This window comes from Caulobacter sp. P1_D6 (genome assembly GCF_056406095.1).
Genome location: NZ_JBFUAW010000016.1, coordinates 57,672 through 111,717 on the forward strand (window position 1 = coordinate 57,672; position 54,046 = coordinate 111,717).

The 54,046-nt window shown below is 68.2% G+C and carries 57 protein-coding genes, 2 tRNA genes and 2 pseudogenes (2 of these 61 only partly in view); 28 read left to right on the forward strand and 33 right to left on the reverse strand.

Going from position 1 to position 54,046, the window contains the following annotated elements; all coding sequences use genetic code 11:
* Positions 1-220 carry the 3' portion of a DUF1254 domain-containing protein gene (locus AC1DYP_RS10955; protein ID WP_477046352.1) on the forward strand. Its footprint begins 1,133 nt before the window's first position, so 220 of the gene's 1,353 nt are visible here — the last part of the coding sequence; its start codon lies off the left edge, out of view; its stop codon occupies positions 218-220.
* A gap of 98 nt (positions 221-318) precedes the next feature.
* Entirely contained in the window at positions 319-483 is a 165-nt protein-coding gene (locus AC1DYP_RS10960) for a hypothetical protein (protein WP_477046353.1), read from the forward strand.
* A 214-nt stretch (positions 484-697) separates the two neighbouring features.
* Here the strand turns inward: AC1DYP_RS10960 and AC1DYP_RS10965 are convergent, their stop codons facing one another.
* The 5 genes from AC1DYP_RS10965 to AC1DYP_RS10985 all read right to left on the reverse strand — a co-directional run bounded on the left by AC1DYP_RS10965 (position 698) and on the right by AC1DYP_RS10985 (position 3,335).
* Positions 698-1,147: a MarR family winged helix-turn-helix transcriptional regulator gene (locus AC1DYP_RS10965; RefSeq protein WP_477046354.1), complete on the reverse strand. Its 450-nt coding sequence runs from the start codon at positions 1,145-1,147 to the stop codon at positions 698-700.
* Entirely contained in the window at positions 1,144-1,560 is a 417-nt protein-coding gene (locus AC1DYP_RS10970; RefSeq protein WP_477046355.1) for an organic hydroperoxide resistance protein, read from the reverse strand. The genes AC1DYP_RS10965 and AC1DYP_RS10970 overlap by 4 nt, the downstream gene beginning before the upstream one ends.
* Positions 1,561-1,670: 110 nt before the next feature.
* Positions 1,671-2,147, reverse strand: a complete 477-nt coding sequence (locus AC1DYP_RS10975; RefSeq protein WP_477046356.1) for an ester cyclase — start codon at positions 2,145-2,147, stop codon at positions 1,671-1,673.
* Between the two features lie 72 nt (positions 2,148-2,219).
* Positions 2,220-2,921, reverse strand: coding sequence for a DnaJ domain-containing protein (locus tag AC1DYP_RS10980; RefSeq protein ID WP_477046357.1), 702 nt, complete (start codon positions 2,919-2,921; stop codon positions 2,220-2,222).
* Positions 2,922-2,993: 72 nt separating this feature from the next.
* Entirely contained in the window at positions 2,994-3,335 is a 342-nt protein-coding gene (locus tag AC1DYP_RS10985; RefSeq protein ID WP_477046358.1) for a hypothetical protein, read from the reverse strand.
* Between the two features lie 93 nt (positions 3,336-3,428).
* Here AC1DYP_RS10985 and pdxH point away from each other — a divergent pair, with 93 nt between their 5' ends.
* Complete coding sequence (gene pdxH, locus AC1DYP_RS10990) at positions 3,429-4,094, forward strand: pyridoxamine 5'-phosphate oxidase (RefSeq protein ID WP_477046359.1); 666 nt, start codon at positions 3,429-3,431, stop codon at positions 4,092-4,094.
* Here the strand turns inward: pdxH and AC1DYP_RS10995 are convergent.
* Positions 4,083-5,093: a VOC family protein gene (locus tag AC1DYP_RS10995; RefSeq protein WP_477046360.1), complete on the reverse strand. Its 1,011-nt coding sequence runs from the start codon at positions 5,091-5,093 to the stop codon at positions 4,083-4,085. The genes pdxH and AC1DYP_RS10995 overlap by 12 nt on opposite strands.
* A 134-nt stretch (positions 5,094-5,227) precedes the next feature.
* Positions 5,228-5,848: a TetR/AcrR family transcriptional regulator C-terminal domain-containing protein gene (locus tag AC1DYP_RS11000; protein WP_477031985.1), complete on the reverse strand. Its 621-nt coding sequence runs from the start codon at positions 5,846-5,848 to the stop codon at positions 5,228-5,230.
* Between the two features lie 143 nt (positions 5,849-5,991).
* Between AC1DYP_RS11000 and AC1DYP_RS11005 the strand changes: the two genes are divergently transcribed.
* A complete protein-coding gene (locus AC1DYP_RS11005) occupies positions 5,992-7,491 on the forward strand; it encodes a bifunctional aminoglycoside phosphotransferase/ATP-binding protein (protein WP_477046361.1) in 1,500 nt (499 codons plus the stop codon).
* Positions 7,492-7,497: 6 nt separating this feature from the next.
* On the opposite strand, the gene AC1DYP_RS11010 is transcribed toward AC1DYP_RS11005, so the two are convergent.
* Positions 7,498-7,839 (reverse strand): VOC family protein, encoded by a 342-nt coding sequence (locus AC1DYP_RS11010; RefSeq protein ID WP_477046362.1) that lies wholly within the window; start codon positions 7,837-7,839, stop codon positions 7,498-7,500.
* Between the two features lie 85 nt (positions 7,840-7,924).
* Positions 7,925-9,694, reverse strand: a complete 1,770-nt coding sequence (locus AC1DYP_RS11015; RefSeq protein WP_477046363.1) for an ATP-binding protein — start codon at positions 9,692-9,694, stop codon at positions 7,925-7,927.
* 196 nt (positions 9,695-9,890) lie between these two features.
* Between AC1DYP_RS11015 and AC1DYP_RS11020 the strand changes: the two genes are divergently transcribed.
* The gene (locus AC1DYP_RS11020) at positions 9,891-12,773 is read left to right on the forward strand and encodes a long-chain-fatty-acid--CoA ligase (protein ID WP_477046364.1); all 2,883 of its coding nucleotides are present in this window, start codon (positions 9,891-9,893) and stop codon (positions 12,771-12,773) included.
* Between the two features lie 135 nt (positions 12,774-12,908).
* Here AC1DYP_RS11020 and AC1DYP_RS11025 read toward each other — a convergent pair whose 3' ends face one another.
* Positions 12,909-13,802 (reverse strand): MBL fold metallo-hydrolase, encoded by an 894-nt coding sequence (locus AC1DYP_RS11025; RefSeq protein ID WP_477046365.1) that lies wholly within the window; start codon positions 13,800-13,802, stop codon positions 12,909-12,911.
* Between the two features lie 75 nt (positions 13,803-13,877).
* Between AC1DYP_RS11025 and AC1DYP_RS11030 the strand changes: the two genes are divergently transcribed.
* Positions 13,878-14,030: a hypothetical protein gene (locus tag AC1DYP_RS11030; RefSeq protein WP_477031978.1), complete on the forward strand. Its 153-nt coding sequence runs from the start codon at positions 13,878-13,880 to the stop codon at positions 14,028-14,030.
* 9 nt (positions 14,031-14,039) lie between these two features.
* Here the strand turns inward: AC1DYP_RS11030 and AC1DYP_RS11035 are convergent, their stop codons facing one another.
* The gene (locus AC1DYP_RS11035) at positions 14,040-14,450 is read right to left on the reverse strand and encodes a TIGR01244 family sulfur transferase (RefSeq protein WP_477046366.1); all 411 of its coding nucleotides are present in this window, start codon (positions 14,448-14,450) and stop codon (positions 14,040-14,042) included.
* A 615-nt stretch (positions 14,451-15,065) separates the two neighbouring features.
* Here AC1DYP_RS11035 and AC1DYP_RS11040 point away from each other — a divergent pair.
* A complete protein-coding gene (locus AC1DYP_RS11040; protein ID WP_477046367.1) occupies positions 15,066-18,281 on the forward strand; it encodes a TonB-dependent receptor in 3,216 nt (1,071 codons plus the stop codon).
* Between the two features lie 782 nt (positions 18,282-19,063).
* Here AC1DYP_RS11040 and sppA read toward each other — a convergent pair.
* Together sppA and AC1DYP_RS11050 are read right to left on the reverse strand one after the other, a co-directional pair.
* Positions 19,064-20,851 (reverse strand): signal peptide peptidase SppA, encoded by a 1,788-nt coding sequence (gene sppA, locus AC1DYP_RS11045; protein ID WP_477046368.1) that lies wholly within the window; start codon positions 20,849-20,851, stop codon positions 19,064-19,066.
* A gap of 196 nt (positions 20,852-21,047) precedes the next feature.
* Positions 21,048-21,124 (reverse strand) — tRNA-Pro (locus AC1DYP_RS11050).
* A 150-nt stretch (positions 21,125-21,274) separates the two neighbouring features.
* Between AC1DYP_RS11050 and AC1DYP_RS11055 the strand changes: the two genes are divergently transcribed.
* Both AC1DYP_RS11055 and AC1DYP_RS11060 read left to right on the forward strand, forming a co-directional pair.
* Positions 21,275-21,348 (forward strand) — tRNA-Gln (locus tag AC1DYP_RS11055).
* A 588-nt stretch (positions 21,349-21,936) separates the two neighbouring features.
* Positions 21,937-22,365 carry a Ros/MucR family transcriptional regulator gene (locus AC1DYP_RS11060; protein WP_012285398.1) on the forward strand — a complete coding sequence of 143 codons (429 nt, stop codon included), beginning with the start codon at positions 21,937-21,939 and terminating at the stop codon, positions 22,363-22,365.
* 96 nt (positions 22,366-22,461) lie between these two features.
* On the opposite strand, the gene AC1DYP_RS11065 is transcribed toward AC1DYP_RS11060, so the two are convergent.
* The 5 genes from AC1DYP_RS11065 to AC1DYP_RS11085 all read right to left on the reverse strand — a co-directional run bounded on the left by AC1DYP_RS11065 (position 22,462) and on the right by AC1DYP_RS11085 (position 27,915).
* On the reverse strand, positions 22,462-23,244 hold the full coding sequence (locus AC1DYP_RS11065; protein WP_477046369.1) for a hypothetical protein: 783 nt from the start codon (positions 23,242-23,244) through the stop codon (positions 22,462-22,464).
* A gap of 57 nt (positions 23,245-23,301) precedes the next feature.
* Positions 23,302-24,642, reverse strand: a complete 1,341-nt coding sequence (locus tag AC1DYP_RS11070; protein WP_477046370.1) for a hypothetical protein — start codon at positions 24,640-24,642, stop codon at positions 23,302-23,304.
* Between the two features lie 60 nt (positions 24,643-24,702).
* The gene (locus AC1DYP_RS11075) at positions 24,703-25,065 is read right to left on the reverse strand and encodes a hypothetical protein (RefSeq protein ID WP_477046371.1); all 363 of its coding nucleotides are present in this window, start codon (positions 25,063-25,065) and stop codon (positions 24,703-24,705) included.
* Positions 25,066-25,121: 56 nt separating this feature from the next.
* Entirely contained in the window at positions 25,122-25,673 is a 552-nt protein-coding gene (locus AC1DYP_RS11080) for an N-acetyltransferase family protein (protein WP_477046372.1), read from the reverse strand.
* 133 nt (positions 25,674-25,806) lie between these two features.
* Entirely contained in the window at positions 25,807-27,915 is a 2,109-nt protein-coding gene (locus AC1DYP_RS11085; RefSeq protein ID WP_477046373.1) for a S9 family peptidase, read from the reverse strand.
* A gap of 191 nt (positions 27,916-28,106) precedes the next feature.
* Between AC1DYP_RS11085 and AC1DYP_RS11090 the strand changes: the two genes are divergently transcribed.
* A complete protein-coding gene (locus AC1DYP_RS11090) occupies positions 28,107-28,970 on the forward strand; it encodes a trypsin-like serine peptidase (protein WP_477031969.1) in 864 nt (287 codons plus the stop codon).
* A gap of 85 nt (positions 28,971-29,055) precedes the next feature.
* Positions 29,056-29,243, forward strand: a pseudogene (locus AC1DYP_RS11095) (CsbD family protein).
* A 188-nt stretch (positions 29,244-29,431) separates the two neighbouring features.
* On the opposite strand, the gene AC1DYP_RS11100 reads toward AC1DYP_RS11095, so the two are convergent.
* The 5 genes from AC1DYP_RS11100 to AC1DYP_RS11120 form a co-directional block, all read right to left on the reverse strand.
* The gene (locus tag AC1DYP_RS11100) at positions 29,432-29,878 is read right to left on the reverse strand and encodes a MaoC family dehydratase (protein WP_477031968.1); all 447 of its coding nucleotides are present in this window, start codon (positions 29,876-29,878) and stop codon (positions 29,432-29,434) included.
* Positions 29,879-29,960: 82 nt separating this feature from the next.
* The gene (locus AC1DYP_RS11105; RefSeq protein ID WP_477046374.1) at positions 29,961-31,280 is read right to left on the reverse strand and encodes an Nramp family divalent metal transporter; all 1,320 of its coding nucleotides are present in this window, start codon (positions 31,278-31,280) and stop codon (positions 29,961-29,963) included.
* Positions 31,281-31,453: 173 nt separating this feature from the next.
* Positions 31,454-31,816 (reverse strand): DUF4180 domain-containing protein, encoded by a 363-nt coding sequence (locus tag AC1DYP_RS11110; RefSeq protein WP_477046375.1) that lies wholly within the window; start codon positions 31,814-31,816, stop codon positions 31,454-31,456.
* A gap of 17 nt (positions 31,817-31,833) precedes the next feature.
* On the reverse strand, positions 31,834-33,372 hold the full coding sequence (locus tag AC1DYP_RS11115; RefSeq protein ID WP_477046376.1) for an acyl-CoA synthetase: 1,539 nt from the start codon (positions 33,370-33,372) through the stop codon (positions 31,834-31,836).
* Positions 33,372-35,042, reverse strand: coding sequence for a GMC family oxidoreductase (locus AC1DYP_RS11120; protein ID WP_477046377.1), 1,671 nt, complete (start codon positions 35,040-35,042; stop codon positions 33,372-33,374). Before AC1DYP_RS11120 ends, AC1DYP_RS11115 begins: the two co-directional genes overlap by 1 nt.
* 99 nt (positions 35,043-35,141) lie before the next feature.
* Here AC1DYP_RS11120 and AC1DYP_RS11125 point away from each other — a divergent pair.
* The 6 genes and pseudogenes from AC1DYP_RS11125 to AC1DYP_RS11150 all read left to right on the forward strand — a co-directional run.
* Positions 35,142-35,249 (forward strand): annotated as a pseudogene (locus tag AC1DYP_RS11125) (hypothetical protein); the annotation flags it as partial.
* A gap of 59 nt (positions 35,250-35,308) precedes the next feature.
* Entirely contained in the window at positions 35,309-36,193 is an 885-nt protein-coding gene (locus tag AC1DYP_RS11130; RefSeq protein ID WP_477046378.1) for a crotonase/enoyl-CoA hydratase family protein, read from the forward strand.
* Between the two features lie 206 nt (positions 36,194-36,399).
* A complete protein-coding gene (locus tag AC1DYP_RS11135; RefSeq protein WP_477046379.1) occupies positions 36,400-36,909 on the forward strand; it encodes a GAF domain-containing protein in 510 nt (169 codons plus the stop codon).
* Positions 36,910-37,001: 92 nt separating this feature from the next.
* On the forward strand, positions 37,002-38,147 hold the full coding sequence (locus AC1DYP_RS11140; protein ID WP_477046380.1) for a GNAT family N-acetyltransferase: 1,146 nt from the start codon (positions 37,002-37,004) through the stop codon (positions 38,145-38,147).
* A 24-nt stretch (positions 38,148-38,171) separates the two neighbouring features.
* Positions 38,172-39,092, forward strand: a complete 921-nt coding sequence (locus tag AC1DYP_RS11145) for a glycosyltransferase family 2 protein (RefSeq protein ID WP_477046381.1) — start codon at positions 38,172-38,174, stop codon at positions 39,090-39,092.
* Positions 38,975-40,021, forward strand: coding sequence for a hypothetical protein (locus tag AC1DYP_RS11150; protein WP_477046382.1), 1,047 nt, complete (start codon positions 38,975-38,977; stop codon positions 40,019-40,021). The genes AC1DYP_RS11145 and AC1DYP_RS11150 overlap by 118 nt, the downstream gene beginning before the upstream one ends.
* A gap of 246 nt (positions 40,022-40,267) precedes the next feature.
* Here the strand turns inward: AC1DYP_RS11150 and AC1DYP_RS11155 are convergent, their stop codons facing one another.
* The 4 genes from AC1DYP_RS11155 to AC1DYP_RS11170 form a co-directional block, all read right to left on the reverse strand.
* Positions 40,268-40,690 carry a hypothetical protein gene (locus AC1DYP_RS11155; RefSeq protein WP_477046383.1) on the reverse strand — a complete coding sequence of 141 codons (423 nt, stop codon included), beginning with the start codon at positions 40,688-40,690 and terminating at the stop codon, positions 40,268-40,270.
* A 91-nt stretch (positions 40,691-40,781) separates the two neighbouring features.
* Positions 40,782-41,462: a DNA alkylation repair protein gene (locus AC1DYP_RS11160; RefSeq protein WP_477046384.1), complete on the reverse strand. Its 681-nt coding sequence runs from the start codon at positions 41,460-41,462 to the stop codon at positions 40,782-40,784.
* Positions 41,463-41,485: 23 nt separating this feature from the next.
* Entirely contained in the window at positions 41,486-41,965 is a 480-nt protein-coding gene (locus tag AC1DYP_RS11165; RefSeq protein WP_477046385.1) for an SRPBCC family protein, read from the reverse strand.
* Positions 41,966-41,996: 31 nt separating this feature from the next.
* The gene (locus tag AC1DYP_RS11170; RefSeq protein ID WP_477046386.1) at positions 41,997-42,341 is read right to left on the reverse strand and encodes an ArsR/SmtB family transcription factor; all 345 of its coding nucleotides are present in this window, start codon (positions 42,339-42,341) and stop codon (positions 41,997-41,999) included.
* 221 nt (positions 42,342-42,562) lie between these two features.
* Between AC1DYP_RS11170 and AC1DYP_RS11175 the strand changes: the two genes are divergently transcribed.
* The 3 genes from AC1DYP_RS11175 to AC1DYP_RS11185 all read left to right on the forward strand — a co-directional run bounded on the left by AC1DYP_RS11175 (position 42,563) and on the right by AC1DYP_RS11185 (position 45,988).
* Positions 42,563-44,047: a methyl-accepting chemotaxis protein gene (locus AC1DYP_RS11175; protein ID WP_477046387.1), complete on the forward strand. Its 1,485-nt coding sequence runs from the start codon at positions 42,563-42,565 to the stop codon at positions 44,045-44,047.
* An 84-nt stretch (positions 44,048-44,131) separates the two neighbouring features.
* Positions 44,132-45,352, forward strand: coding sequence for a DUF2336 domain-containing protein (locus AC1DYP_RS11180; protein ID WP_477046388.1), 1,221 nt, complete (start codon positions 44,132-44,134; stop codon positions 45,350-45,352).
* A 216-nt stretch (positions 45,353-45,568) separates the two neighbouring features.
* Entirely contained in the window at positions 45,569-45,988 is a 420-nt protein-coding gene (locus AC1DYP_RS11185) for a Ros/MucR family transcriptional regulator (protein WP_477046389.1), read from the forward strand.
* Positions 45,989-46,000: 12 nt separating this feature from the next.
* Here the strand turns inward: AC1DYP_RS11185 and AC1DYP_RS11190 are convergent, their stop codons facing one another.
* Positions 46,001-47,014, reverse strand: coding sequence for a 2-hydroxyacid dehydrogenase (locus tag AC1DYP_RS11190; protein WP_477046390.1), 1,014 nt, complete (start codon positions 47,012-47,014; stop codon positions 46,001-46,003).
* A gap of 456 nt (positions 47,015-47,470) precedes the next feature.
* Between AC1DYP_RS11190 and mopJ the strand changes: the two genes are divergently transcribed.
* From mopJ to AC1DYP_RS11210, 4 genes are all read left to right on the forward strand, one after another.
* Positions 47,471-47,974: a motility/cell cycle regulatory protein MopJ gene (mopJ, locus tag AC1DYP_RS11195; protein WP_477046404.1), complete on the forward strand. Its 504-nt coding sequence runs from the start codon at positions 47,471-47,473 to the stop codon at positions 47,972-47,974.
* A gap of 207 nt (positions 47,975-48,181) precedes the next feature.
* Positions 48,182-48,556 carry a hypothetical protein gene (locus AC1DYP_RS11200; RefSeq protein ID WP_477046391.1) on the forward strand — a complete coding sequence of 125 codons (375 nt, stop codon included), beginning with the start codon at positions 48,182-48,184 and terminating at the stop codon, positions 48,554-48,556.
* A complete protein-coding gene (locus AC1DYP_RS11205) occupies positions 48,553-48,822 on the forward strand; it encodes a DUF5985 family protein (protein WP_477046392.1) in 270 nt (89 codons plus the stop codon). The genes AC1DYP_RS11200 and AC1DYP_RS11205 overlap by 4 nt, the downstream gene beginning before the upstream one ends.
* Complete coding sequence (locus AC1DYP_RS11210) at positions 48,819-49,103, forward strand: DUF5985 family protein (protein WP_477046393.1); 285 nt, start codon at positions 48,819-48,821, stop codon at positions 49,101-49,103. Before AC1DYP_RS11205 ends, AC1DYP_RS11210 begins: the two co-directional genes overlap by 4 nt.
* Positions 49,104-49,107: 4 nt before the next feature.
* On the opposite strand, the gene AC1DYP_RS11215 is transcribed toward AC1DYP_RS11210, so the two are convergent.
* Genes AC1DYP_RS11215 through AC1DYP_RS11230 form a run of 4 tightly spaced genes read right to left on the reverse strand, consistent with a single transcriptional unit; the run spans position 49,108 to position 51,508 of the window.
* On the reverse strand, positions 49,108-49,395 hold the full coding sequence (locus tag AC1DYP_RS11215; protein WP_477046394.1) for a hypothetical protein: 288 nt from the start codon (positions 49,393-49,395) through the stop codon (positions 49,108-49,110).
* A gap of 9 nt (positions 49,396-49,404) precedes the next feature.
* On the reverse strand, positions 49,405-50,316 hold the full coding sequence (locus AC1DYP_RS11220) for a ribokinase (RefSeq protein ID WP_477046395.1): 912 nt from the start codon (positions 50,314-50,316) through the stop codon (positions 49,405-49,407).
* A 44-nt stretch (positions 50,317-50,360) separates the two neighbouring features.
* The gene (gene fliP / locus AC1DYP_RS11225; protein WP_477046396.1) at positions 50,361-51,161 is read right to left on the reverse strand and encodes a flagellar type III secretion system pore protein FliP; all 801 of its coding nucleotides are present in this window, start codon (positions 51,159-51,161) and stop codon (positions 50,361-50,363) included.
* Positions 51,161-51,508, reverse strand: coding sequence for a hypothetical protein (locus AC1DYP_RS11230; RefSeq protein ID WP_477046397.1), 348 nt, complete (start codon positions 51,506-51,508; stop codon positions 51,161-51,163). Before AC1DYP_RS11230 ends, fliP begins: the two co-directional genes overlap by 1 nt.
* A gap of 144 nt (positions 51,509-51,652) precedes the next feature.
* Between AC1DYP_RS11230 and flgB the strand changes: the two genes are divergently transcribed.
* Genes flgB through fliE form a run of 3 tightly spaced genes read left to right on the forward strand, consistent with a single transcriptional unit; the run spans position 51,653 to position 52,852 of the window.
* Positions 51,653-52,102 (forward strand): flagellar basal body rod protein FlgB, encoded by a 450-nt coding sequence (gene flgB, locus AC1DYP_RS11235; RefSeq protein ID WP_477031943.1) that lies wholly within the window; start codon positions 51,653-51,655, stop codon positions 52,100-52,102.
* Between the two features lie 10 nt (positions 52,103-52,112).
* Positions 52,113-52,532, forward strand: a complete 420-nt coding sequence (flgC, locus tag AC1DYP_RS11240; RefSeq protein ID WP_477031942.1) for a flagellar basal body rod protein FlgC — start codon at positions 52,113-52,115, stop codon at positions 52,530-52,532.
* An 11-nt stretch (positions 52,533-52,543) separates the two neighbouring features.
* Positions 52,544-52,852, forward strand: a complete 309-nt coding sequence (gene fliE / locus AC1DYP_RS11245) for a flagellar hook-basal body complex protein FliE (RefSeq protein ID WP_477031941.1) — start codon at positions 52,544-52,546, stop codon at positions 52,850-52,852.
* Between the two features lie 120 nt (positions 52,853-52,972).
* On the opposite strand, the gene AC1DYP_RS11250 is transcribed toward fliE, so the two are convergent.
* Entirely contained in the window at positions 52,973-53,344 is a 372-nt protein-coding gene (locus AC1DYP_RS11250; protein WP_477046398.1) for a hypothetical protein, read from the reverse strand.
* A 526-nt stretch (positions 53,345-53,870) separates the two neighbouring features.
* Here AC1DYP_RS11250 and AC1DYP_RS11255 point away from each other — a divergent pair.
* On the forward strand, positions 53,871-54,046 hold the 5' portion of the coding sequence (locus tag AC1DYP_RS11255) for a hypothetical protein (RefSeq protein WP_477046399.1). The gene runs 76 nt beyond the window's last position; the window shows 176 of its 252 coding nt (coding positions 1-176); it begins with the start codon at positions 53,871-53,873; the stop codon falls past the right edge of the window.

Below are 54,046 nucleotides of genomic sequence, written 5' to 3' on the forward strand. Positions count from 1 at the left end.
CCGCTACCTGATCAACTCGCCGATGCTGCCGGACCTGAAGCTGGATCCCGACGGCGGGTTGACGATCCGCATCCAGCGCGAACGCCCGACCGGCGACGCGGCCGCCAACTGGCTGCCGACGCCCAACGGGCCGTTCATGCTGGCCATGCGCTACTACCTGCCTAAGCCGGAACTGCTGTCCGGGGCGTGGACTTCGCCTCGCGTCGAGCGGTTCGGCTAGGGTAGGGGGCTGGCGGCGCGCGCCCGAGTCGGCGCGCGCCGTTAACCAGCAACGCATTGACCTCCAGAGGCATTTGTCTCTCGTGAGGAGAGCGTAGCGTGCCCGATGTCGCGTACCAGCAGTTGGCCGAGCTTTGGGAGGCCGTGTTCGGCGAGCAGCCGTCCGTGGTCGCCGAGCCGGGGCTGACCGCCCAGATCCTGGTCAGCTGCCTGCCGCCGGCTGAACCCTACAGCTTCGACGCCTGGGACGAGGGCGAGGGCTAGGATGCATCGACCCGCCCTTCCTTCTATCCGTCATTCCCGCCCTTGTGGCGGGAACCCCTGGTTCAGCTGACGGTGCGCTGCCTTGGCGCGCCMGCGCGCCACTCCTCCGCCCATGCGGCGGACAGAGGGGTTCCCGCCACAAGGGCAGGAATGACGGTTGAAAGGGGAGGGGGCAGACCGACCAAGCCGCCAGCCTGCTGAATGTCGATCCGCCCTAGATCGCCAGAACCTTCAGCCGCTCGCGCAGGTCGCCCAGTTCGTCCAACGGCATGCTCAGCTTGCAGAACAGCTGCTCGGGCACGGCCTTGGCCTTGTCGCGCAGGGCGGCGCCGGCGTCGGTGAGGGTGATGACCACCCGCCGCTCGTCCTCGGGATCGCGGGTGCGCGCCACCAGGCCTTGGCTCTCCAGGCGCTTGAGCAGCGGGGTCAGGGTGCTGGACTCCAGGTCCAGCGCCTCGCCCAGGGCGCCCACCGTCCGGGGACTGGCCTCCCACAGCACCAGCATGGCCAGGTACTGCGGATAGGTCAGGCCCAGGGCCTCGAGCAGCGGCCGGTAGAGCCGCGTCACCCGATTGGCGGCGCCGTAGAGGGCGAAGCACAGCTGACGGTCGAGGCGCAGGGCCTCGACCGGTTCGCCGCTGGTCTTTTCAATCTTCGAGGTCATGCGGCCTTTGTGGTGATCGCGACGTCGACATTGCCGCGCGTGGCGTTGGAATAGGGACAGACCTTGTGCGCCGTCGCAACCAGGGCTTCGGCCTCGTCCTGGGTCAGGCCCTGGGTTTCGACTTCGAGGGCGACTTCCAGCTTGAAGCCGACTTCCAGCGGGGCCAGGCCGACGACGCCGGTCACGGTCGAGCCGGTCAGGCCGATCTTCTGCTGGCGAGCCACGTGGGCCATGGCGCTCTGGAAACAGGCGGCGTAGCCGGCCGCGAACAGCTGCTCGGGATTGGTGCCCTGGCCGTTGCCGCCCAGCGCCTTGGGCAGGGCCAGCTGCACGTCCAGCAGGCCGTCGTCGCTGCGGGCCTTGCCTTCGCGGCCGCCGGTGGCCGTGGCGCGGGTTTGATAGAGAGTGGACATCGGGTGCCTCCTTGGCGTTGTTCGATACTGAACGATTTAATCGTGCACGACTTAATGACAAGGGGCGTGGTGAAGTTTTTTATCGCGCGCGATCTTTCGGCATGGCCGCGCTACCCGGCCGGAGCCTTCGCGGCACCGACCAACGCCCCCAGCGCCTCCATCGCCGTGAGATCGCCGAGCAACTGCCGCACGATGCTCAGCGTGTCGGAATAGATCCGTTCGCAGACCAGGGTCTCGCCTTCGAACAGGAAGAAGGCGGCCATCTGGCAGCTGAAGGGGCGACCGGTTGGCGGAAGGGGGCCCAGCGGTCCCAATTGCGTGCCCTCGAGGATGAACTCGACCACGATCCCGTCGTCGACATGGCGCAGCGACAGCAGGGTGTTGCGCTGGTCGGGAAAGGTCTGGCGCGAGCTTTTGTAGTAGCGCTCGACGTCGGGCCGGCCGTCATGGACCGCCCCGGTGGCGATGATCTCGTAGTGGGGGTGGGGGAAGGTCGCCAGCACCTTGTCCCAGGCGTGGTCGATCTCGTCGGCCATGTGCTCGCGCACGATGGTCTCGCGCCGGGCGCGCAGGGCTTCCTGGGTCATGATCGCTCCTCCCGTCCGCTCTTCGGCGGCGTCGGAGGCAGTAGAACCGTCAGGTCGTGGGTTGGAAAGGGCCTAAGCCGCCCAGGCGGCCGCGAAGCGCTTCAGCTGCGAGCGGGCGGCGCTTTCGGCGCCGTCGCCCAGGGCTTCCAGGCGCAGGAACAGGTCGCCGGCCCGGTGCGGGCCGCGAGCGGGCAGGCCCTGGCCGGGCAGGCGCACCAGGCCGCGGGCGGCGGCCTTGGTCGAGATCCAGACCAGGCGCGGACCCAGGGCCGTGGCGACCTCGATCCGGCCGCCCTCGGCCAGGGCGCGGGCGTCCAGCCGCGCGGTCAGCCACAAGTCGCCGCCGCGCACCAGGGCGTCGGGATCGTGCTGGATCGTCACGCGGAAGGTGACGTTCTCGACCCGGACCTTGTCGTCCTCGCGCAGGCCGGCGGGCAGGGTCAGGCGCAGCTTGCGGGCGTCCAGGGCCAGGTCCAGCGTGCCGCCGGCGAAGGCCATGGCGGCGTCGATCCGCAGGGTGGCCTGCTCGACCCGGGCGGGCTCGGCGACGGCGGGCGGGAAATGGATCTGCCGCGCCGGGGCGTCCTGCAGCAGGCGGTAGGCGGCCAGCACGTCGCGGAACAGCGCCGCGTCGCCGCCGGGCCGGTCGGGGTGGGCGCGCTTGGCGGCTTCGCGATAGGCGGCCCGCAGTTCGCGCTCGTCCGCGCCGGGGGCGACGCCCAGGATCGCGCGGGCGGCTTGCAGGCTCAGAGCGGAGGATACGCCAACGGTCATGCCGCCGACCCTGCCGCCGTTTAGTCAACGGGGCGTTAAGTTAACTTTTTCAAGCGTTTTCAAGCGCGCCGGCTAGCGGATCTGGCTGCCCATCAGCCACACTAGGCCGAACACGCCAGCCACCCCGGCGGCGAAGGCGATCACAGCCCACGAGCCGCTCTTGCGATGCCAGGTGACCGGCTCGTCCACCTCGGGCCCCTCGACCCGCGCCCGCTCGGCCGCCTTGGCGCGCAGTCGCCACAGGTTCCAGGCCCCGCCCGCGAACAGGAACAGGCCGCCGGCCGCCAGGATGATCCAGTCCTGGACGTCGTCGCCCTTCCACTTGACCGCCTCGCCATAGCCGATCCACAGGCCGGCCGCGCACCACAGCGCCAGGGGGATCCAGGCCAGTCGCGCCCGCGTGCCGAGTTTCATCAGGTGTCCTTCAAGTCTCGCGCGGCAGATGCGCGCGACGCCCCCCGCGCGTCAAGCGTGGCCCGCTGCTGACAGGCGCCCTATATCCCTCTCATGACCGACGCGCCCCTGATCCCCGCCTCGCCGTCCGAGGACGACTATGTCCGCCAGGTGACCGAGGCCACGCCCCCGCCGCTGCTGCCGGAGGGCGATCCGATCCGCCTGTTCGAGGAGTGGCTGGCCGAGGCCGGCAAGGGCGAGCCCAGCGATCCGAACGCCGTGGCCCTGTCCACCGTCGACGCCGAGGGGCTGCCGGACTCTCGCATGGTGCTGCTCAAGAGCGTCGATGCGCGCGGCTTCGTCTTCTACACCAACACCCAGAGCGCCAAGGGCGTGGAGCTGGGCGGGCAGCCCAAGGCGGCCCTGCTGTTCCACTGGAAGTCGCTGCGCCGCCAGGTGCGGGTGCGCGGCGTGGTCGAGCCGGTGACGGAGGCCGAGGCCGAGGCCTATTTCGCCAGCCGCGCCCGCCACAGCCAGCTGGGCGCCTGGGCCAGCGACCAGTCGCGTCCGCTGCCCGACCGTCTGGCCCTGGAGCGCCGGGTGGCCGAGATGGCGCTGAAGTTCGGGATCGGCAAGGTGCCGCGCCCCCCGCACTGGTCGGGCTATCGCGTGGTCCCCCAGGTCATCGAGTTCTGGCGCGACCGCCCGTTCCGCCTGCACGAACGGCTGGTCTATGAGCGCGTGGGCGAGGGCTGGGAGACCAAGCGCCTATTTCCCTGACGGGCCGCCTAACGGACCACAAGGGTTCGCGCCGGCCTTCGCCAAGCCGTGGAACTCGATCAGCATGCCCAGGTCCTGGCTCGTCGGGGCCAGGAACGACTCGCCCTGAAGGCCTGCGTAGCGGGTGAGCTTGCGCTCGTAGCCGCGCTCGACCCAGCGCTGGGCCCGGCCCAGGTCGGCGGCGCCAAGGCTGACGCCCAGGATGCGCGGACCCTTGGTCAGCGCGTCGGCCGCGGCGCCGGGGCCGTCGGGCGTCAGGGTGAGGAGGGCGGTCGGCCCGACCGGCACGCACCAGCCCTTGGCGCCCACCGCCGGCAGGCTGACGGGGACCGCGCCGCCGTGGCCCATGCGCGCCAGCGCCGCGCGGTCGGCCTCGGGATCGGCCGAGACCAGCCAGATGGCCGACAGCGTCCTGGCGCTGTTGGGATGCTCGCGCGTGACCCGGTAGTCGTCCTGATTGGACGGATCGGCCTGATCCGGCGCGTAGCCGCTGTTGTAGTCGATGTAGAAGGTGTTGCTGGACAACGGCGCCTTGTCGAAGGCGAACAGCCGCCAGCCGGGCTTGGCGCTGTCCGGGCCGGCGAACATCGGCGTCACCGGATAGCCCAACGCCTTCAGCGAGGCCTGGACGGCGTCCAGGTTCGAGGCGCGGAAGCCGAAGGTGCGCGCGCCCGGCTGCTCCTTGAGCGCGATCCGGTCGTCCTTCATGCCGGGGTCGTAGTCTGGATCGGGGCGGGTGACGCCCAGCAGTTCGAGGAAGCTGGTGTCCGAAAAGCGGATGTAGCGGTTGGCGACGCCGCCCGGGTCCCGGCCCGCCCGGACCTGGAAGCCCAGCTTCACGGCCATGATCGCGGTGACCTCGTCGATGCCGTGGCCCCAGAGCAGGACGTGGTCCAGCCTCGCCGTCGGGGCGGGAGGGGGAGCGGGCGCGGCCAGGGCGGACGCCGAGGCGCTGGCGGAGAGGGCCAGGGCCAGCCCGATGCTCACAAAGGTCTTCACGCAGGATCTCCCGAAAATACGCCGGCCACCTCGGCCCGACGCGTCACGCTGGGCGCGGCCGGACACGATATCGACGACGAGGGCCGTCGCTCAACGACCTGAGAGGTCGTTGGAACGCGGAGACAGGGCCGGGCTCAGCGGGCGCCGTAGCGCGCCAGGAACGTCTCCACCGCGTCGGCGCAGATGTCGGCCAGCGGCCGGTTCGGCTGGGCCTCGTCGCCGGCGGTCAGGCCCAGCACCAGGGTGGCGTGGTCCAGCATGCCCAGCAGTTGGCCGGCGGCCCGAACGGGATGATCGACCGTCAGCTCGCCGGTCGCGACCAGGTCGTCGATGACCTGGATCGCCGCGCCGGCCAGGTCCTGGTAGGCGCTGCGCACGACATGGTCGGCCACGGCGCCGAAGCGCCGGCGTTCGCTGGCGACCATCCGGAACATCGCCCGGGTCACGGGCCGCGACATGAGGGTCGCATAGGCCAGGGCCAGGCTGGTCAGGCGGGCGCGGGCGTCGCCCTTCGTCCCGACGCTCTCGCGCACGGGCTCGGCCATGGGTCCGACCGCGTCGTGGACGACGATCTCGAACAGCTTGGCCTTGCTGGGAAAGTGGGCGTAGAGGGTGGCCGTGGACACCCCGGCTATGCGGGCCACCACCTCCATGCCGGCCGCGGAATAGCCTTCTCGGAGAAAGACGCCGCGCGCGGCGGTGAGGATTTCGGTCTTCTTGCGTTCGGACCGATTGAGGATTGCGCCGGCGAGCATGCGGTTGTGACTCGATCTATGGTTAATTGACCATAGACATTCAACCCAAGCGTAAGCAAGCGCGCCGGGCGCGACGTGGCTCCAACTTTCCGCTATGGGGACCGCCGGCGCCCGAATTCCGGCGTTTCTAAAAGGATTTGGGCGTGATCAAGGACGCGGAGACGGTTCGCGAGCAGGAAGTGGCCGCCTGGATGGGCGAGCGGGCCGATCGGGTGATCGAGACCTCGTGCGCCCGCGTGTTCCTGGTCGGCGAGGCGGCCTGGAAGGTCAAGCGCCCGGTCAATTTCGGCTTTCTGGACTATTCCACCCTGGAGCTGCGTCGCTGGTCGCTGGAGCGCGAGCTCAGCTTCAACCGCGCCGCCGCGCCCGACATCTACCGCGCCGTCCGTCGCCTGACCCGCACCGAGTCGGGCGGGGTCGAGATGGACGGGACCGGCGAGATCGTCGAGTACCTGCTGGAGATGCGACGCTTCGACGAGCAGGGCGTGCTGGCCCAGCAACCGTGGGCGATCGACGACGCGCTCGAGGAATCCCTGGGCCGCACCATCGCCCAGTTCCACGCCGGCGCGCCGCTGCGCCCGCAAGGCGGCGGGGTGGGGGCCCTGGGCTACACCATCGCTTCGAACGCCAACCTGCTGCGCGGCCTGGCGCCTCGGCTAGGCGCCCAGGCCGTCGAGCGGCTGATCGCCGAGACGGATCTCGCGCTGGAGCGCCTGGGTCCGCTGCTGAACGAACGGGCCGGCCAGGGCTTCGCGCGCCACTGCCACGGCGACCTTCACCTGGGCAACATCCTGGTCGAGGACGGCAAGCCGATCCTGTTCGACTGCATCGAGTTCAACGACTCGCTGTCGGACATCGACGTCCAGTACGACCTCGCCTTCCTGCTGATGGACCTGGACTTCCGCCGTCGCCGCGACGCCGCCGGCCGGGTGCTGAACGCCTATCTGGACGAGGCCGGCCGCACCTTCGGCGAAGGTCTGTGGACCGGCCTGGCCGCCCTGCCGCTGATGCTCAGCGTCCGCGCCGCCGTGCGCACCCACGTCTGGGCCTACAGCAACGACGACGAGGCCGCGCGCGCCTATCTGGCCACGGCCCTGGAGCACCTGGCGCCCAAGCCGGTCAGCCTGGTGGCGACCGGCGGCTTCTCCGGTTCGGGCAAGTCGACCTTCGCCCGGGTCTGCGCGCCCGGCCTGGGCGCGGCCCCTGGGGCGGTGGTGCTGCGCACCGACGAGATCCGCAAGCGCCTGTGCGGCGTGCCCTCGCTGCACCGCCTGCCGAAAGAGGCCTACACGCCGGAAATGAGCGAGCGGGTCTATGACGAGCTGTTCCGCGACGCAGGTCTGACCCTGGCCGGCGGCCGCTCGGTGGTGGTCGACGCGGTGTTCCTGAAACCCGAGCAGCGGGCCCGCGCCGAGGCCCTGGCCAAGCAGGTCGACGTCGCCTTCCAGGGCGTCTGGCTGGAGGCCCCGCCCGAGGTGCTGCGCGCGCGCGTCGCCGCCCGCGTCAACGACGCGTCGGACGCTGACGTGGCGGTGCTGGAAAGCCAGCTGGCCCGCGACACCGGCGACATCGCCTGGCGCCGGGTCGACACCGTCAGCGCCTTCGAGGACGAGGCCCGGACCCTGGCGGAGTCGATGGGCTAAAGGCGGCTAGCCTCGGCTCGAGATCTGGAACGGATTGCCGTCCGGATCCTTGCCGTCGCACATGTCGAAGGTGCTCGTGGACTTGACCGGACCCAGCACGACGGCCCCGCGCCGTTGCAGCATGGCCTTGGCGGCGGCGACGTCGGCGGCGAAGAACACCAGCTTGGGCGGGCGCTGACCCACGACCGGCTTTCCATGGTGGAGCGCCAGGCGGCACGCGCCGGCGTCGAACTCGACCCATCCGTCTTCCCGACCGAGCACGGCGAGACCGATGACGTCCTGGTAGAAACGGGCAAGGCCCGGCACGTCGGCCGTAAAGACCACGATGCGCTTCAGATCGAGTTTCAACTGCGGCTCCCAATGTGAAAATCAGAGGCTGGAAGGGATCGGCCGCTATTTATTTTTGCAAGCGCCATCGCGTTGGAAAATGGCGCTAAGACTGCGCCGCCTCGGTGCAGCGGCCCTTCGGCCGCACCGCCGTGCAGATCGCCGACAGCAGGTCGGCCGGCCGGATCGGCTTGCCCAGGTGATCGTCGAAGCCCATCGCGAGAAAGCGCTCGCGGTCGCCCGACATGGCCGAGGCGGTCAGGGCGATGACCGGGATCCTCGGATCGCCGGCCACGCCGGCCCGGATGGCGTTCAGGGCGGTGATGCCGTCCATCACCGGCATGTTGATGTCCATCAGCACCGCGTCGAACGCGTCGGCCTTCAGGGCGTGCAGGGCCGCCTGGCCGTCGTCGACGATGGTCAGCGCCACGCCGGTCGCCTCCAGCATGGTGCGCACCACGACCTGGTTGATGGCGTTGTCCTCGGCCATCAGGATCCGCAGGGAGTCCAGGTCCGGCGCGTCCTGATCCTCGAACTCGTCGGCCGTCACGGCGGGCGCGGCGACCGGGACGGCGCGCAGGGTGAAGGCGAACGCCGCGCCGCCGACTCCGCTCTCCAAGACCAGGTCGCCGTCCATCTGGCGGGCCAGGGCGCGCGAGATGGTCAGGCCCAGACCCGTGCCGCCGTGGCTGCGCGAGACGGCGTTGTCGGCCTGGGTGAAGCTGTCGAAGATGCGGTCGTGGAAGTCGGCGTCGACACCGACGCCGGTGTCGACCACCCGCAGCAGGATCTCGCAGGCGCCGTCGGCTGAAGGCGTGCCCGGCGCGGACAGCTGGATCGTCACCCCGCCCTGGCTTGTGAACTTCAGGCCGTTGGAGATCAGGTTCATCAGCACCTGGCGGATGCGCTGGGGGTCGGCCAGGATCCAGGCGGGGGCGGACGGGTCGATCTCGGTGCGCAACCACAGGCCCTTCTCGGCGGCGGCGTCGCGCCAGGCGTCGCCGGCCGCGCGGACCAGGTCGTGCAGATTGGTGGCCACGTGATCCAGGTCGACCTTGCCGGCCTCGATCTTCGACAGGTCCAGCACGTCGTTGAGCACCTGCATCAGGCTGTCGCCCGACTTGATCATCAGCCGCACGTGGCGGCGCTGGGCCTCGTTGAGGTTGGTGCGGTCCAGGGCGTAGGCCATGCCCAGCAGGCCGTTCATCGGGGTGCGCAGTTCATGGCTGGTGACGGCCACGAAGGTGGACTTGGCGCGGTTGGCCTCCAGGGCGCGCTCGCGCTCCTCGCGCAGGCCCCGGGTCAGGGCGTCCATCCGGTTGGCGGCGGCGCGATTGGCCACCATCACGCTGATCGTGGTCAGCACCACCATGGCCAGGCCCAGGCGCGTGGTGTTGGGACCCACGCCGTCGCCGGGCATGAAGAAGACCGGAAAGACCAACAGACTGATCATCGGCGCGACGGCGCTGATCGCCAGCAGGGCGACCGGTTGGTGACGGAAGTTCTGGGTATAGATGATCTGTCCCGCCCAGATGGCGAAGGCAGCCAGCTTGAGATCGGCCTTGGTCGACAGCCAGAACATCGCCGCCAGGCTGGCCCAGATCAGGTTGATCGGCAGGGCCGCCCAGACGAAGGCGGCTCGGGCGCGCGGCGAGCCGGGAACGCCAGCCTTGAACCGCCGGGTCGCGAGCCGTGCCAGGCCTTCGGCCGCGGCCAGGGCCAGCAGCCAGCCCACCGCGGTCGGGAACCCCAGGGCGTATGTGGCGACCGCGGTCGTCAGAAGGGCCGGGATAAGCCGGGACGGCAGCAGGCGATGGGTGTCCAGCGCCACCTCGTCCAGCCGGTCGTCGGCCCATATGGCGTCGAAGCCTCGCACCCGAATCCAGTCCCGTCCCCGCCCCGTCGGCCAACCGACACAATAGGCTATCGCGCCCTCGATGATCTGAACACGCCCTGCGGCGGATCAGCGCGACCGGGTTTGGGTTCGCTCCGGGCGCGCGCCGCGTTGCGCGGCCGTCGCCGGCCCGGTAGCGTTGTCTGAACAACGATAACGGATCGGGAGAGTGGGGCCTATGCAGGGCTTGATGCAGCACGGGGCCTTGACGGTCGACAAGATCATCGACCACGCCGCCCAGTGGCACGGGGCGCGCGAGGTCGTCACCCGCTCGGTCGAAGGACCGATCGTCCGCACCACCTACGGGGCGATCCACCAGCGCGCCAAGCGTGTGTCCAACGCCCTGCTGGCCCTGGGGATCAAGCCGGGCGACCGGGTCGGCACCCTGGCCTGGAACACCGGCCGCCACATGGAGGCCTGGTACGGCATCATGGGCATCGGCGCGGTGTGCCACACCCTGAACCCGCGCCTGTTCCCCGAGCAGATCGCCTGGATCGCCAACCACGCCGGCGACCGCGCGATCTTCGTCGACCTGACCTTCCTGCCGATCATCGCCGGCATCCTGCAACACCTGCCGACCGTCGAGCACGTGGTGCTGTTCACCGACCGCGACCACATGCCGGCCGACTTCAAACCGGCGGGCGAGACGCCCAACTTCAAGGGCCTGCTGTGCTTCGAAGACCTGGTCGAGCAGCATCACGCCGACTGCGCCTGGGGCGGCTTCGACGAGGGCACGGCGGCTGGGCTCTGCTACACCTCGGGCACGACGGGCGATCCCAAGGGCGTGCTCTATTCGCACCGCTCCAACGTGCTGCACACCCTGATCACCCTGCAGCCGGACGTGATGGGCCTGTCGCAGAAGGACGTGATCCTGCCGGTGGTGCCGATGTTCCACGCCAACGCCTGGGGCGTGGCGTTCTCGGCTCCCGGCACCGGCGCCAAGATGGTCATGCCGGGCGCCAAGATGGACGGGGCCTCGATCTTCGAACTGCTCGACACCGAGGGCGTCACCTTCTCGGCCGCCGTGCCGACGGTCTGGCAGATGCTGCTGCAGCACCTGAAGGAAAGCGGCGCCAAGCTGCCGGTGCTGAAGAAGGTGGTGATCGGCGGGGCGGCCTGTCCCGAGCACATCATCCGCGCCTTCCACGACGACTACGACGTCGAGGTGGTCCACGCCTGGGGCATGACCGAGACCTCGCCGGTCGGCACGCTGTCGGTGATGACCGACGAGCTGGAAAAGCTGCCCTACGACCAGCAGATGCCCTACCGGCTCAAGCAGGGCCGGCCGCCCCTGGGCGTGGAGCTGAAGCTGACCGACGACGCGGGCCAGCGCCTGCCGCACGACGGCAAGAGCTTCGGCAACCTGAAGATCCGCGGCCCGATCATCGCCGCCGAATACTTCCGGGGCGCGGGCGGCAAGATCCTGGACGAGGAGGGCTTCTTCGACACCGGCGACGTGGCCACCATCGACGACCACGGCTTCATGCAGATCACCGACCGGGCCAAGGACGTGGTCAAGTCGGGCGGCGAGTGGATCAGCACGATCGACATCGAGAACATCGCCCTGGGCCATCCCAAGGCGGCGATGACGGCGGTGATCGGCGTGGCCCATCCCAAATGGGACGAGCGGCCGATCCTGCTGGTCAAGCTGAAGGACGGCGAGACCGCCACGAAGGAAGAGTTCCTGGAGTTCCTGCAGGGCAAGATCGCCAAGTGGTGGATGCCCGACGACGTAGTCTTCGTCGACGAGATCCCGCTGGGCGCGACCGGCAAGATCGACAAGAAGCTGATCCGCCAGCGCATGAAGGACTATGTGCTCCCGGGCGTGGCCGCCGCGACGGTCGCTGAAGGGGCGGCCGAGGCCGAGCCCGAGCCCGAAACGCCGACCGCCACCCTGGCGGCGGCCGACGGGGCGCAGGCCGCGCGGATCTACGCGCCCGAGCCCGAGGAGCCGTTGTCGGAGCCGCCGCCCTTGCCCGAGCCGCAGATGGTGGAGGCCCTGGCGCACGCCGAGGCGGCGTCCGAACTCGAACCCGCGTCGCCGATCAACGAGCCCGCGGCGACACCGTCTGGGTCGGAGGCTGAGCCCCTGTTCGAGCAGCGCGGCCAGGAGGAGCACTTCCCCCTGGGTCCGCTGACCCCCGCGCCGGGGATCGCGCCCGTGCCGGAAGAGGCCTTCAACGCCCCGCCGGTCCTGGTCACGGAGGAAGCGCCGCTGGCCATGCCGCTGGTCCCCAGCCGCAAGGGCAAGAAGGCCAAGGCGAAAGCGGACAAGTCGGCCAAGGCCAGGGGCGGGTTCACGTCCGGGCTGCTGGACCTGGCGGTGCTGATCGCCCTGGCGCCGGCCCTGCTGGTCGCGGCCGGCGCGCTGGGCGTGAAGTTCGGGGTGATCCCGTTGGCCCTCGGCTATGACCAGATGACCCTGGACTGGGCTCCGAAGGCCGCCATGCTGGGCGTCGCCACCGGCGTGCTGGGCCTGATCTTCGCCCTGTTCGGCGGCTTCGCGCGGTTCTGGAAGAAGGCGCTGCTGGCCCTGGCGATCACCGTCGCCACCCTGGGCGCCATGGTCGCGGCCAACGCCGTGGGCGGCCGCGCGCCGCCGATCCACGACGTCTCCACCGACTGGAAGACGCCGCTGATGCTGTCGGACGCCGCCCTGGCGGCCCGGGGCGGCGAGGCCCAGACCGTCGAGGCCGATCCCAGCCTGCCGGTCGGTTCGCTGGCCTTCGCCGGCCGCCGCGTCGCCGACGTCAACGCCGAGACCTGCGCGGCCGCCCGGCCGTTGATCCTGTCCCGCTCGCCGACCGACGCCTACGAGGCGGCCAAGGCCGCGGTGCAGGCGGCCGGCCTGGCGATCGTCACCGACGATCCGATGGACGGCCGGCTGGAGGCCACGGGCCAGAGCTTCTGGTACGGGCTGAAGGACGACCTGGTCGTGCGGGTGCGTCCCGACACGGCCGGAGCGCGGGTCGACATGCGGGCGATCGGCCGCGAGGCCGGCGGCGACATGGGCCGCAACTGCCGGCGGGTGGGGGATCTGCTGACCGCCGTAAAGGGATAGCGGCGATCACTTGCCCCCTACAGGTCGCTTCGCGACCGTCTTCCCCCACAGGGGGAAGAGGAGCCGTGCACCGGCCGAGCCTCCGCCCCTTATGGGGGCGGACAGGCGGCGAAGCGGTCAGGTGGGGGCAAGCGTTCAGGCCAGCCGATATTCGGAATCGAGTCCCGGCTCGCCGTCGCAGCTGACCCGCCCTTCCTTCACGAGCAGCAGCATGTGGGCCAGCACCGACATGGCGGCGGCCGGGTGCAGGCGGGGATCGACGGCCGCGTAGAGCGTGGGGACCATGGCCTTGATCGTGGTCGGGCCCTGGGCCAGGGCGGCCAAAACCTGGGCCTCGCGGGCGCGGCGGTGGTCGGCATAGGCCTGGATGAACGGCGCCACGTCGCGGATCGGCGAGCCATGGGTCGGCCACAGGATGTCGAACCCCTCGGCCTTCACCTTCTCAAGACTGGCGAAATAGTCGCCCATGTCGCCGTCCGGCGGGGTGATCACCGTGGTCGACCAGCCCATGACGTGATCGCCGGAGAACAAGGCGTTCTCCTCCTTCAGGGCGAAGCAGACGTGGTTGGAGGTGTGGCCCGGCGTGGTCACGGCGCGCAGGCTCCAGCCGGGGCCCTCGAAGACGTCGCCGTCGGCGATCTCGACATCGGGGCGGAAACCCTCGTCCTCGCCAGCTTCCAGGGCCAGGCCGGGAGCCTGCTCGGCTAGATGCGGCGCGCGGCGGCCGTGGATCGTCGCTCCCGTCGCCCTCTGCAGCGGGCGGGCGAGGGGAGAGTGGTCGCTGTGGTGGTGCGTGACCAAAATGCAACTGACCGTGTCGCCCTCCAGCGCCGCCAGCAGCGCCTGGAGATGACCGTCCAGGTCCGGGCCCGGATCGATGACCGCCACCGTCCCGCGTCCGACGATGTAGGTGCCGGTGCCGACATAGGTGAAGGGGCCCGGATTGTCGGCGATCACGCGGCGGATCAGCGGCGAGACCTGGTCGCAGCGCCCGTATTCGAACTCGATCTCGCGGACGAAGGGGATCATGTCGGCCTCTGAAAAGGGGCGGTTTCGGCGCCGGTCTTGCGGTGAACGATCCGTAAACCTCCCGGAGTACCGATCATGACCGCCGACGCAGCGATTTTTGTTTCAAAACGGCTCCAGCGCGCGGCCTTCGCGATCCTGTGTCTCATCGCGGCCCAGTTCGTGCTGGCCAGCTGCGAGCCCGAACCATCGGCGATGGCGGCCCGGGTCGCCCTTAGCCACCACTACTAGACTCTATGCCTAGACGCCGAGCACGCCCGACAGGTCGTAGCCGGCGTCGGCGCCCTGGCGCACCAGCGTGGCGCGATCGGCCGCGCCCGAGGCGGCCTGGCCCAGGGACCAGGTGACGATCGAGCGCGTGCCCGAACGACAGAAGGCCAGGACTGGTCCCTCCGCGCCCTCGACCGCGCGCCGCACGGCCTCGACCTGGTCGTAGGTCGGCCCGCCCCGCACCGGAATATGCACGTAGTCCAGGCCCGCGGCCCGGGCCGCGGCCTCGACCTGGGCGCTCGAAGGCTGGCCCGGCTCCTCGTCGTCGGGACGATTGTTGATCACCAGGACGAAGCCTTCGCTCGCGGCGCGACCCAGGTCGTCGATGGCGATCTGAGGGCTGACCGAAAGCGAGTCGGTTACACGTCGGAACGCAGTCATGGCTTGTCACTCGTGGGGAGACGGGAGGGGCGGCGTCGAGCCGGTGGACGCCCATCATCCCGGCACTCGGGCGCCCGTGCAACGGTCGGCGGCGGTGAAATGTGTCGGAAATTTGAGCGATGCATGGGAAAAATTTCGCACCGATCGTCAGGGTTCGGCATTTGATACCGATAACGTGGCCGTTTCTTGGGGTGTTTTCTTGAATGTCAACACGATGGGGGACGTTTTGACCTGCTCGATCGCAAATCTTCGCTCCGGGTCGGCCATTGCCGTGAACGGGTCGAATTTACCTGTGAACCCAACAGGATACGGGGGTCGAGACCCGTGTTATCGATCGGTTTGTGGAAAATCTGAGCGGCGTTCGTCAGAAATGAGGCGATCGTGTTGCGATAATGCGACAGGCCGAGGCGATGTTATTACGGACTGGTAATGGGAATTGACCGGCGCGCGGCGCGCCTCCTAACGTCACCCCAACCGGGGAAATGTTTTCCGGGACACCTAAGTTCTCGTGGTGGAGTTGGGGCAAAAATCCAGACAGGCCGAACGTAACGCCCCCGAAAAGGGCGCGTGCGGGCGGTCGGGATGCTTCGCCATGTCAGAGGGGATATTATGAAGATGAATTCCACCAAGGGCGGCGCTCGCGCGCGTCTTTTGACGTCGACGCTGCTGGCCGGCCTGGCCACCGTCGCCGCGCCGCTGGCGGTCACCGCGATCGCCACGGCGATCCCGACCCTGGCCAGCGCCCAGGACTACAGCTCGGGCTCGCTGATCGGCACCGTCAAGGACTCGGCCGGCGTCACCGTTCCGGACGCGACCGTCACCGTGAAGTCGCTGGACCAGGGCTTCACCCGTAACGTGACCACCGACGGTTCGGGCCAGTTCCGCGTTCCCCTGATCCCGATCGGCGGCTACTCGGTCTCGATCGCCAAGGAAGGCTACCAGCCGACCAGCGACGGCAACGTCCGCGTTGGCCTGGGCGGTTCGACCGCCTACACCTTCACCCTGGCCTCGGCCGACGCCTCGGTCAGCGAAGTGGTCGTCACGGCCACCGCCAACCCGCAACTGGACTTCGCCGCGACGACCAAGGGTCTGACCGTCGACATGGAGACCCTGACCAAGCAAGCGCCAATCGGCCGCTCGCTGACCGCGGTCGTCCAACTGGCTCCGGGCGTCGTCAGCGGTTCGGCCGCCCGCGTGGGCACCGCTCCGAGCGCGGCCAACTTCGGCGCCCAACCGTCGGTCGGCGGCGGTTCGGTCGCTGAAAACGCCTTCTACATCAACGGCCTGAACATCACGAACTTCGACACGTACATCGGCGCCGCCGAAGTGCCGTTCGACTTCTACAAGTCGATCGAAGTGAAGACCGGCGGCTATCCCGCCGAGTTCGGCCGCGCCACGGGCGGCGTCATCAACGCCGTCACGAAGTCGGGCTCGAACGACTTCAAGTTCGCCGTGCACGGCAACTTTGAAATGGACGGCCTGCGCGAAGACTCGCCGGACACCTACATCATCGCCAACCACCGCAGCGCCCGTTCGGACAAGAGCGGCACGTTCGAGGTCAGCGGCCCGATCATCAAGGATCACCTGTTCTTCTACGTGCTGAACCAACAGCGCGAGCAAGAGCAAAAGACCGCCTACAAGACCGTCGGCCAGTACACCATCGACAAGTCGAACGACCCGTTCTGGGGCGCCAAGATCGACGGTTACATCACCGACCGTCAGCGCGTCGAACTGACCTACTTCGACACTCAGAAGACCATCGACCGCACCGCTTACGGCTACGTCTCGGGCACCGACACCATCGGCGCTCAACTGCCCTCGACGGTCTACCGTCAAGGCGGCGTGAACTACGTGGCGCGCTATACCGGCTCGTTCACCGATTGGTTCACCCTGTCGGCCGCCTACGGCCGTAACCGCGACTCCAACAGCACCCTGCCGTCCAACACGGTCGATCCGCTGGTCCAGGACGACAGCACGGGCACCGTGCTGACGCCGAGCGCCCAGAAGCAAGCCTCGATCGAAACCCGCAAGACGCTGCGCGAATTCTATCGCGTGGACGGCGACCTGTACTTCAACCTGCTGGGCGATCACCACGTCCGCGCCGGCTACGACCACGAAAAGACGACGCTGAACCACGCCTCGCTGCGTACGGGTCCGGGCGCCACCGGCATCGGCTACATCTACCACACGGGCTCGGACGAAGACACGTTCAACGTCGCTGACGGTGAACACTACGTCGAAATCCTGACCCAACGTCTGGGCGGTGCGCCGGTGCACGGCGTGAACGCTGCCTGGTACGTGCAAGACGCCTGGGACATCACGCCGAACCTCAGCCTGCAGCTGGGTATCCGCAACGACAAGTTCACCCTGGACAACCTCCTGGGCGAGCAGGTCCTGAACCTGAAGGACAACTGGGGCCCGCGTTTCGGCCTGACCTGGGATCCGGTCGGCGAAGGCAAGGACAAGATCTCGGCCTCGTTCGGCCGCTACTACATCCCTCCGGCGTCGAACCTCAGCTATCGCGGCGCCGACCTCGGCTACAGCGTGTTCTTCCGCGCGCCGGGCTACAATGCGCTCACCAACCCGACGGCTGACTTCACCCGTGCTCCGAACCAGGTTCCGGTCGCTCTGGGCAGCCAGATCACCGAAGCCACGCAAGGCACCACCCCCGGCGTCCTGACGACCTGCCCGAACAACAACATCATTGCCGGCGCCACGCCTGGCTCGGTGGCTTGTACGGTTTCGTTCGGCCTGGGCATCGCCGAGCCGGCCTATTCCAAGGCCGCCGTCGGCATCAAGGCTTCGCAGGAAGACGAATACACCGTCGGCTACGAGCGTCAGATCAACGACCTGTGGAAGGCCGGTGTCAACCTGACCTACCGCAAGCTGAACCGCATCTCGGAAGACACGACCCTCGACCCGTTCGTCGTCAACTGGTGTAACGCCCACGTCACGGGCGCGACGCTGGCCGCCTGTAAGACGATCTACAACAACTCGTGGCAGTACATCGTCTTCAACCCGGGCCAAGACCTGACGATCAATCTGCGTCAGCCTAATTCCCTGGTCCACGACGCGCCCACCATCGCCGCCGCGGCCGCCCTGCCGAAGACGCTGACCTTCACCGCCGAAGAGCTGAACTTCCCGAAGCCGAAGCGCGAATACATCGCTCTGGAGTTCACCTTCGAGCGTGCGTTCGACGGCAAATGGGGTGTGAAGGGCTCGTACACCCTGTCGGAAAGCAAGGGTAACTACGAAGGCACCGTGCTGTCGGACAACCAGCAGCAAGACGCTGGTTCGACCGTGCTGTATGACTTCGTCGGCCTGACCGAGAACCAGTACGGCCTGCTGCCGAACCACCACGCGCATCAGTTCAAGGCCTTCGGCTCCTACGCCGTGACCGACAACCTGATGTTCGGCGCCAACGCCACCGTGATCTCGCCGAAGCACCAGGGTTGCCTGGGTCTCCACGACGACGTCACGGATCCGAACTCGGCTGGCTACGGTGCGGCTTCGCGTTACTGCAACGCCTTCAACCCCAACGGCACCGTGCAAACCCCGCACGTTCCGCGTCCGCGGGGCGAGGGTCTGAAGACCGACTGGCAAACCTCGCTGGATCTGTCGGTTCGCTACACCGTTCCGGAGAAGATCATGGCGCTGGGCGGCAACCTCGTCCTGCGCGCCGACATCTTCAATGTGTTCAACCAAGACGCGATCACCTCGCTCGAAGAGCGTGGCGAAACCGGCCAAGGCGGACGCAACAACAACTACGCCAAGCCGATCGCCTACCAAGATCCGCGCTACGTGCGGTTCGGCTTCGACCTGGAATTCTAAGGTCAAGCACTCAAGCGAAAGCTGGAATGGCGGCGGGCTCCTCGGAGCCCGCCGTTTTTCTTTGGGCGCTCGGCTGGACTTATGCTCGGCGCTCAGGGAACAAAGCCTCGCGATTTCAACGCCCTGAACTTTCTCGACCCGATCCTGTCCTCACCCCTTTCGACCGCCCGCATACTGCTTGCACCTGAAGGCACGGGGAGGGCGCACGTACGGCGACCGATGCGGCTTTCGGGGGTGGTCGAGCGGGAAGCGTTTGTCGGTGGTCTTGAATGGCGGCCTTCGCGACGGTCCTGGGCAGGTTCCTTGCAACACAGGACGAAACCCAGGCGGTGAAGGATCGGCGGACGCGGCAGGCCTGGGCTGAAATCGCCCAGGTGGTCCAGGGAACGCCAATTCCCTGCCCGTCGGGGGCCTCCATCGGAGCGGGTTAACAATCCGCGATCCGAAGGCTTCCGGATAACGGCCGCGCGAAGCGCCTGAACTTCGTCGAAACGGTATTCAAAACTGCAAATCATCCGGGCGAGGCCCGGGCGCTTCGCACCCTTCCCATCCAGCTCAGCGGGTTTTCCTGCGTGAGATCACACCCACTTGCCCCCACCTGACCGCTTCGCGGTCTGTCGCGGCGAGGGGGCGGAGGACGCGCGTGCCGCCGTCGCGGACTCCTCTTCCCCCGTGGGGGAAGACGACCGCGAAGCGGTCCGTAGGGGGGCAAGTGATCGCCGCATGAAAAAGGGCCGCCCGGTCGCCCGGACGGCCCTTGGTCTTTGCCTCTAAGCCGAAGCCTAGTGAACCGGCGTCTCGGCCAGCACCGAGGCCCCGCTGGGGGTCGAGCGCAGGCGGGCCCGGGCCATCTCGTCCATGATCGTCTGCGAGCGGGGATCGCCCAACAGCCAGGCCGAGGCGGCCAGGGTGCGCATCGAGGTCTCGCTGACGCCCAGCACCTTCTCCAGCGCCTCGAACGGCGAGTCCGAGCCGCCGATCTTCTTGAGCTTCACCTCGCCCTTGATGCCGGCCAGGATCTTGGCCTTCTCGACGGCCTCGTAGAAGCCGCCCAGCTCGTCGACCAGGCCCAGCTGCTTGGCCTGGACGCCGGTCCAGACCCGGCCCTTGGCGATCTCGCGCACGCGTTCGGGCGGCAGCTTGCGGCCCTCGGCGACGCGGGTCACGAAGCCGGCGTAGATGCGGTCCATCCAGGCGGCGAACTTGGCCCGCTGGTCGGGGGTGAACTCCTGGCCCGTGCCGAACGCGCCCGAATAGTCGCCGCCGACATGGACCTGGCGGGTGTCGACGCCGAACCGCGACAGGGCCTCGCCCAGGGCGAACTTGCCGCCGAACACGCCGATCGAGCCGGTCAGGGTGGTGGGCTCGGCGACGATCGCCGAAGCGCCCGAGCTGATCCAGTAGCCGCCCGAGGCCGCATAGGTGCCCATGCTGACCACGACGGGCTTGCCGGCCTTCCTGGCGGCCTTCACGGCGGCCAGGATCTGCTCGGAGGCCGTGTCCGACCCGCCGGGCGAGGACACCCGGAACACGATCGCCTTGACGTCCTTGTCGTCGATGGCGTCGTACAGCGCCTTGGCCACCTGGTCGGAATAGATGGTGCTGTCGCCGCCGAACGGCGAGCCGCCTTTGCCGCTGCCGGTCATGATCGCGCCCTCGGCCGAGACGACCGCGATGGTCGGGCCTGTCTTGGCCGCCGGGCGCTTGGCGCGGGAGGCGTAGTCGTCGAAGTCCAGCAGCTTGGCGCCCTTGCCGGCGCGCGTCAGCATGGCGTCCTGGGCGTCCTTGACCTGGCCGACACGGTCGATCAGGCCCTTGGCCTTGGCCTCCTCGGCGCTGTAGGGGCCCGCCTCGATCGTCTTGATCAGGGCGGCCGGATCGATCTTGCGGTCCTGGGCGGCCGTCGTCAGGGCCGTGGTGTAGACCGAACCCATCCACGACAGCGTCGATTCCCGGTGGGCCGGCGTGTAGTCATTATAAAGGTACGGATTGACCGCGTTCTTGTACTCGTAGCGCTGCTCGTAGTCGGCCTTGACGCCGTACTTGTCGAAGAAGCGCTTGAAGAACATCTCCTCGCTGGACGCGCCCACCGCCTGCAGCGAGCTGTCGGGCTGCATCCAGAACTCGCTGGCCGCCGAGCCGAGCATGTAGGTCGAGGTGACCAGGCCCGAAGGATAGAGCCCCTGGCTGTGGGCGAAGATCGGCTTCTTGCCGACCGAGCGGAAGTGCTTGAAGGCCAGGCGCAGCTCGTCGGCCGAAGCCGGGGCCATGCCGCCCTCGGGCAGGCGCACCAGCACCGCCTTGACCTTGTCGTCGGTTTCGGCGCGGCGCAGCGTCTCGATGATGGACATCACCGACTGGCCGCCCCCGCCGCCGAACGCCGCGAACGGGTTCTGCGACTCCTGGTCGGACAGACCGCCGCGCAGGTCCAGCTGCAGCACGGTGTGGGCGGGAACCGGGGCCGGGCGCGTGGCGCTGGCCGCCATGACGATCAGAAGGAAGGGGACGCCGACGAGGAACAACACCAAGCCGACGAAAACGCCGGCCACGGTCATGAGAAACTGCTTCATCGGACGTCCTGCTGCCTATTGTCGCGCAAGCTAGTAGCGACCCTGGCGTCGCGGTCAAATGAACAGCACGCAACCTGGCGCCTCGGGACCGGACGCGGTCGCGGCGACGGCGTCCACGGCAAGACCCATGGGAAGCGGAGGGCGCCCCGAGGGCGGCGCCGCGGTATCGAATATCCAGGAAATCTCGGGAAAAGAATGGTCGGAGTGGCAGGATTTGAACCTGCGACCCCTGCGTCCCGAACGCAGTGCTCTACCAGACTGAGCCACACTCCGACTTGGAGGGCGGCTTATAGACACGCCTCGACAGTCTCGCAAGCGACAAAAATCACCTCGAAAAAAGAAGTTCAAAGCGACGTTGCATCCGTCCGACTCCTGCGCTATCTCCACCGCCTCGCCGGGCCCAACGGGTCTCGCCGTTCCTGCTGGGGAATGGTGTAATGGTAACACTGCGGTTTTTGGTACCGTCATTCTAGGTTCGAGTCCTAGTTCCCCAGCCATTCTCTTCTTTCCTAAATCAGCTTCCGCTTCGGCGGCCGTTCGGCCGGCCGACCGGTCGGCTGACGTTGAATCGCAGTTTTCCACAGAAATTAGCCCGTGCGTCTCACGCCTGAGATTCGGGCGGCGGCGAGCGCGCCGCGGCGAGCGGCGCGCGGGAGACGGCTTGAAGTTCTTCCGAGGTCGGCGGGCCAGGCTTGGCCTTCGAAAGCCAAGACGGCATCTGTGATCACATATCGTCGTTCAAGTCGGCTCGGCGCCGACAAGTCTTTGTGTTTCAAGGGCAAGGCCCAGCTTCGACAAGGCGCGCCGTCGCAAGAATGCTGATCTTTGCCTGATCTGGGCAGGCCTCGAATCATTGCGATGCTGAAACTTTTGTTCCAGCAACGAGGCTCTGAAAGGGCTGGTCAGGAACGGGCTAACCAGGCCTTGACCGCTTCTCATGGTTTAGAGCCGAGGCGATTTTCTCGTCGTTGTTCTCAAGATTCGCTTGGCTTAAGGGCTTGGCAAGCACGATTACCCGGATTGAGTACTTGTATTTCGACGGGGCGGGTGTATTTCCAAGTCAAATACCCACCGGAGAGACCCTCGTGGAAGACAAGGCTACCCTGATCGAGCTTACCGCCGAGATCGTCGCCAATTATGTGGCCAATAACAGCACGTCGGTTTCCGATTTGCCGGCCCTGATCCGAGCGACTCATGACGCTCTGGCTGGTATTGGTTCTCCTGAAGCGGCTCCCGTCGAAACCGTTACGAAGGCTACGCCGGCTCAGATCCGTCGCAGCATTACGCCCGACGCCCTGATCAGCTTCGAAGACGGCAAGCCCTACAAGACGCTGAAGCGCCACCTGACCACGCACGGCATGACCGTCGCCGAATACAAGGCCAAGTGGGGTCTTCCGAACGACTATCCCACCACCGCCCCGGCCTATAGCGAAGCGCGCTCGGCCATGGCCAAGGCCCTGGGCCTGGGTCAAGGCGGCCGCAAGGCCAAGGCCCCGCGCGGCCGCAAGGGCTGATCCGACCCTCCAAAGGTCGAAATCGAGCAAAACCCCCGCCGGCGACGGCGGGGGTTTTTCTTGGTCGGTTGTCGTCTCTGTGAGGCGTCAGGGGCCTCAGGGGACGGCCGGCGGGCCCCAGGTGGTCATCGGGTTGTTGTCGCTGTCCGTCACCACGACGCGGTCAATCCGCGCGGTCACGAAGCATTGGTGGGCGGTGACCACCAGTTTCACCGTGTCGTTGGTGTCGCGCGCCGCGAGCGTGCCGTTGTAGTCGCCGCAGAAGACTTCAGGCTGCTGACCGAGGGCTGTCAGGCGGCCTTCGATCACCAGGGTCATCCCCTTGACCCGGGCGCGCAGGTCGCGTTGGTCCAGCTGGGTCTCGTAGATCATCAGCGGCTCGAACCGGGCCGGCAGGGCCGAGGCGCCGGCGGCGTACGGAACCGCCAGGCCGTAGTTGGTGATGATGCTCGCCAGCGCCGTTTCCTCGCTGTAGTTCCGCTCGCGCTCGTACTTGTGGATGAAGACGTCGTTGTGGATCTCGTCGGCGTTGAAGAACACGGTCTGCAGCGGCGGCAGGGCTTCCAGGCCCTGCTTTTCGAACCGGTCGTAGTTGGTCGAGGTCAGCTCGCCCAGGCCGATGATCACCTTCAGGACGTGTCGCCGATAGTCGTACGTCCAGCGCGCCGGGCTCTGGAAGGTCTTCATGTCGCGCTTGCGGCCGTCGACGAAGGGGATGGCGATCCGGAACGGCCGTCCCGCCAGCGGAGCGGAGGCGGGTGTCTTCCGCGCCGTCTCCATCACGCCCCGCAGGTCGGCGCCGTCGAGGGTGTCGGGCGTATCGAGCGCGGTAGGCGCCGCGGCGGCCATCGCCGCCGCGGCCAAAAGACCACTGATCATCACAAGGTCTCCTCTTCAGGAATAAAGGAGACCTTAAGTTGAGCTGCGGTCAAGCGACTAGCCGATCTTGAGCCTCACGAAGGCCATGCCGCCCATCGGGTCGTCATAGCCGAGCGAGGCGGGCGCATCGAACGCGCTGGCCAGGCCGCCGAAGCCGAGCTTGACGTTGTCGGACAGCGGCACGTCGTAGATCGCGCCCACCGACAGCTTGCGCACCGTCGACACGCCGCCGTGATGGCCGGCCAGTTCGTCCTGCTCCACCTGCTCGGCGCGGGTGAAGACGGTCCAGTGCTGATCGGGCTTCACCGCCCCCTCGAACAGCCAGGCCTGCAGGGCGTCGCCGGGGATGCGGTCCTTGCGGGCCCAGGCCAGGGTGGCGCTGAGCGAGCCGTCGTTCCCGAACGGACGAGAATAGAGGGCGCTGAGCGAGGTGCGGGCCTCGTCGTCGTCGGGCTCCAGGGCCTCGGGACTGTTGATCCGCGTCCAACTGGCCTGAAGGGCCCAGTTCTCCGTCGGGTTCCAAGAGACGCGGGTCGCGACGCTGTCCAGTTGGCCGGTCTCGATGTCGTAGCGATGCTGGTCCGGTTCGCGACCGCGGAAGGCGCTGGCCTCGACCTTCCAGGCGTCGCGCGACACCCCGGCCGTCACCACGCCGAAGGTGATGTGGGTCGAGTCGAACCAGTGGTGGGTGATCGGGGCCTCCGGGCTGTCCATGGCCGCCTGGCGGTGCATGAAGGCCGGCGGGCCGAACGCCGGCTCGCCGGGCAGGCCGGCATAGAGATAGCCGTCGAAGCCGCCGCCCAGCGGATGGCTGTAGCTGGCCGACAGCTCCATGAAGAGGTCGTGCGGGTGCTGGCGGTCGACCAGCGGAGTCTGGCCGTCGGCCGTCTCGCCGCTGGCCAGCAGCAGCGGATAGCCGCGCTTGCCCATGAACGGGTCGGGGCTGACCATCGCCTTGAAGCCCAGCGTGCCGTCGCCGACCTGGCGCTGGGCCATGCCCATCACCATCCCGGCGACGAAGGCCTTGTCGCCGCCGCGCGGCCCGCCCTGGCTGTCATAGACGCCGTTGAACAGGGCGTGGCCCATCAGCATCCAGCCGCTGTCGGTATGGACCATGATCCCGTCGTGCGGCGAGGCGTCCGGCTGCCAGCTGGTGCCGGAGGCGTCGCGGGCCATGCCGTAGCCGCCCAAGGCGCTTTGCATGGGCCGCATGGAGGGCGAGAAATCGCCTTCGTCCATCGCAATGTCGGCCTCTGAGCGGAGGGCGCCGGTCATGTCGTGGCCGGCGTGGGCGTCTTTGTCGTGCGCCTCCTGGGCGAGTACGGGAGCGGCGAGACTTAGGCTCGCGGTGAAAGCGGCGCAGGCCAGCAGGCGCGCGTGGAAAGTCTGGGTGGTCATCGGGACCGACCTTTCTGAAGCAAGGGGAGGATGATCCGCGCGGCGGCCGCGCGGAAGGCTTCAGGCGAGGGGTCTTGGAGGGCCGTGTTCCGGCGCGGGGCTCAGACCGTCGAAGGCCTGGCTGACGGGGGCGAAGGCGATGCGGACGGCCGCGCCCGGCGTCGTGGTCGGGGCGATGTCGCGGACGGCGGCGGGCAGGCAGCCGGCGCAACAGTTCATGGCCAGGGCGTCGGGCTTGGACTTGTGCACTGGCGCCTTGTCATGGGCCATGCCCGCCATCTCGCCCCTCATCTCGCCCATGTCCGCCGCCGTCTCATGGCAGGGCGGGACGGCCCCGGCGTGGGCGGGCAGGGCGCGCAGCGGTCCGCCGACGGCGAAGACCGCCGCCAGCAGGATCAGCATCAGGGTGCGCAGGCCGAGCATGGCGGGACCCTAGGCAGGCGGGGACGGCGGGGCAAGTCGCATCGCCGTCATCTTCATCAGACCCCGCGCAGCTCCATGCCCGGCGCGTCCGGCTCGCGCGCGCCGCCGCCGTTCAGCGGGCGCTGCATCCAGACGAGATCCACCCAGCGGCCGAACTTGTAGCCCATGTCGGGGAACACGCCCTTCTGCTCGAAACCCAGGGCGGCGTGCAGGCCGATCGAGGCGGCGTTGCCGCTGTCGCCGATCACCGCGCACATCTGGCGCAGGCCCAGGGCCTCGCAGGCCTCGATCAGGGCCGACAGCAGCGCCTTGCCCACGCCCTTGCCCACGGCGTCCGGGCCGACATAGACGCTGTCCTCGACCGTGTAGCGATAGGCCGCGCGCAGGCGGAACGGGCCGGCGTAGGCATAGCCCAGCACCGCGCCGTCCTGCTCGGCGACCAGATAGGGCAGGCCCTTGGCCAGGAAGGCCGCGCGCCGGCGGCCCATCTCGGCCTCGTCCGGCGGAACCTCCTCGAAGGTGCCAAGGCCGTTCAGCACGTTCCAGCCGTAGATGGCGGTGATGGCCGCGATGTCGGCGTCGGTTGATGGACGGATGGTCACGCTCATCAAAGTCCTCCCCCCATGGGGGAGGTGTCGGCGCAGCCGACGGAGGGGGGAGTGATCGAATGCCCGACGTATCCCCCCACCGGCGCTGCGCGCCGCCTCCCCCACAGGGGGAGGGCCCGCTTGGTCGAACTCATCACGCCTTGGTCCATCCCTTGTCGACCGCCCACACGGCGAACGCATAGTCCAAAGCGATCTCCTTGAGGAAGTCGAACCGTCCGGAAGCCCCGCCATGACCGGCTTCCATGTTGATCTTGAGCAGGATCGGGGCGCCGCTTGTGGTGTGTTCGCGCAGCCGGGCCGTCCACTTCTCCGGCTCCCAATAGGTGACGCGCGGGTCCGACAGGCCGCCGGTGGCCAGCACGGCCGGATAGGCCTTGGCCGTGACGTTGTCGTACGGCGAGTAGCTGGCGATGTAGTCGTAGGCGTCCTTGTCCTCCAGCGGATTGCCCCATTCGGGCCATTCCGGCGGGGTCAAGGGCAGGGAGGTGTCGCTCATGGTGTTGAGCACGTCGACGAACGGCACCGCCCCGATGATGCCCGACCACAGGTCGGGCCGCAGGTTGGTGATCGCGCCCATCAGCATGCCGCCGGCCGAGCCGCCATAGGCCACCGTGCGGTCCTTGGCGCCGTAGCCCGCGCCGTGCAGGTGCTCCGCGCAGGCGATGAAGTCGGTGAAGGTGTTCTTCTTGGTGAACTTGCGGCCGTCCAGGAACCAGCCGTAGCCCTTTTCCGAGCCGCCGCGGATGTGGGCCGTGGCCCAGATCCAGCCGCGGTCGACCAGGCTGAGGTTGCGGATCGAGAACGACGGATCCATCGACATGCCGTAGCTGCCATAGCCGTACAGCAGCAGCGGCGCCGTTCCGTCGAGCGGCGTGTCCTTCTTCATCAGGACGGTGACGGGGACCTCGGCGCCGTCCGGAGCCTTGGCGTAGAGCCGCTTGGTGACATAGGCCGCCGGATCGTGGCCGGACGGGATCTCCTGGGTCTTGCGCAGGGTCTTGGCGCCCGTCGCCATGTCGTAGTCGAACCACTGCCGGGGCGTGGTCGGCGACTGGTAGACGTAGCGCATCACCGGGGTGTCGAACTCGTAGCCGCCCTCCAGGCTCAGGACATAGGCCTCCTCGTCGATGACGATCGGCTTCTCGGCCCTGGTGGCGCGGTCGGTGATGACGATGCGGGTGTTGGCGTTGACCCGCTCGACGCGGACCAGGTGGTTCTTGTAGGCGGCCAGGCCCGTGATGAAGTGGCCGGGCTTGTGGGGGACGAAGTCCTTCCAGTGGGCGCGGCCGGGCGTGGCGACCGGCGCCTCGACCAGCTTGAAGTCGATGGCCTCGTCGGCATTGGTCAGGATGACGAACCGGCCGTCCCAATGCTCGACCGAATAGCGCAGGCCCACGGTGCGTGGCTCGAACACCTTGGGCGCGGCGGTCGGGTCGGCGGCGGGGATCAGCAGGGTCTCGGACGTCTCGTGGTCGCCGGCGCTGATCAGGATGAAGGCGTCCGAGCCGGCCGTGCCGACGCTGACGAAGAAACCGTCGTCGGGCTCGTCATAGACCAGCACGTCGTCCTTCAGCCCGCCCCGGGCCGGGCGGCGATAGATCTTGTCCGAGCGGCCGTTGTCGTCGCGGTGGGTCCAGAACAGCCACTGGCTGTCGGGAGACCAGGCGAAGTCGCCGGTGCTGCTCTCGACGGGCTCCTTCAGGATCTCGCCGGTCGCCAGGTCCTTCACATAGATGTGGTGGACCTCCGAGCCTTGCGCGTCCTCGGCGTAGGCGAACAGCTTGTGGTCGGGGCTGTGGTCGGCGGCGCTGACCTGGCTGTAGGCCTTGCCCTTGGCCAGGGCGTCGCAGTCGAGCAGGATCTCTTCGCCATCGGTCTTGCCCTTGAGGCGGCGGGCGAAGATCGGGTGCTGGCCGCCGATGTTGAAGCGCGAATAGTATTCGAACGGGCCGTCGGGGGCGGGGACGCTGGCGTCGTCCTCCTTGATGCGGCCCTTCATCTCCTCGAACATCGCCTTCTGCAGCGGTTCGGTGGAGGCCAGCATGGCCTTCACATAGGCGTTCTCGGCGGTCAGGTGATCCTTGACCTCCGGCTTGATCAAGGCCGGATCGCGCAGGACCTTCTGCCAGTTGTCGTCCTTCATCCAGGCGTAGTCGTCGACGCGGACGCGGCCCAACTGCTCGGTTCGCTTGGGGATCTTCTGGGCGACAGGCGCGACAGGCGGGGGCGACTCTGACATCATGCTCTCGGATAAGGCGTTCTCGGGGGGGATCACCGACACCGACGTAATGACAGCTGCCGCGCTCGTCATCATTTTGCGCCGGTTCATGGTGAGTTTTCCCCCTGATGCGTCAGAACGCCAACTTGTGCGCCTAGACGGCGCTGGTCAAACTGACCCTCGTGTAGAGTGAATCCGGGGGCGTGAGGGCTTAGATGGCTTGGGACCTGTCGGTCGATCTGATCCAGGCGACCGTGCAGCTTGAACAGCCGCTCGGCGACGGTTCACGCACCGTCGGCACCGGCTTCCTGATCGAGGATCCGACCCCCGACGGCCGTCCGCGCACGATCCTGGTCACCGCCGCCCACGTCTTCGACAAGATGCCCGGCGTCTCGGCCAAGATCGGCTATCGCATCCAGAGCGCCGACGGCGTCTGGCGCTACGATCCCCACACCCTGAAGATCCGCGACGGCGACCACGCCCTGTGGGTCAAGCATCCCACCCGCGACGTCGCCGCGATCGAGGTCGAGGCCCCGCCGGAGTTCGCCAAGGCGGCGATCCCCCTGGCCTGGCTGGCCCAGGACGACACCTTCAACAAGTATGGCCTGGGTCCTGGCGACGAGATGATGGCCCTGGGCTTCCCGCGCGGCCTGTCGGCCAATCCGGCCGGCTTCCCGATCCTGCGCTCGGGCCGGGTGGCGTCTTATCCGCTGGCCCCGGCCAGCGTGTTCCCGACCTTCCTGATGGACTTCTCGGTGTTCCCCGGCAATTCGGGCGGACCGGTGTTCATGGCCGAGGGCGCGCGCCGCCGGCCGGGCTCGACCGAGAGCCAGGAGGTGCAGTTCGTGGCCGGCATGCTGACCCAGCAGGTCGAGCTGACGGGCGAGCGGCTGGAGATCGGCATCGTCACCCACGCCAAGTTCATCCGCGAGACCGTCGCCATGCTCGACAAGACGGCCGGTCCGCCGCTGATCCAGGCCAAGCCCGCCCGGCCGCCCGAGGCTCAGGACCAGGCGATGGGGGACGCGACCCAGGCCGCCGCGGCGGTGTCGGCCGCGGCCATGGCGGTCGCTCGGTAGCGTCCACTGTAGGATAGGCGACACAGGAACCTCGCTCCTGGCCCCCCGTTTCTAGGGGGAGTTCGAATCCAGCAGGAGTGAAGTCATGAGCACCAATCGTGTTGAAGGCGCTGTCGACAAGGGTGTCGGCGCTGTCAAGGAAGCCGCCGGCAAGGCCACGGGCAACGAGCGTCTGGAAGCCGAAGGCGTAGCCCAGAAGACCAAGGGCGACGTCCAGAACAAGGTCGGCCAGGCCCAGGACAAGATCGGCGACGCGATCAAGAAGTAGCTTGATCCACGCCTAGACAAGCAAACGGCCGCGGAGCGATCCGCGGCCGTTTTCTTTTGTCTTCAGGGTTGTCATCCCGGACGAGCGCGCAGCGCGAAGATCCGGGACCGACGCGTGAACACCGCGCTTCCGGCGGTCCCGGATCGGCGGCCCTTCCGGCGTTGTCCGGGATGACAGAGCGTTTTGGTTGAGATCAGCCGTAGATGATCGAAATCGTCTCGGCCACGCAGGCGGGGCGTTCCTCGCCCTCGATCTCGATGGTGCACTCGTTTTTCATCTGCAGGCCGCCGGCCTTGGGCTCGACGCTGACCAGCTTCTGGCGCATGCGCACCTTCTTGCCGACCCGGACCATGCCGGTGAACCGCACCTTGTCGCAGCCGTAGTTGATGCCGCGCGTCACGCCGGTCACCCGCAGGATGCCCGCGCCCAGCATCGGGATCAGCGACAGCGTCAGGTAGCCATGGGCGATCGGACCGCCGATCTCGCGGGTCGCGCGCTCGACGTCGACGTGGATCCACTGGTGGTCGCCGGTCGCCTCGGCGAACTGGTTGACCCGTTCCTGGCTGATCTCGACCCAGTCGGAGACCCCGATCTCCTGGCCGACCAGGCTGGCGACGTCGGCGTAGGCGACTTCCTTCATGGCGTGTTTTCTCCCGCACGTTTCTTGGCTTGAAACAGTTGTTTGATTGGTCGCACGGGAGGGCGCGACGGGCAAGGTCCCGTCAGCCGAACAGCGTCTGCACCACCAGCCAGGCGTTGGCGGCCGAGATGACCACGAACAGGCTCCAGGCCACGGCCTTGGTCAGCAGGCCGTTGGCGAACACGCCCATCAGCGCCTTGTCGTCGGTGAAGCGCAGCAGCGGGAAGATGGCGAAGGGCAACTGAGCGCTCAGCACCACCTGGGTCAGGACCAGCAGCTTGCCCACCGAATGCTCGCCCATGGTCAGCACGCCGATCAGGGCCGGGACGATGGCCAGCCCCCGGGTGATCAGCCGCCGCTGCCAACAGGGGATCTTCAGGTTCAGGAACCCCTCCAGGATCACCTGTCCGGCGATGGTGCCGGTGAAGGTCGAGCTCTGGCCCGAGGCGAACAGGGCGATCCCGAACAACAGTCCGGCCACGGCCGCGCCGGTCAGGGGCGCGAGTAGGCGGTGGGCCTCCTCGATGCCGGCCACCTCGGTGTTGCCCGTCCGGTGGAAGGCCGAGGCCGCCAGGATCAGGATGGCGGCGTTGATGAACAGGGCCACGGCCAGCGAGGCCACGGTGTCCAGCGTCGCCAGCCGCAGGGCCGAGCGCTTGCCCGGCTCGTCGGCGGGGACCACCCGGGTCTGGACGATCGCCGAGTGCAGATAGAGGTTATGCGGCATGATCGTCGCCCCGACGATGCCGATGGCCAGGTAGAGGGCGTTGCCCTGCTTCAGGGCGTCGAGCGACGGGATCAGGCCGTGCGCCACCGCGCTGGCGTCGGGCTTGATCAGGATCAGCTGGACCAGGAAGCAGATCCCGATGGTGGCGACCAGGCCCAGGATGATCGCCTCCAACTGCCGGAAGCCCTTGCCCTTCAGGCCCAGCACGATGACCGTATCCAGCGCCGTCAGCAGCACGCCGGCCCACAGCGGTATGCCCAGCAACAGCTTGAAGGCCAGGGCGCTGCCCAGCACCTCGGCGATGTCGCAGGCGATGATGGCGATCTCGGCCAGGAACCACTGGACCTTGACCGTGCGCGGCCCGTAGCGGTCTCGCGACATCTGGGCCAGGTCGCGGCCGGTGACCAGGCCCAGGCGCAGGCTGAGGGTCTGCAGCACGATGGCGGCCAGGCTGGACAGCACCACCACGAACAGCAGGGCCGTGCCGTAGCGCGATCCGGCCTCGATGTCGGTCGCCCAGTTGCCGGGGTCCATGTAGCCGACGCTGATCAGCAGGCCGGGGCCGGCGAACCGCAGCGCCCGCTTCCAGGGGCTGAGGCCCTCGGGCACGGCCACCGCGCCGCGAACCTCGGCGGGGCAGAAAGGGGCGGTGGCGGTCTTGGGCAGGGAGAACATGGCGCCAAGCGTTAGCGTGGATTCGGTCCTCCCCCTATGGGGGAGGTGTCGGCGAAGCCGACGGAGGGGGGAGTGATCGGAAAGCGGCCACAACCCGGATCGAGTTTCCTAGAACTCCCCCCACCGATCGCTGCGCGATCGCCTCCCCCACAGGGGGAGGGGCTGGGCGTCCATCACCTCTGGGCTAACCGCGCCTTCAGCTCCGCCATGTCCCGCACGAACCACACCGCCGAGCCGTTGTTCGACTCGTAGACGAAGTCGCGCAGGCTGTTGCTGGCCTCCGTCGAACGCGAGATGTCGCCGATGAAGGCCACGCCCACACGGTAGTTGATGAACTTCTGGATCACCTCGCCGGCAATGCGGGTGCTCAGGTCCAGGAAGCCGTCGCCCAGCCGGTCCAGCGGGACGGCCGCCCACGTCGCGTCGGCCGACCAGGCCTCGCTCAGGAAATCGTTGACGGCGCCCACGTCGAGGGCGGGGCCTTCGGATGCGAAGACCAGGACGGGCGTTTCGTGGATGAGCTCGACCTGGTCCATGGAAGTTCGCGATGCGGCTAGACGATCCTGCTCTCGCCCTTACCCCAATACGCATCGCGGATCAGCCGCTTGTAGAGCTTGCCCGTCGGATGCCTCGGCAGCTCCGCCATGAAGTCGATGCGTTTGGGCGACTTCACGTGGCTGAGGTTGGCGCGGGCGAAGGCCATCAGTTCCTCCGCCAGGGAGGCTTGGTCGGCGGAAGGGTCCAGCGGCTGGATCACCGCCACCACCTGTTCGCCCATCTCCTCGTGCGGGGCGCCGACCACGGCGGCGTCGGCGACCTTGGGGTGGGTGATCAGCAGGTTCTCGATCTCCTGCGGATAGATGTTCACCCCGCCCGAGATGATCATGAAGCTCTTGCGGTCGGTGAGGTACAGGTAGCCCTCCTCGTCGACCCAGCCCACGTCGCCCAGGGTGGTCCAGCCGTGCTGGTTGTAGCTCTCGGCCGTCTTGTCCGGGGCGTTGTGGTAGTTCACCGCCGGGCCGTTGGCGAAGTAGACGGTCCCCTCGCTGCGCACCGGCAGTTGCTCGCCGGCCTCGTCGCAGATCCGCAGTTCGCCCAGCACCGCCTGGCCGACGCTGCCCTTGTGGGCCAGCCAGTTGTCGGAATTGATCCAGCAGAAGCCGTTGCCCTCGGTGCCGGCGTAGTATTCGAAGATCACCGGACCCCACCAGCCGATCATCTGCTCCTTGACCGGCACGGGGCAGGGGGCGGCGGCGTGTACCGCCGACCGGATCGACGACACGTCGTACCTTGCGCGGACCTCTTCCGGCAGCTTCAGCATCCGCACGAAGTGGGTCGGCACGAACTGACCGCAGGTGACGCCGTACTTCTCGATCAGGGCCAGGGCGGCCTCGGGATCGAACTTCTCCATCACGATCACCGTGCCGCCGATCTTCTGCACGGTCATGCACCAGCGCAGCGGGGCGGCGTGGTAGAGCGGGGCGGGCGAGAGATAGAGGCTGTCGCCGCTGAAGCCGAACAGGCCCATGGCCATCATCTGCAGGGCGTGGGGCGCGTCGATCGGGCCGCCGCTCAGCGCCGGTTTGACGCCCTTGGGCCGGCCGGTGGTGCCTGAGGAATAGAGCATGTCCGAGCCAGCCGTCTCATCGGCGATCGGCGTCATGGGCATGGCCGCGCTGGCCGCCTCGAAGTCCTCGAACGGAGCCTTGGCGCCGCCCACCCGGAACAGCCGCACGCCGGGGATCAGCGGCGCGACGGCCTGGGCCGCCTCGTCCAGGGCCGGGCTGACGATCAGCGCCTGGGCCCCGCAGTCCTTGACGATGTACTCGACCTCGGCCGCCGTCAGCTTGGTCGAGACGCAGGTGAAATACAGCCCCGCGCGCTGGGCGGCCCAGGCGATCTCGAAGAAGCGGGCGTTGTTGTCCATCAGGATGGCGATCACGTCGCCGGCCTTCAGACCCCACGAGCGGAACAGCTGCGCCCCCTGGTTCGAGCGGGCGTCGAGCTGGCCGTAGGTCACCGTCTCGCCGGAGCCGGCCATGATGTAGGCGGGCTTGTCGGGCTGGCTCTGGGCGTGATGGAACGGATGCATCAGGCGGCGGCCTCCACCTTGGCGGCCTGGCGGATCATGTCGCAGGCTTTTTCGGCGATCATGATGGTGGGGGCGTTGGTGTTGCCCGACACCAGGCGCGGCATGACCGAGGCGTCGACCACCCGCAGTCCCGTCACGCCGCGCACCCGCAGTTGGCTGTCGACCACGGCCATCGGACCGCTACCCATCTGGCAGGTGCCGACCGGGTGGTAGATCGTCGAGCCGGCGGCGCGGGCATATTCCAGCAGGGCCGCGTCGCTGGCGAAGTCGGCGCCCGGGTTCATCTCGTGGTCGATCAGCGGGGCGATGGCCGGCTGGGCGGCGATCTTGCGGGCCCACTTCAGGCCGGCCACAGTGACCTCCTGGTCCAGCGGATCGGACAGGTAGTTGGCGAAAATCGCCGGATAGACGGTCGGGTCGGCCGACTTGATGCGGATGTGGCCTCGGCTCTCGGGGCGCAGCTGGCACGGGGCGATGGTCAGGCCCGGCGCGCCTTCCAGCTCCATCTTCTGCTCATTGAACAGCTTCTCCAGGTCCATCGTGGCCGGCAGGATGTGGAACTGGATGTCCGGCTCGGCGAGATCCGGGCGCGACTTGCAGAAGGCGGCGATGTGGGCCGCCGACAGGGTCAGCAGGCCCTTGCGCTGGAACAGGTACTTCAGCGCCTCGGCCGCCAGCCGGCCGCCCTTGCTCTGCTCGTTGACCGACACCGTCCCGGCCTTCAGGCGGAAGCGCGCGCCGGTGACGTAGTGGTCCTGCAGGTTCTCGCCGACCCCGGGCAGGTCGTGGACCACGGCGATTCCGTGCTCGGCCAGCAGCTGGCCTGGACCCACGCCAGACAGCTGCAGCAGCTGCGGCGAGTTGATCGCGCCGCCGGCCAGGATCACCTCGGCCCGGGCCTTGGCGGTGCAGACCACGCCGTTCTGGCTGAACTCGACGCCCACGGCGCGCTTGCCCTCGAACAGCACCTTGCGGGCCAGCGCGTTGGTCTCGACCTGAAGGTTCGCGCGGCCCATGGCCGGGTGCAGATAGGCCACCGCCGCCGAGCAGCGCTGGCCGTTCTTCACGGTCAGCTGGTAGTAGGCCACGCCCTCCTGGCTCTCGCCGTTGACGTCGGCGTTGCGCGGGATGCCAGCCTCGACGCAGGCCTCGACCACGGCGTCGGAGATCGGGTTGGTCTCGGTGACGTCCGAGACGTTCAGCGGGCCGCCGGTCGCGTGCCAGTCGCCGCAGTCGCCGCGCTCCTGGTGCTGGGCCTTGCGGAAATAGGGATAGACGTCGTCCCAGGCCCAGCCCTCGCAGCCCAACTGACGCCAGCCGTCATAGTCGGCCTGTTGCCCGCGGATATAGAGCAGGCCGTTGATCGAGGACGAGCCGCCCAACACCTTGCCGCGCGGCCAGACGTGCGAGCGTCCGCCGGTGCCCGGGTCCGGCTCGGTGGCGTACAGCCAGTTGACCTTGGGGTCCTTCAGGGTCGAGGCGTAGCCGACCGGGATGTGGATCATCAGGTTCGACATGAACTGGGACGGGTTCCTGGTCGGCCGGTCGTCGCCGCCGGCTTCCAGCAGCAGAACCTTGTACCGGCCGTCCTCGGACAGCCTGGCCGCCAGCACGCAACCGGCCGAGCCGGCGCCCACCACGATGTAGTCGGCCTCGATGATCGACGTCATCGGATCCTCCCTTTTCCGCCCGCGTGTCTCCGCGTGATCGGTGATCACTGGAGAATGCGCGGGTCTTGCCGGAACGCCAAGGGTGTCGTCGGGGAAGGCCCTGCGTCCTTCGAGGCTCGGCTACGCCTCGCACCTCAGGATGAGGAATTCTGCAGCGACAAAGCTCCTCATCCTGAGGCGCCCGCGCGGCGGGCCTCGAAGGACGCACAGGATTGCCGCCAGTTCATACGCGTGTTTGAGTGCCGCCAAACCCGGAGGAGACACCCATGGCCGCGCCCAGCTTCGAGACCCTGCTCTACGCCGTCGAGGATGGGATCGCGACCATCACCCTGAACCGTCCGGAGAAGCTGAACGCCTTCACCGCCCGGATGATGAAGGAGCTGATCGACGTCTTCGACATCACCGACGCCGACGACGCCGTGCGCGTGGTGATCGTCACCGGCGCTGGCCGGGCCTTCTGCGCCGGGGCGGACCTGTCGGGCGGCGGGGCCACCTTCGACCGCACCAATCCCCAGGCCCTGGAGCGCGAAGAGGGCAAGGTCGGCGACATCTATCGCGACGGCGGCGGCCGCGTGGTGCTGCGGATGTACGAGAGCCTCAAGCCGATCATCGCCGCCGTCAACGGCGCGGCCGTCGGGGTGGGGGTGACCATGCAGCTGCCGATGGACATCCGCCTGGCCTCGACCGACGCCAAGTTCGGTTTCGTGTTCGCCCGCCGGGGCATCACGCCCGAGGCTTGCTCGTCCTGGTTCCTGCCGCGGCTGGTGGGCATGCAGACGGCTCTGGAATGGTGCTTCACCGGCCGGGTGTTCGGCGCCCAGGAGGCCAAGGAGCGCGGCCTGGTCCGCTCGCTGCACGCGCCCGAGGACCTGCTGCCGGCCGCCCGGGCCCTGGCCCGCGAGATCGCCGACAACACCGCGCCGGTCTCGGTGGCCCTCTCGCGCCAGCTGCTGTGGCGCATGGCCGGCGCCGACCATCCGATGGAGGCCCACAAGGCCGACAGCCGGGCCATCCAGTCGCGCGGCGCGGCCGGCGACGCCAAGGAAGGGGTGAGCTCGTTCCTGGAGAAGCGCGCTCCGGTGTATCCGGACAAGGTGTCGGCGGACCTGCCCGACATCTGGCCGGCGTGGGGCGAGCATCCGTTCAAGTAGGGGCGTCACCCTAAATCCGTCTCCCCGGCGAAGGCCGGGGCCCAGATGGAATGGCTTTGAGGCTGACGCCAAAAAAAAGCGCGGAGGTTTTCCAGCCCGCCACACCGCTCTGGGATCTGGGTCCCGGCCTTCGCCGGGAAAACGGGGAAGATGGCTCGGCGTAACCACCCCTCGCATCCCCCACCAAACGCGCTATATCCCCGCCCATGGCCGAAGCTTTCAACGACAAGACCCTGACCGCCGACTTCCAGGCCAAGGATCGGGCCGCCCGCTACGCCGAGGTGGCCGACGAGATCGCCTCGGTGCTGGACGGCGAGACCAACTTGACCGCCCGCATGGCGACGGTGGCCTCGATGCTGGCCAGCAGCTTCGACCACTATTTCTGGACCGGCTTCTACGTGGTCGATCCGCTGAAGGCGCGCGAGCTGGTGGTCGGGCCCTATCAGGGCACGCTGGGCTGCCTGCGCATCGCCTTCGGGCGCGGCGTCTGCGGTGCGGCGGCCGAGACCGGCCAGACCCAGCTGGTCGAGGACGTCCACGCCTTTCCGGGCCACATCGCCTGCGACAGCCGGTCCCAAAGTGAGATTGTCGTCCCCGTGTTCGACGCCTCGGGTCAGTTGCTGGCCGTGTTCGATGTCGATTCCGACAAGCCGGCCGCCTTCGACACGGTCGATCAGCACGGAATCGAGGCGATTCTGAAGGCGACTTTTTCCTGATTGCAGCCTGGGCGCGATGGTCGCCTAGAAAGCGAACTTGGCCCCCGTGTTGCAGTCCGATCCAGGTCGGGATCGGATTAGGACACATCACCATGCTGGACATCGAGACCCTTCACCCGCGCGACCTGACGCAGGCCGACGTGCGGACGTGGCGCGAGATGGCGGCGGCCGAGCCGGCCTTCGCCAGCCCGCTGCTGGGTCCGGACTTCGCGCGCGCCGTCGGCGCCGTGCGCGACGACGCCCGCGTGGCCGTGATCCGTCGCGGCGACCAGACCCTGGGCTTCCTGCCGCATCACCGCCGCCCCGGCGCCATGGCCCGGGCCATCGGCTCGCCGCTGTCGGACTATCACGGCCTGGTCTCGCGCGCAGACGCGGGCCTGGACGCCGCGCAGGTGCTGGGCGCCGCCGACCTGACCGCCTATCGCTACACCGGCCTGATCGATCCGTTCGGCGTGTTCGGCCGCAACGAGACGAAGACCGCCCACGTCATCGACCTGGCCACGAAAGGTTGGGGCGGCGCCGACGCCGAGGCCTATCTGGAGGCCGTCCGCGCGGCCAGCCCCAAGAAGATCAAGAACTGGCGCCGGCTTGACAGCAAGCTCGAGCGCGAGATGGGGACCATCGAACTGGTCGCCGCCGACCGCTCGCGCGAGGCCTTCGACCAGCTGATCGCCTGGAAGCGCGAACAGCTGGAGCGCACCGGCGTCCACGACTTCCTGCGCCCGGCCTGGGTGCAAGGCCTGCTGCTGGACCTGTTCCTGAAGCAGACCGGTCCGTTCCAGGGGCTGATGATCAACCTCTACGCCGGCGGCCAGCTGGTGGCGGGCCATTTCGGCGTGCGGCTGGACGGCGTCTATCACCCGTGGATCGCCTCGACCAATCCGGCCTATGGCGAGTGGTCGCCGGGCCAGATCTTCTTCATGCGGGCCATCGCGGCCATGCCGGGCCTGGGCCTGCATCACTACGATCTCGGTCCCGGCCACGACCACTACAAGGGCGCCTATGCGCTGAGCCAGGTCCAGATCGGCGACGGCACGGCGACGGCTTCGACCATGGCCGGGCGGATGGCCCACTCGCTGGACGGGGTGATGGCCCTGGCCGGTTCGCGGGGCGCTGGCCCGGTCGGACGGCTCAGCCGTCGCATGGACGCCATAGCCAGCGTCGAGCTGACCCTGGGCGGGCGGATGCGCGGCCTGGTCGACGCGTTCGCTAACCAAGCGCAAAGGCGCGGCGGCTAAGGTCCGCCAAAGCCTGGAGCTCGCATGCGCGTCACGGTCATGATCCCCACCCAACGGCGTCCGCACGGCCTGGCCGTCGCGGCGCGTTCGGTGTTCGCCCAAGTCGGGGTCGACTTCGCCGCCCTGGAGCTGGTGGTGGTCGACAACGACCAGGCCCCGTCGGCCGAGAAGGCCGTCGCCGACCTGGCCCGCCAGGCGCCGTTCCCCGTCCACTACGTCCACGAGCCGCGCCCGGGCGTGGCCCACGCCCGCAACGCCGGCATGGCCAAGGCGAGCGGCGCGCTGATCGCCTTCCTCGACGACGACGAGGAGGCCCCGACCGGCTGGCTGGCGGCGCTGCTGGCCGCCCAGGCGCGCTACGAGGCCGACGTGGTGTTCGGTCCGGTCCGGGCCCGAGCGCCGGTCAGCGTGGTCGCGCATCGCGACTATCTGGAGCGCTTCTTCTCGCGCGAAGGCCCCGCCGAGGCGGGCGTCATCGACCACTATTACGGCTGCGGCGACAGCCTGCTGCGCCGCGCCGCCTTGCCCGATCCGGTCGCGCCGTTCGCCGTGGAGCGCAACCATATCGGCGGCGAGGACGACATGCTGTTCGGCCACATGCAGGCCAATGGCGCGCGCTTCGCCTGGGAGCCGGCCGCGTGGGTCTGGGAAGATCCCGTGCCCGATCGCCTCAGCCTGGACTACACGATCCGCCGCGCCTTCGCCTACGGCCAGGGCCCGTCGGCCCACTGCGCCGCCGCCAGTCCGCCCGACCGCGTGGGCGTCGCCCGCTGGATGGCGGTGGGCGTGGTCCAGGCCGCCCTGTTCGGCCTGGTGGCCGGCTTCAAGTGGCTGACCCGGGCCGGCGACCGCGCCGACTGGCTGGACCGCGCCGCCCGGGGCCTGGGCAAGACCCTGTGGTGGGGCCCGTTCAAGATCCACTTCTACGGAAGGACCGTGTCGTGAGCATCATCAGCGACTGGACCGACGCCAAGGCCGCGGCCTTCGGCCGTGAGAACCTGACTTTCCAGCATGGCCTGCACGAGCGGCCGATGTTCGACGACGAGGGCCTGGCCCGCCTGCTGGACCAGTATCCGCGCGACCAACTGGGCGTCTTCACCATGGGCGAGGACCCCAAGGCCTGGACCACCTGGCGCAAGGGCGCGGCGGGGAACCTGACCGGCGACCAGCTTCTGGAGGCCGCCAAGGCCGGCCGCATCTGGCTGAACCTGCGTCACACCAACGATTTCGTGCCGGAGTACGCCGCCCTCTGCGACGAGATCTTCGCCGAGAAGGAGGCCCGCGTGCCGGGCCTGAAGACCTTCAAGCGCGACCTGGGCATGCTGATCAGCAGCGCTGACGCCCAGGTGTTCTACCATCTGGACGTGCCCCTGGTGTCGCTGTGGCAGGTCCGCGGTCGCAAGAAGGTCTGGGTCTACCCGGTCGCCGATCCCTATGTCGGCGAGCTGGCGCTGGAGAAGATCGTGCTCAAGGAGACCGCCGAGCAGTTCGCCTTCGACCCCGCGTGGGACGCCGGCGCCCAGGCCTACGACCTGACGCCCGGGACCATGGTCACCTGGAAGCAGAACGCCCCGCATCGGATCGAGAACGGCCCGATGCTGAACGTCTCGATCTCGATCGAATTCATGACCCCGCCGGCCCTGATGCGGGCCAACGTCATCTACGCCAACGGCGTGCTGCGCCGCCGCCTGGGCGCCAGGCCGCGCGTGCAGGACGGCTTCGGCCCCCTGGCGCTGGGCAAGCTGGCCGTGGCGCGCGGGGCCAAGGCCCTGAACCTGCAGACCCCGCACGTGCGCCACCTGCCGGTGACGTTTGGACTGGATGCTCGGCGGCCGGGCGTGCTGGTCGAGCGGGGCGAAGGACGCCTCCCCTAAGTCCTCATTCAGTTGTCATCCCGGACAAGCGCGCAGCGCGCCGATCCGGGACCGACGCCTGAGCGCGGCGCTTCGGCGGTCCCCGGTCTTCGCTTCGCTACGCCCGGGATGACAGTGTTTCTTGCGTTCGGCGGTCAGGTTCCGGCTGGGGTCGCTCGACGGCGCGACCGGCGGCGGCCTCGGCTGCGTGACGGCGCCGCTCCGCCAGCGTCTCCAGCGCCACGCCCCAGCCGCCCCGCGCCAGCCTCACGACGCTCGCCCCCGCACCACCAGCCAGCCGCCCGCCCAGCACAGGGGCAAGCCGGTGACCGCCAGGAGGATCGGGTACCAGTGCGGCCCCAGGCCCAGGTTCCACGTGGCGATCACGCCGGCCGTGCCGGCGATCAGGCCCAGCACGCCCAGGATGAAGGCGTGGCGCAGCGGGGTGTTCGGGGCCAGCCTGGCGGTGATCCAGCCGCCGGCCAGGGTGAAGACGCTGCGATAGGCCAGGGCCAGCAGGTTCAGCAGCGGGTCGTGCATGCCCTGTTCCGGCGGAGGATAGACCTTGGCGGCGTGCAGGACGGCGTCGGTGGCGGTCGACAGCACGACCACAGTCAGGAAACCGGCGATCACCGCCAGCACGCTGCGGCCGATGCGGCGGGGCGAGGTACGCAGGGCAAGGTCACTCATCGACGGTCTCCTTCGGAGGGTTTGAACATAAGACGTTCGGGTAGGGGCCGATGCGACACGGCCGCGTCGGATTTCTGCGAGACGCCGCGGATCAGCTGCGAGCGGCCTTGGGCGCCTTCGTCAAAGCCTCTAGCGCGTCCTTGCCGACCCAGCGCGCCGACGGCTCTGGCGAGGCGGCCAGGCGCCGCGCGGTCCCGATCGCGGCGGCCTTCAACGCCGGGCTCTTGCGCAGCCCGATCGCCCGCAGCGCCCAGTTCACCGCCTTCTTGACGAAACTTCGATTATCCCCCGCAGCGCGTTCGATCAGGACCAGGCCGTCCAGGAACGGCTGGTCCTCGGCGGTCTTGTCGTGCAGCGCCAGGCAGGCCAGCAGGGCGAAGGCCGCCCGCCGGCCGAACTCGTCGTTCAGTCCGGCCCACTCGCCGATCTTGGCGAAGGCGTGGGGCGACTGGTCGAACAGCTTGAAGCAGACGGTGTCGACGATGCCCCAGTTGTCGAAGTCGGCCCGCCAGGCGTCCATCTGCTCCGGCGTCACCCGGGCCGGATCGTCGACCAGGCTGGCCAGCATCCGGGCCTCGTAGACGCCGGTCGCCCAGAGGGCGGCGGCCAGGTCGTGGTCGCGGCCCAGGCGCTTGGCGATCTTCTGCAGATTGGCCATCGACACGCCCAGGGCGCTGGGCGCGACGATGCCGAACCGGTCCAGATTGGCCAGGTCGTGGTCGGTGGCGGCCGACCGCAGGGCGGCCATGGCGTCGGCGAGGCGAGCCTCCATGGCCGTTCCCCCTCCCTTCCCCGTCAGACGGTTTCGAGCAGGGCGTCGAGGCGGGCGTAGCCCATCTCCATGCCGTCGGTCATGCCGCTGACCAGGGCGCCCTTGCGGGCCGCCTCGTTGGCGTAGATCACCGAGGTGGTCAGGGTGGTGCGGCCGCCGGTCTCGGTCAGGGTCGAGGTGACCGTGGTCTCGCCGCCGGTCCAGTTGTCGTCGAACACCTCGTTGTGGACGATCCGCTCCGGCGCGACGATCTCGCGATAGACGCCGGCCATGCCCATGTCGCGGCCGTCCTGGTTGCGCCAGACATAGCGGAACTTGCCGCCGACCCGCAGGTCGATCTCGCAGACCGGCATGGTCCAGCCGGGCGGGCCCAGCAGCCAGCGCTTCACCAGGTCGGGCTTGGTCATGCAGTCGAACACCAGCTCGCGCGAGGCGCCGAAGGCGCGGGTGAACACCACTTCGCGGTCGCCTTGGGTGGCGACGGTCAGCTTGTCTTGGGCCATGGGTCGTTTCCTTCTGGATGGGGAGGGCGCTTCAGCGTCCCTGGGTGGTTTTCAGTTCGTCGAGCAGGGCGTCCAGGCGCTGGAAGTTGGCCTCCAGCGTCTGTCGGTAGGCCTCCAGCCAGGCGTTGGCCTCGGCCAGGGGCTTTTCCTCCACCCGCACCGGACGGCGCTGGGCGTCGCGGCCCCGCGAGACCAGCCCGGCCTTCTCCAGCACCTTCAGGTGCTTGGAGATCGCCGGCTGGCTCATGGCGAAAGGCGCGGCCAGTTCGCCGACGGAGGCCTCCCCCGTCGCCAGCCGCGCCAGGATGGCGCGTCGGGTCGGGTCGGCCAGGGCGGCGAAAGTGGCGTCGAGCCCCGCGGGGTTTCCATAACTCATCAGTTCCATAACTAAATGGTTATATTCTGGATCGATCGGAGTCAAGGCGGTCGATCCAGATCATCGCCGCCTAGAGCGAGGCCGCCTCTTCGCCGTCGGCGGAGGAGGCGGTTCGCGCCTCTTACCCCGCCAAAATGTCGCGGCGCGGGTATGGTTAATGAGGCGTTAGGACTCAGTCGCCATTTCTCGAAGCTGGCCTAGCGCGGCCTCGGAGATTCGGAATGAGCGGGTTCAATCGGCTGCCTCTCGGCTGGAGGCTGATCGTCGTCCTCGGCCTGTCGGCGGGCCTGGGCCAGCTGGGCTGGGCGGCGTTCGGCGGACCGGGCCTGGTCTCGCCGTTCAGCATGGCCGGCATGGCGACGCTGGTCGCGACCCTGATCATCGGGCTTGTCGCCTGGAGCGAGGCCACGCGCCGCGCCCTGGACGGCCTGACCCGCTCGGTCGACGCCCTGGGCGCCGGCCAGTACGACCAGCCGCTGCGCTCGCCCGACACCGACGACCAGCAGGTCCAGGCGCTGGCCAAGGGCCTGGACGGCGTCCAGCGCAAGCTGGCGAGCGAGCAGACGGCCCGCGCCGCCGAGGACGCCGAGCGCGCGACCGCCGAGGCCGAGCAGCGCCGCCATCTGCAAGAGGTCGAGACCTACGCCCGCACCCAGTTGACCGCCGTCAACACCCTGGGGCAGGGCGTCGAGAAGCTGGCCGAGGGCGACCTGATCTCGCGCCTGCGCGAAGACGCCTTCCCGCCGGAAGCCCGCAAGATCCCCACCGATTTCAACGCCGCCGTCGACAACCTGCAGCAGACCTTGGCCGGTGTCCTGGGCGCGGCGCGCAGCATCCGCGCCGGCTGCGGCGACATCTCGGCCGCCGCCGACGACCTGGCCCAGCGCACCGAGCGCCAGGCGACCGGTGTGGAGCGCACCGCCGCCGCCCTCGACCAGATCACCGCCACGGTGAAGAAGAGCTCCGACAACGCCGAACAAGCGCGGGGCGTGACCCAGAGCGCCAAGTCCAACGCCGAAAAGAGCGGCCAGGTGGTGCGCGAGGCCGTCGAGGCCATGGGCGGCATCGAGAAGTCCTCGCAGTCGATCACCCAGATCATCGGCGTCATCGACGAGATCGCTTTCCAGACCAACCTGCTGGCCCTGAACGCCGGCGTCGAGGCCGCCCGGGCCGGCGACGCCGGTCGCGGCTTCGCGGTGGTGGCGCAAGAGGTGCGGGCCCTGGCCCAACGCTCGGCCGACGCCGCCAAGGAGATCAAGGGCCTGATCCGCGCCTCCAGCGAGCAGGTCGACAAGGGCGTCAAGCTGGTCGGCGAGACCGGCCAGACCCTGGACCAGATCCTGGGCCAGGTGATCGAGATCAACGACCTGGTCGGCGAGATCGCCGCCTCGTCCAAGGAACAGGCCACGGGCCTGGCCGAGGTCAACGCCGCGGTGAACCAGATGGGCCAGGTGATCCACCAGAACGGCGCCATGGTCGAGCAGTCCGCCGCCGCCACCAGCGCCCTGGCCGCCGAGGTCGAGGAGCTGGAACGGCTGCTGGGCGGCTTCCAGGTCGGCGCCCAGATCCACGAATACCGGCCGCGCCAGGACCAGCGCCGCGAAGTCCCGACGGCCCCCCGCCGCGAAGCCTTCCGCGATCGCTACGTGCAGGGCGCCACCGCGCTGAAGATCGAACCGCGCTCGCGTCCCGGCGAGTGGCGGTAGGTTCCAGGGAAGATAGGCCGCTCATCCGACGTTAGGGCGTTCCGGTCTAGGCTTTGAGCACGACGGGTTGCCGTCAGGACGACCATGAACGATTTCGCCGCGCCCTTCGCCAGTCCCGAGCCCGAACCGGCCGCCACGCCGCGTTCGCGCGCCGCCCTGCTCAAGCGGCTGGCCGACGTGGTCTGCCTGCCGGCCAGCCGGATCAACGCCTTCGAACGCGCCATGACCGCCGACCTGCTGGTCGAGATGCTGCGCGACGCCGTCGTCGGCGAGCGCGAGAAGGTGGCCCGCCGCCTGGCCAATCTGGCCGAGATGCCCGGTGTCCTGGTCCGCCTGCTGCTGCGCGACGAACTGCCGGTGGCCCGCACCCTGCTGGAGCATTCGCCCTCGCTCAGCGACGCCGACCTGATCAGCTGCCTCTACAACAGCACCCAGGACCATCGCCGGCTGATCGCCCAGCGGCGCGGGGTCAGCGAAGTGGTGGCCGACGCCCTGGTCGACATGGACGAGGTGGGCGTCACCGAGCTTCTGCTGCGCAACGACCTGACGCGCTTCAGCCACCAGGGGCTGGAGAACATCGTCGCGGCCACGCGCGACAATCCGCAACTGATTCCCCTGCTGCTCAAGCGCGCCGAGCTGCGGCCCAGCCATGCCTATGTGATGTTCTGGTGGTCCGACGCCGACGCGCGACGCACGATTCTGCAGCGTTTCGCCGTGTCGCGGGAAATCCTGCAGGACGCGGTCGGCGACGTCTTCCCCCTGGCCTCGGCCGAGGGCTGGCAGGATCCGCTGTCGCGAAAGGCGCTTCAGTTCATTGAACGACGTCAGCGAAACCGCGCCGCCATCGCCAAGAGTCCTTACGCCAGTCTGGAGGACGCGATCGCCGCCGCCCAGAACGGCATGACCCGCGAGACGGCCGAGGAGATCTCCTATCTGTCGGGCCTGAAGCCGATGACCGGGGCCAAGATCTTCACCGATCAGGGCGGCGAGCCGCTGGCGATCCTGTGCAAGGCCACGGGCCTGCCGCGCGGCGCGGTAAGGGCTTTGTGGCGTGGGTTGCGCCGACCTGAAACCGACGCCTCGGGCGCGCCGTCGCCGGGCCTGGAGCGGGTGCTGACGGCCTTCGACACCATCGCCGTGGACCGCGCCCAGACCATGCTGCGCTATTGGAACTGGTCGCTGTCGTCGGCCATGACCCCGGCCCTGCTGAAGGCCATCCGCGAGGGTGACGAGGCCGCCGTGGACGAATATTCGGTGCCGCAGCGCGCCGCCATGCTGGCGCTTTCCCGAGACTTTGCACGCTAATCGACCACAGTCGTTGAATGTGTTCGATGAATACTGTGCGCCAGGAATCCAGGTTTCTATCAACTGATGGCTGTATCCTGGATTTGTCAGACCAGTCCAGCGCCACCCTTGAACGGTAGATACCCACACGTCTATGTTGCTCACGTGTAATAATCTGCTATCCAAAACAGAATTGGCTCCTGGAGGGTCAGTACGAGTCGGGGGAGCGACAAGAACATGGACAAGCAGTCCGACCTCATTGAAGTCACGGCAGGCCTTGTCGCCGCCTATGTCGGTGGCAACACCATCGCGGCGGGCGACGTGCCGGCCCTGATCCGCAGCGTGCACCTGGCTTTGTCGAACGTCGGCGGCAAGGTCGAGACGTCCGAGGCCGGCCGCGAGCCGGCCGTGTCGATCCGGCGCTCCATCACCCCGGACTATCTGATCTGTCTTGAGGACGGGCGGAAGTTCAAGTCGCTGAAGCGGCACCTGCGCACCAAGTACGACCTGAGCCCCGAGCAGTACCGCGCCCGCTGGGACCTGCCGAAGGACTATCCGATGGTCGCGCCGAACTACGCCCAGGCGCGCTCGGACCTGGCCAAGCAGATGGGCCTGGGGCAGGGCGGCCGGAAGCCGGCGCGTCGCGGACGCGCCTAGGACCGTACGCGGTTAGGCGCCCCGAACCTGCTGGGCGGTGACCTGGCAGGTCAGGGGCCTGCCGGCCTCCGCGTCCGCCAGGCTGGCCAGGGTGGTCTCGGCGATCGCCGCCAGGGCCTCTTCGGTCAGGAAGGCCTGGTGGCCGGTGATCAGGACATTGGGGAAGGTCAGCAGGCGCTGGAAGACGTCGTCCTGGATGATCTCGTTCGAGAGGTCCTCGAAGAACAGATCCGCTTCCTGCTCGTAGACGTCCAGGGCGACGCCGCCCACCTTGCGTGACTTCAGGCCCTGGATCAGGGCGGCGGTGTCGATCAGCGCCCCGCGACTGGTGTTGACGACCATCACGCCCGGCCGCGCGGCGGCCAGTCGGTCCCTGTCGATCAGATGGTGGGTGTCTGGCGTCAGCGGACAGTGCAGGGTGATCAGGTCGACCTCGCGCAGCAGGGTGTCGACGGGCGCGTAGCGCACGCCGATCGCGACCAGTTCCGGGTCTTCGGCCAGGTCGCTGGCCAGCACCTCGCAGCCGAAGCCCAGCCGCAGGCACCGGGCGACCAGGGCGCCGATGCGGCCCGTGCCGATCACCCCGGCCTTCCGGCCCGAGAGGTTGCGGCCGATCAGCCCGTCCAGGGCGAAGTTGTTCTCGCGGACCCGGTTCCAGGCGCGGGGGATGTTGCGGTCGAGCGCCAGGATCAGGCCGATCGTGAACTCCGCCACCGCCTCGGGCGAGTAGGCGGGAACGCGGACGACGGCGACGCCCAGCCGCTCGGCGGCCTCCAGGTCGACATTGTTGTAGCCCGCGCAGCGCAGGGCCACGAAGCGGGTCCCGCCCTTGGCCAGGGTCTCCAGGACCGCGGTGTCCACCCGGTCGTTCACGAACACGCAGACGGCGGGATAGCCGTCGGCCAGGGCCGCCGTGCTCGCGTCCAGCCGGGCCTCGAAATAGTCGATGCCGTGGCCGAAGCCGTGATTGGCCGCGTCGAGAAAGCGGCGATCGTAGGCCTTGGTCGAGAAGGTCGCGATCCGCATCAGGGGGCCACGGCCGCCGCCGGCGCGAGGGCCAGGACGGCGAGGGCGATCAGCGTGGTCTTCAGCACGAGGGGACTCCGGAACGGCCGCCACTTTCCCCCGGACGCGACCCTAGCACGCAGCTCTTGGGCGCATAGGCGGTTTCAGCTTCGCCCGAATTGCATTTTTCGCTTGCCGAGCGGGCAGGGGCGACGGCGGCGAAACGGAGTCCCACGGCCCGTTTTCGGCCCCTGAAATTTTGAGTCTGAGCGTTCATTAACCTTAACCCAAACAATCGCTTGCGGTCCTGGGCGCGAAATTTCAGCGCGTTCTTCGCATCCTGATTTTCGCCTGGACGTTTCGCTTGCGGATTGACTCATCTCAACAAACTTAGCTTTAGAGCGCGATTTTCACTGGCGGCGATTCGGTCCTTAAGACATAGTGAATCGTCGTGATTCCAACGACTTGTTAAGGAATCTGAAGATGAACGCGCAGCTGAGCGCATCGGCCACGGCGGCCCGCGCTCACCAGGAGATGTTCGCCTACTGGGCGTCCCTCCGCCGGGGGGCTAGCCTCCCGTCGCGCGACGATCTGCATCCCGCCGGCATCAAGCGCATGCTGCCGACCGTCAGCCTGATCGACGTCAAGCGCGACCTCGACGGCGCGATCGACTACCGCCTGCGTCTGGCCGGGACCGGCCTCTACACGGTCTATGGCCGCGAGATCACCGGCCGCACCCTGGAAGACGTCTACAACAGCGCCGCCGTCGAATACTGGCGCCGCGAGCTGGACAAGGTCGTCACCGAGCGCCGCCCGGGCGTCGGGGTGCACAGCCTGGCCTGGAAGGGCACGCCGCACATGTCGATCCTCTGGCTGCGCCTGCCCCTGGCCAGCAACGGCAAGGACGTCGACATGATCCTCGGCTACGACGCGGTGGTCGGCTCGCAAGCGGGCGAGCACAGCGGCATCCGCGCCGCCTAGGAAGTCCCTCCCCCTGTGGGGGAGGCGGCGCGCATGCGCCGGTGGGGGGAGCGGACCCACCTCGGCCAACTCCCCCCTCCGTCAGCTTCGCCGACACCTCCCCCACAGGGGGAGGAGCGAGAACACCATGACTCAGCTTGCTCTCGCGTGCTCGCCGCCTATTGTCCCCGGCTTGGAAGTTCGGGGGAATCCGGGGGAAGGGCCGAGGTGACCGTCGACCGCGACGTCTTTCAATTCATTCGAGAGCACGTGCGTTCGGTCTGGGCGCTGGAACTGCTGCTGCGCCTCAAGCACGACCCCGAGCGCTGCTGGTCGGTCGAGGAACTGGTCGGCGACCTGCGGGCCAGCCACAGCCTGGTGACCGACAACCTGACCGCCTTCGAGGACGCCGGACTGGTGGTCGCCGACGATCGCGGCTGCTTTCGCTACCAGCCCGCGGCCGCCGTGCTGGCCAAGGTCTGCGACGACCTGGACGCGACCTACCGCACCAAGCCCGTGACAGTGATCCGCTGGATCTCGGCCCCGACCGAGCGCCTGCAGTCCTTGGCCGACGCCTTCAAGTTCAAGGGGAAAGACCGATGAGCGGGCCGACGGTGGTCTACATCCTCTGCATGCTGGCCAGCATGGCCTGCGCGGGCCTGCTGACCCGGGCCTGGCTGAACAGCCGCTCGCGCCTGCTGCTGTGGACAGCGGTCAGCTTCGGCTTCCTGGCCCTCAACAACCTGCTGCTGGTGGCCGACCTGGTGATCTTCATCACCCAGGTGAACCTGCTGCCCTATCGCCAGGCCGCCGCCGGCCTGGCCATTGCCACGCTGCTGTACGGCTTCATCTGGGAGGTGGACGAATGAGCTTCCCGATCACGCCGGTCGAGGGACTGATCGCCGGAGCCCTGGCCGCGGGCTTCCTGGTGGCGGGCCTGTTCTTCCTGAAGTTCTGGAGCCGCACGCGCGACGGCCTGTTCCTGGCCTTCTCGGCCGCGTTCGGCCTGCTGGCCCTCGGCAACGCCCTGCCGGTGCTGCTGGGCACGCCGCACGAGGAGCGCAGCGGCCTCTACCTGATCCGCCTGGCGGCCTTCGTGCTGATCATCGTGGCGGTGCTGGTCAAGAACCTGCGGCGGGGCGAGCGGTGACGCTCTACTCGAATTGGCCCGTCAGGCCGTTCAGATGGTCGTCGGTAAACGCCGCGCTTTTCGTGACGTGCTTGACCCGCCACACATAGACGTCGATGTCCGGGGCGGGGGTGATGGCCCCGTCCAGGCGCTCGCCGGCTTGAAGTTTACGCTGCGGCGGGCCGACGATTTCCACGACCTGGGAATAGCTCATGCCCATCCGCAGGTTGGCCCAGTCCGCTTGCGGGACGGGTTGCGCGGCACATCCGGACAGGAGCGCCGCGGCGATGATCCAGGTCGGTTTAACGCGCATGGTGTCGCCTCAGCCCTCCAGGAACTGCTCCACCTCGCGCCGGCTGGGCATCGACGGCGCGGCGCCGGCCTTCTGGACCGAGAGGGCGGCGGCGGCGTTGGCGTGCTCGACGGCCTCGCGCAGCTCCAGGCCGGCCGACAGGCCCGCGGCCAGGGCGCCGCAGAAGCAGTCGCCGGCCCCGGTGGTGTCGATCGCCTTGACCTTGCGGCCCTCGACCAGAAAGGCCTCGTCGCGACGGATCGTGGCCACGCCGGCCGAGCCGAGCGTGACGATCACCGTCTGGTCCGGGCGGCTCATCAGCTTGCGGGCCACGCGGCTGACCTCCTCCAGGCGCGACGGCTCGTAGTCCAGCCGGGCGTAGGTGGCCAGTTCGGTCTGGTTGAGGATCAGGATGTCGGTCAGCGGGAACAGCGCCGCGCCCTGGGGCAGGGCGGGGGCCGCGTTGAGGATGCGCAGGGCGCCCTTGGCGACGCCGGCCCGGAACAGGGCCTCGATGGCCGGGGCGGGGGTCTCCAGCTGGCAGAGCAGCACGCGCTGGCCCTCCAACGGCGTGGCGGCCACGTGCTGGGGCGTCAGGGTGGCGTTGGCGCCGCTGGTGACGACGATCATGTTCTCGCCGCTGGACGACACCCAGACGTGGGCCTGGCCCGTCGGGATCGAGGGCAGCTCGGTGACGTCGGAGACCTGCACGCCGTAGCCGGCCAGCTTGGCCTTCAGGCTGGGGCCGCTGTCTTCCTTGCCGACCGCGCCCATCAGCCGCGTGGCCGCGCCCATGCGGGCGGCGGCGACGGCCTGGTTGGCCCCCTTGCCGCCCGGAAACAGCTCCAGCGAGATGCCGGCCACCGTCTCGCCCGGCCGCGGCAGGTCGTCGACCCGCGCCACGGCGTCCAGATTGATCGACCCCAGTACGAAAACGCCCATTGTTCTTCTCTAACCGTTCCGGCGCTTGGGCCGCGAACCTGAAACTAACCGCCCCCAGAACCTCGCTGGAAGCTCTCGACCAGACTGCCGGCGACGAGTCGCCAGCCGTCCACTAGCACGAAGAAGATCAGCTTGAACGGCAGGCTGACCGTCGCGGGCGGCAACATCATCATGCCCATGCTCATCAGCACGCTGGCGACCACCAGGTCGATGACCAGGAACGGGATGAACAGCAGGAAGCCGATCTCGAAGGCGCGCTTCAGCTCCGAGATCATGAAGGCCGGCGTCACCACCTTCAGCGGCGTCTCGAGGGCGGTCTTGGGCTTCTCGATCTTCGACAGGCGGATGAACAGGGCCAGGTCGTCCTGGTCGACCTGCCGCAGCATGAACACCTTCACCGGCTGGGCGGCGGCGTCGAAGGCCTCGGGCATCTCCATCTGCTTGTCCAGCAGCGGCTTGACCCCCTGATCGTAGGACTGCTCGAAGGTCGGGCCCATGACGATGGCGGTCAGGAACAGCGCCAGGCTGATCAGCACCGGGTTGGGCGGGCTCTGCTGGACGCCGATGGCGGTGCGCAGCAGGCCCAGCACCACGACGATCCGCACGAACGAGGTGGTCATGATCACGATCGACGGCGCCAGGCTGAGCACCGTCAGCAGGCCGACCATCTGGACCACGCGCTCGGACAGGCCGGCGCCGGTGCCGAGATCGACGTTGATCGCCGACTGGGCCATCGCCGCGGCGGGGCCGAGCACGGCGGCCAGCCCGGCTAACACGGAGATGATCGCGGCCTGGCGAAGGTCCTTCGGGTCGGCGCCGGTGATCAGCTTGAGCAGGCGGCGCATCAGACCACGATCTCCCCGGAGGATTTGCCAGAAGACCTGGAGGCCGGCCTGGAAGCGGGCTTGGGCGGAGCGGGGGCCTTCTTCGACGTCCCGGGCGCCCAGTCCAGCAGTTGGCCCTCGCCCAGCATCAGCAGGCGCTCCTCGCCGTCCAGGGTGAACAGCACCAGGCGGCGGGTGGGGTCCAGGACCAGGGTCTCGACCACCTGCATGCGGCGGTCCTTGCGCAGGGCGGTGATGCGCGACATGGCGTCGGGCCCGAACTTGCGCAGCGCCACGCCGGCCAGTCCGATCAGGCCCAGGGTGACGGCCAGGGCGGCGACGGCGCGGATCAGTTCGAAGATGTCCATGACGCCTGGTCGGAAAAGGAGGGGCTGAACGAGTAGAGATGAGTCGCGAAGGAGAATAGCGCAGGGCGCGACGCGGAGCCGCACCCCTGATGTGCAGCATGCTCCTTAATGCGTGATTAACCCTGTTTCTTCACCATGAGCGGCATGGGTCCCGATGACATTCCCCTGTTCGCGATGCTCAAGAACCGCATGGGCTATCTGTCCGAGCGGCAGAAGCTCATCGCGCAGAACGTCGCCAACGGCGACACGCCGGACTACCAGCCCCGCGACATGAAGGCCTACAGCTTCAAGGCGTCGCTGGACCAGCAGGTGGCGGGCCAGCCCTATCGCGGCGGGCCGGTGTCCTCGACCGCCTCGACGGGCGTCCAGATGATGGCCACCAGCACCGCCCACATGGCGCCGTCCAAGCCGGCCGGCCTGTGGCGGTCGCCGGAAGGTCCGGACAGCGAGACCACCCTCGACGGCAATTCGGTGACGCTCGAGGACCAGATGCTCAAGATGACCGATGCGCGCATGAACTACGACGCGGCCGTCGGCTTCTACCAGAAGTCCATGCAGATGCTGAAGACGTCCACGCGTCGGCCCGGCGGCTAAGGATAGCTAGATGACCGAGATCCGCTCCCAGTCGATGGCGACCATGGCGATCGCCGCCAGCGCCCTGAAGGCCCAGCAGGGCCGCATGCGGGTGATCGCCGAGAACATCGCCAACGCCAACTCGACGGCGCGCACGCCCGGCGGCGACCCGTATCGCCGGCAGGTGCCGGTGTTCAAGCCGGCCAGGATCGCCGGCGGCGAAGGCGTGGTGATGGCCAAGGTCGATCCCGACCAGAAGGACTTCCGCACCGAATACGATCCCGGCAACCCGGCCGCCGACGCCAAGGGCTACGTCAAGCTGCCCAACGTCGACACCCTGGTCGAGGCGCTGGACATGAAGGAGGCGCAGCGCGCCTACGAAGCCAACATGAACGTCATCGAGACGTCGCGCGCCATGGAAGCGCGCACGCTCGACATCCTGCGCAAGTAAGGGGCTAAGCGATGATCACCGCGCTCGCGGCCGCCAAGGCCTACGCCGCCCAGGGTTCGATGGCCATGCCGTCGCTGGGCGGGGCCGACGCCCCGAAGAAGGCCATGGACTTCGGCGCCCTGCTGAAGTCGGCCATGACCGACACCCTGCACCAGACCCGCGCGGCCGAAACCAAGATGGCCCAGCAGGCGGCCGGCAAGGCCGAACTGATCGACGTCGTCACCGCCATCTCGTCGGCCGAGGCCAGCCTCGACACCGTGATGGCCGTGCGCGACCAGGTGATCTCGGCGTACCAGGAAATCATGCGGATGCCGATCTAGGGGGCTGGGCGGGCCAAGGCCTCCAACTCGCGTCGTGATCGTCGGGTTGTGCCGTCACGGGCCGATGAATGTCGGCTGTTCGCCTGGGCGACGACTTCGGCTTTCGACCCTCAGCGGACGTTAGAACACGATAGGAGCGTGCTCCCCGCCGGGGCGGAAGATTTGTCCGCTCTCATAAGGGGTAGCTTCGCTCCAGAGCTTTAGGATCGCACCGTTGTCGAAGGCGATCGTCAGACGAGTGGCGTCGCGTTGAACCATCGCGATGCGTTTCTGGATGAGCTCCCGGAGGAAAATCGGGCCAGTGTCCCGTTCGTCGCCGGTCTGATGCAGATGTGACCGACCTTGGATATCCAAATGTTCAAAGGGACCTTCGACGGTGATCTGCCCACCCTCGGAAAACCGCACCTGCGTGGACCAGGGGTCCAGGCATATTTGGGACACCTCAAAACCGACTAGGAACTGAAGTTCTGATGTTGGCGGAAAGGGATGCATGGCAGCAAATTCGCCTTCATCGCCCGCCGACGCAACGTCTCCTAACGACCCTTAGCGGACCTACCGCGTAAGCCGCTTGGCCGCTGACGCCGCATCCATCGCGCACTGCTGAAGTTCGACTTCGTCCCGAGCGCATTTGGCCGCGTAGATTTCTTTACCCTCGCGGCTGAAGGTCACCACTGTGAGCCATTTCCCACCAGGAGCAGGTGTGATTTGGGCCACAGTCGCCTTTAGCGGTTGCCCGGTAATCTCCCGCGTCGCTGTGCGAAAGTTCTCGGCGAAGCGCTGAGTTAACCCGTCATCGCCAGCCGTCCAGACTTCGATGGCGGAAGTCGCAATGCTCGTTGCAGCGAGAAGCTCAAGGATCATCGCACAACGTTAGCCGAGGCGGGTCTGCTGTCCACCCTTAGCTGGACTTCACCTAGTCCGCTTTCCGGCATGACGCGCAATGTCCGGTTACGGGCTGGGTCCTAGATTCCGGGCCCGACCCATTGCGGACCATCAAATCAAACTGCACCTTCAAGGCATGAGCGAACAGGCACCGGACTTGGAAGATGAATGGCAGGGCCAATCCACGGAGGCTGTTTGTCAGTTTGCGTCGGTCCTGAAGGACCTGCACCGGACGAACCCATGGCCTGACGTTTCGCTGCTGCCCCGCGCCATCAATCACCTGATGACGGAACTATGGGACCTGGGCTTCAC

Coding starts and splice junctions, on each gene's coding strand:
- AC1DYP_RS11165 (WP_477046385.1), bottom strand. CDS start 41,965: ATGGCCCAAGACAAGCTGACCGTCGCCACCCAAGGCGACCGCGAAGTG.
- AC1DYP_RS11105 (WP_477046374.1), bottom strand. CDS start 31,280: ATGTTCTCCCTGCCCAAGACCGCCACCGCCCCTTTCTGCCCCGCCGAG.
- AC1DYP_RS11110 (WP_477046375.1), bottom strand. CDS start 31,816: ATGGACCAGGTCGAGCTCATCCACGAAACGCCCGTCCTGGTCTTCGCA.
- AC1DYP_RS11180 (WP_477046388.1), top strand. CDS start 44,132: ATGAACGATTTCGCCGCGCCCTTCGCCAGTCCCGAGCCCGAACCGGCC.
- AC1DYP_RS11135 (WP_477046379.1), top strand. CDS start 36,400: ATGGCCGAAGCTTTCAACGACAAGACCCTGACCGCCGACTTCCAGGCC.
- AC1DYP_RS11020 (WP_477046364.1), top strand. CDS start 9,891: ATGCAGGGCTTGATGCAGCACGGGGCCTTGACGGTCGACAAGATCATC.
- AC1DYP_RS11000 (WP_477031985.1), bottom strand. CDS start 5,848: ATGCTCGCCGGCGCAATCCTCAATCGGTCCGAACGCAAGAAGACCGAA.
- AC1DYP_RS11080 (WP_477046372.1), bottom strand. CDS start 25,673: ATGAGCGTGACCATCCGTCCATCAACCGACGCCGACATCGCGGCCATC.
- pdxH (WP_477046359.1), top strand. CDS start 3,429: ATGACCGACGCGCCCCTGATCCCCGCCTCGCCGTCCGAGGACGACTAT.
- AC1DYP_RS11170 (WP_477046386.1), bottom strand. CDS start 42,341: ATGAGTTATGGAAACCCCGCGGGGCTCGACGCCACTTTCGCCGCCCTG.
- AC1DYP_RS10965 (WP_477046354.1), bottom strand. CDS start 1,147: ATGACCTCGAAGATTGAAAAGACCAGCGGCGAACCGGTCGAGGCCCTG.
- AC1DYP_RS11175 (WP_477046387.1), top strand. CDS start 42,563: ATGAGCGGGTTCAATCGGCTGCCTCTCGGCTGGAGGCTGATCGTCGTC.
- AC1DYP_RS11205 (WP_477046392.1), top strand. CDS start 48,553: ATGAGCGGGCCGACGGTGGTCTACATCCTCTGCATGCTGGCCAGCATG.
- AC1DYP_RS11155 (WP_477046383.1), bottom strand. CDS start 40,690: ATGAGTGACCTTGCCCTGCGTACCTCGCCCCGCCGCATCGGCCGCAGC.
- AC1DYP_RS10980 (WP_477046357.1), bottom strand. CDS start 2,921: ATGACCGTTGGCGTATCCTCCGCTCTGAGCCTGCAAGCCGCCCGCGCG.
- AC1DYP_RS10970 (WP_477046355.1), bottom strand. CDS start 1,560: ATGTCCACTCTCTATCAAACCCGCGCCACGGCCACCGGCGGCCGCGAA.
- AC1DYP_RS11035 (WP_477046366.1), bottom strand. CDS start 14,450: ATGACTGCGTTCCGACGTGTAACCGACTCGCTTTCGGTCAGCCCTCAG.
- AC1DYP_RS11250 (WP_477046398.1), bottom strand. CDS start 53,344: ATGCATCCCTTTCCGCCAACATCAGAACTTCAGTTCCTAGTCGGTTTT.
- AC1DYP_RS10975 (WP_477046356.1), bottom strand. CDS start 2,147: ATGACCCAGGAAGCCCTGCGCGCCCGGCGCGAGACCATCGTGCGCGAG.
- AC1DYP_RS11090 (WP_477031969.1), top strand. CDS start 28,107: ATGGCTTGGGACCTGTCGGTCGATCTGATCCAGGCGACCGTGCAGCTT.
- AC1DYP_RS11230 (WP_477046397.1), bottom strand. CDS start 51,508: ATGGACATCTTCGAACTGATCCGCGCCGTCGCCGCCCTGGCCGTCACC.
- AC1DYP_RS11190 (WP_477046390.1), bottom strand. CDS start 47,014: ATGCGGATCGCGACCTTCTCGACCAAGGCCTACGATCGCCGCTTTCTC.
- AC1DYP_RS11210 (WP_477046393.1), top strand. CDS start 48,819: ATGAGCTTCCCGATCACGCCGGTCGAGGGACTGATCGCCGGAGCCCTG.
- AC1DYP_RS11025 (WP_477046365.1), bottom strand. CDS start 13,802: ATGATCCCCTTCGTCCGCGAGATCGAGTTCGAATACGGGCGCTGCGAC.
- AC1DYP_RS11115 (WP_477046376.1), bottom strand. CDS start 33,372: ATGCATCCGTTCCATCACGCCCAGAGCCAGCCCGACAAGCCCGCCTAC.
- AC1DYP_RS11065 (WP_477046369.1), bottom strand. CDS start 23,244: ATGATCAGTGGTCTTTTGGCCGCGGCGGCGATGGCCGCCGCGGCGCCT.
- AC1DYP_RS11185 (WP_477046389.1), top strand. CDS start 45,569: ATGGACAAGCAGTCCGACCTCATTGAAGTCACGGCAGGCCTTGTCGCC.
- AC1DYP_RS11145 (WP_477046381.1), top strand. CDS start 38,172: ATGCGCGTCACGGTCATGATCCCCACCCAACGGCGTCCGCACGGCCTG.
- AC1DYP_RS11070 (WP_477046370.1), bottom strand. CDS start 24,642: ATGACCACCCAGACTTTCCACGCGCGCCTGCTGGCCTGCGCCGCTTTC.
- AC1DYP_RS11140 (WP_477046380.1), top strand. CDS start 37,002: ATGCTGGACATCGAGACCCTTCACCCGCGCGACCTGACGCAGGCCGAC.
- fliP (WP_477046396.1), bottom strand. CDS start 51,161: ATGCGCCGCCTGCTCAAGCTGATCACCGGCGCCGACCCGAAGGACCTT.
- flgB (WP_477031943.1), top strand. CDS start 51,653: ATGGGTCCCGATGACATTCCCCTGTTCGCGATGCTCAAGAACCGCATG.
- AC1DYP_RS11100 (WP_477031968.1), bottom strand. CDS start 29,878: ATGAAGGAAGTCGCCTACGCCGACGTCGCCAGCCTGGTCGGCCAGGAG.
- AC1DYP_RS11040 (WP_477046367.1), top strand. CDS start 15,066: ATGAATTCCACCAAGGGCGGCGCTCGCGCGCGTCTTTTGACGTCGACG.
- AC1DYP_RS11120 (WP_477046377.1), bottom strand. CDS start 35,042: ATGACGTCGATCATCGAGGCCGACTACATCGTGGTGGGCGCCGGCTCG.
- AC1DYP_RS11215 (WP_477046394.1), bottom strand. CDS start 49,395: ATGCGCGTTAAACCGACCTGGATCATCGCCGCGGCGCTCCTGTCCGGA.
- sppA (WP_477046368.1), bottom strand. CDS start 20,851: ATGAAGCAGTTTCTCATGACCGTGGCCGGCGTTTTCGTCGGCTTGGTG.
- AC1DYP_RS11130 (WP_477046378.1), top strand. CDS start 35,309: ATGGCCGCGCCCAGCTTCGAGACCCTGCTCTACGCCGTCGAGGATGGG.
- AC1DYP_RS11030 (WP_477031978.1), top strand. CDS start 13,878: ATGACCGCCGACGCAGCGATTTTTGTTTCAAAACGGCTCCAGCGCGCG.
- AC1DYP_RS11220 (WP_477046395.1), bottom strand. CDS start 50,316: ATGGGCGTTTTCGTACTGGGGTCGATCAATCTGGACGCCGTGGCGCGG.
- flgC (WP_477031942.1), top strand. CDS start 52,113: ATGACCGAGATCCGCTCCCAGTCGATGGCGACCATGGCGATCGCCGCC.
- AC1DYP_RS10985 (WP_477046358.1), bottom strand. CDS start 3,335: ATGAAACTCGGCACGCGGGCGCGACTGGCCTGGATCCCCCTGGCGCTG.
- AC1DYP_RS11160 (WP_477046384.1), bottom strand. CDS start 41,462: ATGGAGGCTCGCCTCGCCGACGCCATGGCCGCCCTGCGGTCGGCCGCC.
- fliE (WP_477031941.1), top strand. CDS start 52,544: ATGATCACCGCGCTCGCGGCCGCCAAGGCCTACGCCGCCCAGGGTTCG.
- AC1DYP_RS11085 (WP_477046373.1), bottom strand. CDS start 27,915: ATGATGTCAGAGTCGCCCCCGCCTGTCGCGCCTGTCGCCCAGAAGATC.
- AC1DYP_RS11075 (WP_477046371.1), bottom strand. CDS start 25,065: ATGCTCGGCCTGCGCACCCTGATGCTGATCCTGCTGGCGGCGGTCTTC.